Origin of the sequence: Chromobacterium sp. (assembly GCF_041912965.1) — a bacterium.
Classification (GTDB): domain Bacteria; phylum Pseudomonadota; class Gammaproteobacteria; order Burkholderiales; family Chromobacteriaceae; genus Chromobacterium; species Chromobacterium aquaticum.
Genome location: NZ_JAYSGF010000004.1, coordinates 130,279 through 179,482 on the forward strand (window position 1 = coordinate 130,279; position 49,204 = coordinate 179,482).

At 64.2% G+C, this 49,204-nt stretch carries 48 protein-coding genes, 1 tRNA gene and 1 pseudogene; 32 read left to right on the forward strand and 18 right to left on the reverse strand.

Translation table 11 applies throughout. The features are described from left to right. From ACE3QM_RS03495 to rstA, 3 genes are all read right to left on the reverse strand, one after another. Nucleotides 1-184: hypothetical protein (locus tag ACE3QM_RS03495; RefSeq protein WP_374420276.1), on the reverse strand; the 184-nt coding region annotated here is incomplete at its 3' end. Nucleotides 185-331: 147 nt separating this feature from the next. After that, nucleotides 332-1,603: a two-component system sensor histidine kinase RstB gene (gene rstB, locus ACE3QM_RS03500; protein WP_231461823.1), complete on the reverse strand. Its 1,272-nt coding sequence runs from the start codon at nt 1,601-1,603 to the stop codon at nt 332-334. Between the two features lie 6 nt (nt 1,604-1,609). Beyond that, nucleotides 1,610-2,326: a two-component system response regulator RstA gene (gene rstA / locus ACE3QM_RS03505; protein ID WP_231461822.1), complete on the reverse strand. Its 717-nt coding sequence runs from the start codon at nt 2,324-2,326 to the stop codon at nt 1,610-1,612. 210 nt (nt 2,327-2,536) lie between these two features. On the opposite strand from rstA, the gene ACE3QM_RS03510 reads away from it, so the two are divergent. The 14 genes from ACE3QM_RS03510 (at nt 2,537) to cyoE (ending at nt 15,627) form a co-directional block, all read left to right on the forward strand. Further along, nucleotides 2,537-2,869: a glycine dehydrogenase gene (locus tag ACE3QM_RS03510; protein ID WP_374420279.1), complete on the forward strand. Its 333-nt coding sequence runs from the start codon at nt 2,537-2,539 to the stop codon at nt 2,867-2,869. A gap of 35 nt (nt 2,870-2,904) precedes the next feature. Continuing rightward, nucleotides 2,905-3,267, forward strand: coding sequence for an SFCGS family glycine-rich protein (locus ACE3QM_RS03515; protein ID WP_107800435.1), 363 nt, complete (start codon nt 2,905-2,907; stop codon nt 3,265-3,267). 3 nt (nt 3,268-3,270) lie between these two features. After that, a complete protein-coding gene (locus tag ACE3QM_RS03520; RefSeq protein WP_231461820.1) occupies nt 3,271-3,573 on the forward strand; it encodes a DUF4312 family protein in 303 nt (100 codons plus the stop codon). A 35-nt stretch (nt 3,574-3,608) separates the two neighbouring features. Next, nucleotides 3,609-4,385 (forward strand): DUF4311 domain-containing protein, encoded by a 777-nt coding sequence (locus ACE3QM_RS03525; protein WP_231461818.1) that lies wholly within the window; start codon nt 3,609-3,611, stop codon nt 4,383-4,385. Nucleotides 4,386-4,402: 17 nt separating this feature from the next. Next, a complete protein-coding gene (locus tag ACE3QM_RS03530) occupies nt 4,403-5,056 on the forward strand; it encodes a DUF4310 family protein (protein ID WP_048408840.1) in 654 nt (217 codons plus the stop codon). Between the two features lie 10 nt (nt 5,057-5,066). Continuing rightward, complete coding sequence (locus ACE3QM_RS03535) at nt 5,067-6,200, forward strand: amidohydrolase/deacetylase family metallohydrolase (RefSeq protein WP_374420282.1); 1,134 nt, start codon at nt 5,067-5,069, stop codon at nt 6,198-6,200. Then, entirely contained in the window at nt 6,184-7,302 is a 1,119-nt protein-coding gene (locus ACE3QM_RS03540) for a DgaE family pyridoxal phosphate-dependent ammonia lyase (protein WP_374420283.1), read from the forward strand. Before ACE3QM_RS03535 ends, ACE3QM_RS03540 begins: the two co-directional genes overlap by 17 nt. Then, complete coding sequence (locus tag ACE3QM_RS03545; protein ID WP_231461810.1) at nt 7,299-8,033, forward strand: KDGP aldolase family protein; 735 nt, start codon at nt 7,299-7,301, stop codon at nt 8,031-8,033. Before ACE3QM_RS03540 ends, ACE3QM_RS03545 begins: the two co-directional genes overlap by 4 nt. Before the next feature lie 46 nt (nt 8,034-8,079). Next, nucleotides 8,080-9,996: a transcription antiterminator gene (locus ACE3QM_RS03550; RefSeq protein ID WP_374420286.1), complete on the forward strand. Its 1,917-nt coding sequence runs from the start codon at nt 8,080-8,082 to the stop codon at nt 9,994-9,996. Nucleotides 9,997-10,772: 776 nt separating this feature from the next. After that, nucleotides 10,773-11,705: a ubiquinol oxidase subunit II gene (gene cyoA, locus ACE3QM_RS03555; RefSeq protein WP_374420288.1), complete on the forward strand. Its 933-nt coding sequence runs from the start codon at nt 10,773-10,775 to the stop codon at nt 11,703-11,705. A gap of 7 nt (nt 11,706-11,712) precedes the next feature. Beyond that, nucleotides 11,713-13,755 carry a cytochrome o ubiquinol oxidase subunit I gene (cyoB, locus tag ACE3QM_RS03560; RefSeq protein ID WP_374420290.1) on the forward strand — a complete coding sequence of 681 codons (2,043 nt, stop codon included), beginning with the start codon at nt 11,713-11,715 and terminating at the stop codon, nt 13,753-13,755. A gap of 14 nt (nt 13,756-13,769) precedes the next feature. Continuing rightward, the gene (gene cyoC / locus ACE3QM_RS03565) at nt 13,770-14,384 is read left to right on the forward strand and encodes a cytochrome o ubiquinol oxidase subunit III (RefSeq protein WP_231461805.1); all 615 of its coding nucleotides are present in this window, start codon (nt 13,770-13,772) and stop codon (nt 14,382-14,384) included. Then, the gene (gene cyoD, locus ACE3QM_RS03570) at nt 14,381-14,701 is read left to right on the forward strand and encodes a cytochrome o ubiquinol oxidase subunit IV (RefSeq protein ID WP_048415419.1); all 321 of its coding nucleotides are present in this window, start codon (nt 14,381-14,383) and stop codon (nt 14,699-14,701) included. The genes cyoC and cyoD overlap by 4 nt, the downstream gene beginning before the upstream one ends. Nucleotides 14,702-14,721: 20 nt before the next feature. Beyond that, entirely contained in the window at nt 14,722-15,627 is a 906-nt protein-coding gene (gene cyoE / locus ACE3QM_RS03575; RefSeq protein WP_374420293.1) for a heme o synthase, read from the forward strand. Between the two features lie 71 nt (nt 15,628-15,698). Here the strand turns inward: cyoE and ACE3QM_RS03580 are convergent, their stop codons facing one another. The 10 genes from ACE3QM_RS03580 to ACE3QM_RS03625 all read right to left on the reverse strand — a co-directional run bounded on the left by ACE3QM_RS03580 (nt 15,699) and on the right by ACE3QM_RS03625 (nt 28,696). After that, entirely contained in the window at nt 15,699-17,663 is a 1,965-nt protein-coding gene (locus ACE3QM_RS03580; protein ID WP_374420295.1) for a biotin carboxylase N-terminal domain-containing protein, read from the reverse strand. A gap of 5 nt (nt 17,664-17,668) precedes the next feature. Continuing rightward, nucleotides 17,669-19,273, reverse strand: a complete 1,605-nt coding sequence (locus tag ACE3QM_RS03585; protein WP_374420298.1) for a carboxyl transferase domain-containing protein — start codon at nt 19,271-19,273, stop codon at nt 17,669-17,671. 17 nt (nt 19,274-19,290) lie between these two features. After that, complete coding sequence (locus ACE3QM_RS03590; protein ID WP_374420300.1) at nt 19,291-20,496, reverse strand: MFS transporter; 1,206 nt, start codon at nt 20,494-20,496, stop codon at nt 19,291-19,293. After that, nucleotides 20,489-21,700, reverse strand: a complete 1,212-nt coding sequence (locus ACE3QM_RS03595; protein WP_374420303.1) for an aminotransferase class I/II-fold pyridoxal phosphate-dependent enzyme — start codon at nt 21,698-21,700, stop codon at nt 20,489-20,491. The genes ACE3QM_RS03590 and ACE3QM_RS03595 overlap by 8 nt, the downstream gene beginning before the upstream one ends. A 53-nt stretch (nt 21,701-21,753) precedes the next feature. Beyond that, nucleotides 21,754-22,956, reverse strand: a complete 1,203-nt coding sequence (gene pcaF, locus ACE3QM_RS03600) for a 3-oxoadipyl-CoA thiolase (protein WP_374420305.1) — start codon at nt 22,954-22,956, stop codon at nt 21,754-21,756. A 12-nt stretch (nt 22,957-22,968) separates the two neighbouring features. After that, entirely contained in the window at nt 22,969-23,637 is a 669-nt protein-coding gene (locus tag ACE3QM_RS03605; RefSeq protein WP_048408827.1) for an alpha/beta hydrolase, read from the reverse strand. A 12-nt stretch (nt 23,638-23,649) separates the two neighbouring features. Further along, entirely contained in the window at nt 23,650-24,471 is an 822-nt protein-coding gene (locus ACE3QM_RS03610) for a 3-keto-5-aminohexanoate cleavage protein (protein WP_374420307.1), read from the reverse strand. Nucleotides 24,472-24,521: 50 nt separating this feature from the next. Next, nucleotides 24,522-25,451, reverse strand: a complete 930-nt coding sequence (locus tag ACE3QM_RS03615) for a DMT family transporter (RefSeq protein ID WP_048408893.1) — start codon at nt 25,449-25,451, stop codon at nt 24,522-24,524. A 208-nt stretch (nt 25,452-25,659) separates the two neighbouring features. Continuing rightward, nucleotides 25,660-26,421 carry a helix-turn-helix transcriptional regulator gene (locus tag ACE3QM_RS03620; protein ID WP_374420309.1) on the reverse strand — a complete coding sequence of 254 codons (762 nt, stop codon included), beginning with the start codon at nt 26,419-26,421 and terminating at the stop codon, nt 25,660-25,662. 247 nt (nt 26,422-26,668) lie between these two features. Beyond that, nucleotides 26,669-28,696 carry a glycoside hydrolase family 3 protein gene (locus ACE3QM_RS03625; RefSeq protein WP_374420311.1) on the reverse strand — a complete coding sequence of 676 codons (2,028 nt, stop codon included), beginning with the start codon at nt 28,694-28,696 and terminating at the stop codon, nt 26,669-26,671. 457 nt (nt 28,697-29,153) lie between these two features. Here ACE3QM_RS03625 and dusA point away from each other — a divergent pair, with 457 nt between their 5' ends. From dusA to recG, 9 genes are all read left to right on the forward strand, one after another. Continuing rightward, entirely contained in the window at nt 29,154-30,167 is a 1,014-nt protein-coding gene (gene dusA / locus ACE3QM_RS03630) for a tRNA dihydrouridine(20/20a) synthase DusA (protein ID WP_374420313.1), read from the forward strand. A gap of 369 nt (nt 30,168-30,536) precedes the next feature. Further along, complete coding sequence (locus ACE3QM_RS03635; protein WP_374420315.1) at nt 30,537-31,583, forward strand: PotD/PotF family extracellular solute-binding protein; 1,047 nt, start codon at nt 30,537-30,539, stop codon at nt 31,581-31,583. Nucleotides 31,584-31,651: 68 nt separating this feature from the next. Continuing rightward, entirely contained in the window at nt 31,652-32,245 is a 594-nt protein-coding gene (gene rdgB, locus ACE3QM_RS03640) for an RdgB/HAM1 family non-canonical purine NTP pyrophosphatase (protein WP_107800416.1), read from the forward strand. A 79-nt stretch (nt 32,246-32,324) separates the two neighbouring features. After that, nucleotides 32,325-33,512: a radical SAM family heme chaperone HemW gene (gene hemW / locus ACE3QM_RS03645; protein ID WP_369799194.1), complete on the forward strand. Its 1,188-nt coding sequence runs from the start codon at nt 32,325-32,327 to the stop codon at nt 33,510-33,512. Continuing rightward, nucleotides 33,512-33,892, forward strand: a complete 381-nt coding sequence (locus tag ACE3QM_RS03650) for a RidA family protein (RefSeq protein ID WP_043642167.1) — start codon at nt 33,512-33,514, stop codon at nt 33,890-33,892. Before hemW ends, ACE3QM_RS03650 begins: the two co-directional genes overlap by 1 nt. Before the next feature lie 241 nt (nt 33,893-34,133). Next, nucleotides 34,134-34,592: a DUF4124 domain-containing protein gene (locus ACE3QM_RS03655; RefSeq protein ID WP_374420317.1), complete on the forward strand. Its 459-nt coding sequence runs from the start codon at nt 34,134-34,136 to the stop codon at nt 34,590-34,592. Next, on the forward strand, nt 34,589-35,425 hold the full coding sequence (locus tag ACE3QM_RS03660) for a PhzF family phenazine biosynthesis protein (protein ID WP_048408819.1): 837 nt from the start codon (nt 34,589-34,591) through the stop codon (nt 35,423-35,425). Before ACE3QM_RS03655 ends, ACE3QM_RS03660 begins: the two co-directional genes overlap by 4 nt. 192 nt (nt 35,426-35,617) lie before the next feature. Further along, on the forward strand, nt 35,618-36,046 hold the full coding sequence (locus ACE3QM_RS03665) for a DUF2147 domain-containing protein (protein WP_048408818.1): 429 nt from the start codon (nt 35,618-35,620) through the stop codon (nt 36,044-36,046). Between the two features lie 78 nt (nt 36,047-36,124). Beyond that, on the forward strand, nt 36,125-38,173 hold the full coding sequence (gene recG, locus ACE3QM_RS03670) for an ATP-dependent DNA helicase RecG (protein ID WP_374420320.1): 2,049 nt from the start codon (nt 36,125-36,127) through the stop codon (nt 38,171-38,173). Between the two features lie 272 nt (nt 38,174-38,445). Here the strand turns inward: recG and ACE3QM_RS03675 are convergent, their stop codons facing one another. The 5 genes from ACE3QM_RS03675 to pstS all read right to left on the reverse strand — a co-directional run bounded on the left by ACE3QM_RS03675 (nt 38,446) and on the right by pstS (nt 43,939). Then, nucleotides 38,446-39,900 carry an inorganic phosphate transporter gene (locus ACE3QM_RS03675; RefSeq protein WP_048408817.1) on the reverse strand — a complete coding sequence of 485 codons (1,455 nt, stop codon included), beginning with the start codon at nt 39,898-39,900 and terminating at the stop codon, nt 38,446-38,448. Nucleotides 39,901-40,155: 255 nt separating this feature from the next. Then, on the reverse strand, nt 40,156-40,920 hold the full coding sequence (gene pstB, locus ACE3QM_RS03680; protein WP_374420323.1) for a phosphate ABC transporter ATP-binding protein PstB: 765 nt from the start codon (nt 40,918-40,920) through the stop codon (nt 40,156-40,158). A 12-nt stretch (nt 40,921-40,932) separates the two neighbouring features. Beyond that, nucleotides 40,933-41,826 (reverse strand): phosphate ABC transporter permease PstA, encoded by an 894-nt coding sequence (gene pstA, locus ACE3QM_RS03685; protein WP_231461873.1) that lies wholly within the window; start codon nt 41,824-41,826, stop codon nt 40,933-40,935. A gap of 35 nt (nt 41,827-41,861) precedes the next feature. Beyond that, nucleotides 41,862-42,824: a phosphate ABC transporter permease subunit PstC gene (pstC, locus tag ACE3QM_RS03690; RefSeq protein WP_048408815.1), complete on the reverse strand. Its 963-nt coding sequence runs from the start codon at nt 42,822-42,824 to the stop codon at nt 41,862-41,864. 71 nt (nt 42,825-42,895) lie between these two features. Beyond that, the gene (gene pstS, locus ACE3QM_RS03695) at nt 42,896-43,939 is read right to left on the reverse strand and encodes a phosphate ABC transporter substrate-binding protein PstS (protein ID WP_048408814.1); all 1,044 of its coding nucleotides are present in this window, start codon (nt 43,937-43,939) and stop codon (nt 42,896-42,898) included. A gap of 188 nt (nt 43,940-44,127) precedes the next feature. On the opposite strand from pstS, the gene tpiA reads away from it, so the two are divergent. The 9 genes and pseudogenes from tpiA to ACE3QM_RS03740 form a co-directional block, all read left to right on the forward strand. Continuing rightward, on the forward strand, nt 44,128-44,874 hold the full coding sequence (gene tpiA, locus ACE3QM_RS03700; protein WP_374420332.1) for a triose-phosphate isomerase: 747 nt from the start codon (nt 44,128-44,130) through the stop codon (nt 44,872-44,874). Between the two features lies 1 nt (nt 44,875). Continuing rightward, nucleotides 44,876-45,226 (forward strand): preprotein translocase subunit SecG, encoded by a 351-nt coding sequence (secG, locus tag ACE3QM_RS03705; RefSeq protein WP_374420326.1) that lies wholly within the window; start codon nt 44,876-44,878, stop codon nt 45,224-45,226. 17 nt (nt 45,227-45,243) lie between these two features. Next, nucleotides 45,244-45,328 (forward strand) — tRNA-Leu (locus ACE3QM_RS03710). Between the two features lie 92 nt (nt 45,329-45,420). Beyond that, entirely contained in the window at nt 45,421-45,777 is a 357-nt protein-coding gene (gene ndhC / locus ACE3QM_RS03715; protein WP_048408812.1) for an NADH-quinone oxidoreductase subunit A, read from the forward strand. After that, nucleotides 45,768-46,244, forward strand: a complete 477-nt coding sequence (locus ACE3QM_RS03720; RefSeq protein ID WP_019103471.1) for an NADH-quinone oxidoreductase subunit B family protein — start codon at nt 45,768-45,770, stop codon at nt 46,242-46,244. The genes ndhC and ACE3QM_RS03720 overlap by 10 nt, the downstream gene beginning before the upstream one ends. Nucleotides 46,245-46,255: 11 nt before the next feature. After that, entirely contained in the window at nt 46,256-46,852 is a 597-nt protein-coding gene (locus tag ACE3QM_RS03725) for an NADH-quinone oxidoreductase subunit C (protein ID WP_231461776.1), read from the forward strand. Continuing rightward, complete coding sequence (locus ACE3QM_RS03730; RefSeq protein ID WP_107800403.1) at nt 46,845-48,098, forward strand: NADH-quinone oxidoreductase subunit D; 1,254 nt, start codon at nt 46,845-46,847, stop codon at nt 48,096-48,098. The genes ACE3QM_RS03725 and ACE3QM_RS03730 overlap by 8 nt, the downstream gene beginning before the upstream one ends. After that, nucleotides 48,098-48,598 carry an NADH-quinone oxidoreductase subunit NuoE gene (gene nuoE / locus ACE3QM_RS03735; RefSeq protein ID WP_048408809.1) on the forward strand — a complete coding sequence of 167 codons (501 nt, stop codon included), beginning with the start codon at nt 48,098-48,100 and terminating at the stop codon, nt 48,596-48,598. Before ACE3QM_RS03730 ends, nuoE begins: the two co-directional genes overlap by 1 nt. Beyond that, nucleotides 48,598-49,204 (forward strand): annotated as a pseudogene (locus ACE3QM_RS03740) (NADH-quinone oxidoreductase subunit F); the annotation flags it as partial. The gene nuoE and the pseudogene ACE3QM_RS03740, both read left to right, overlap by 1 nt.

The following is a 49,204-nucleotide window of genomic DNA, read 5'->3' on the forward strand; positions in this document are numbered from 1 at the left end:
AAGCGTCGGCCTTGGCGGCTTGAGCTTTTTGAGCGGAAGCTTCTTTCTTAGCTACTTTTTTCTCGGCTTTTTTAGCCTTGTGGATAGCAACCGGGGCGGAAGCAGCAGCTTTTTCAGCGGCGAAGCCGTTAACGGACACCAGGCTGAAAGCAGCGGTCAGAGCAAGCAGAGCCAGCTTTTTCATTTATGAAACTCCTAAGTTTCTTGGATTGGTATGAAAGTGGACACATAGTCCTTTTCAGGCCGAAATGCTAACCATGACAAGGGGCTGAGTCTATGCTCTCTGTGTATCCCAATGTTACGGAATGTACATGAGCGGTGATGACGGGTTTCAGATCGGCCAGCGGAACAGGAAGCGAGCGCCGCCCAGCGGCGAGCTTTCCACTTTGACTTCGCCGCGGTGGGCGCGGGCGATGCCGGCGACGATGGCCAGGCCCAGTCCATGGCCGCCGGTCTTGCGGCCGCGGCTTTCGTCCAGCCGCACAAAGGCGTCGAACACCCGGCCGCGGTCCTGCTCGGGAATGCCGGGGCCGTCGTCGTCCACCATGATGATGCAGTGGCGCTGCTCGACGATGATGCTGGTTTGCACCAGCTGCTTGGCGTGGCGGCGGGCATTGGATAGGAAGTTGTCCAGCACCCGGGTCAGCAGATGTTCGTCGGCGGTGATGGCCAGGCTGGCGCCGGCCGGTTCCAGCCATTGCAGATCCTGCGCCAGCGCCGCTTGTCCGGCGATGCGGTCCTTGGCCCAGGGAATGGCGTCGAAGCTGCTCAGTTGCAACGGCGCCTCCGGGCGGTCCAGCCGCGCGTGCAGCAGCAGTTCTTCCACCAGTTTGTCGATGGCGGACAGATCGCGTTCTATCGCCAGCCGTTCCGGGCTGCTGTCGTCGCCCTCCAGCAGCGCCATCCGGTAGCGCAGCCGCGCCAGCGGCGTGCGCAGCTCATGGGCCACGGCATTGGTCAGCGTTTTCTTGCTATTGATCAGCGCGGCGATATTGTCGGCCATGTGGTTGAAGGCGACGCCCAACTGGCTGACGCCGGAGCGCGGCGGCAGGTCGACGCGGGCGGACAGATTGCCGTTGGCCAGTTTGCCGGCGGTTTGTTCCAGCGCCACCAGGTCGCGCCAGTGCGGACGCATCCACAGGAATACCGGTATCGCCAGCGACAGGCCGATGAAGCCCAGCAGCGCGTAGTCGAACCACTTGAGCTGGTGCAGGAAGAACAGATAGCGCAGCGGGCCGGCCACCAAGAGATAGTTGCTGTCCTCCAGTTTTTGCAGGAACACGTATTTGTCTTCCAGCATCACGATCTCGCCGCGGTCCAGCGCCTGCTTGGATTCGTCGTCCAGCAGATAGCTGCTCATCTTCTCCACTTTGACGCGGAAGGTGAAGCCGTGGTCGGAGTTGGCCAGCGTTTCGCTCCAGCGGTCTTCCGGCACGCCGCGCAGATCGGCCTCGATCAGCGATAGCGTGGTGCGCAGCAGGTCGGACAGATAGCGCTCGCCCACGTCGTCCACCGCCTGTTTGTAGACCGCGCCCACCAAGACCACCGCCACCAGGAAACAGGTCATCAATAGCAGGTAGAACTGGATGAACAATCGGCGCATGCGCGCTTACTCCCAGCCGGACAGGGAGAACAGATAACCGCGGTTGCGCACCGTCTTGATGCGGAACGGTTCGCTGGGGTTGTCGCCCAGTTTCTTGCGCAGTCGCGAAATCGCCACGTCTATGCTGCGGTCCAGCCCATCATAGCTGACGCCGCGCATTTCCTTGAGCAGGATGTCGCGGTTCAGGGTTTCGCCGGCGTGGCTGGCCAGCAGCCACAGCAGATCGAAGTCCGAGGTGGACAGCGGAATCTTCTCATTGGCCAGCGTCACGTCGCGGCTGATCGGGTCTATCGTCAGTTGGCCGAACACCGCTTTGCGGGTGCCGGATTTGGCGGCTGGCGCCTCGGTAGCGGTGGTCGGGCGCAGATTGCGCAACTGGGCGCGCAGTCGCGCCACCAGCACTGATGGCGGCGTGGTTTTGAGGATGTAGTCGTTGGCGCCCAGTTCCAGGCCCAGGATCTGGTTCATATCGCTGTCCAGCGAGGTCAGCATGATGATGGGGCCGTCGAATTTGGGACGGAGCTCGCGGCAGATGGACAGACCGTCCTTGCCGGGCAGCATGATGTCCAGCAGCACCAGGTCCGGCGCTTCGCGGGCGATGGTGTCCAGCGCGGCATCGCCGCGCGCCTCCACCACCACTTCCATTTCATGGCGGGACAAAAAATCGCTGATCAATTCGGCCAGGTCGGCGTCGTCTTCTACAAACACGATGCGGTGAGTCATGCCTTGGCATCCATCCAGTTTCAGAGTCAATCCGCGAAGTATCGCCCGAGCCGCCGCGCGCTTCAACTGCAAGCAGGGTCAGGAAGGTCTGGCCGGCGCGCCGCGCGCAGGCGTTTTCCGTTTCGAAGCGGAAAATCCGCCGGTCCACAGTTGCGTGTTCCTTGATTACAGTTTCCGGACATCGCCAACCGTTTTGCAAAGGAAATCTTCATGAACGATCAAGTTAGTCCGGCCGCGGCCACCCCGGCCGCGATCCGCCTGCTGGCGGACCAGGTGCTGGCCCGGATTCCCGCCTTGCTGGACGCGGCCGGCAAGTTTCTGACCGAGGTTCAGCAACAGAAGCTGGATTCGCACGTGCTGGCGATGGCGCGCCGCTCGCTGACCGGCGAGGGGCTGCCGGATTTCGACAAGAGCCTGTTCGACGAGATTTCCGACACCACGCGGCGTTTATCCGCCGCGGTGGTGGCCCTGTTCGGCAATTTGCCGGAAGAAGAGGCGCTCTTGCTGTCCATTCACTTCGAAATGGCCAAGAACAAGGCCTGAAGCCTGCTGTGTAGAGAGAGAAAGAGGAGAACGCAATGACGCAGATAACCGTAGTGATTGGCGACCGCCTGGGCAAGGGACAGAAAGTGGGCGCGGGCGCCGAGGCCGCCGGCGCGCGCGCGGTGGTGATCGCAGGCATGGCCGCGGACATGAAGCTGGGCGACGTGATGCAGGCGGAGGGCGCGCAGTTGGGCATTTCCTTCTGCGGCAGCGGCGGCGCAGGCGCCATCACCGCGCAGACCAAGTACGGCTACAAGGCCAAGTACGGCATGCGCTCGGTGGAAGAGGGCGTGACCGCGATCGAGGAGGGCTACACCGTGCTCGGTTTCGGCTTCATGGACAAGGAAGAACTGGGGCAGCGGCTGGTGGCGGCCTATCAGAAGAAATACGGCGGCTGAGCGATGCAAAGGCGTTTCGAATCCAGCGTGACGGTCAGCGGCCGCGGCGACAGCAAGGCGCAGGCTTGCGCCGACGCCTTGTCCGGCGTGCAGCGCGCGGTGATGGCGACCGCTAAGCAGGTGCTGCTGCGCATCGAGCCCATGCGCGTGACCGTGGTCGCGGCGGAGGAAGTCCGCCGCCGCGAGCGCTTTCTATTCTTTTTCCTGCCGCGGGACAGGCTCAGCTACGCCGTCACGCTGGAGGTGGAGGTCAGCGTGACCGCGCTGGATATCGAGGCCGTGCCGTTCTCGGTGCGCCAGGTTTAGCGCATCGGCTGTCGTTTCATACCGAGGAGGAAGCCATGCTTCTGATCATTCTTCTCAAGTCGCTGTTGATAGGCGGCCTGGTCGGCGTCGCGGTGGGCGCCGGCGCGGCCCGCATGTTCCACGCGCCGACTTCCCAGGGCATGGGCGCGTTCCGCACCCTGGGCGAGCTCAATTCCTGCGAAGGCGATCCAGCCTCGCATTTTTCCTTCGGCCTGGGCTTCTTCTTCAACGCCTGGGCCTCGTCGGTGGCCGCCGGCGCTTTCACCCAGGACATCGACCATCGCGTGATTCCGCATTGGGGCGCCGCTGCGTTGCTGGCGCGCAACCGCAATGTGGCGGAGACCCTGCACAACCCGCGCAAGATGGCGCTGGTGTGCGGGGTGATAGGCATGCTGCTGGTGGCCTTCCTGAACACCACCGCTTCGGCGGTGCCGGCTTCGCTGCAAATCACCGCGGTCAAGGTCTTGGTGCCCGCGGCCAATCTCTTGGTCAACACCGTGATGCCGGTGATTTTCTGGCTGGCGGCGATTGAGGCCGGCCGGCGTTCCGGTCTGTGGGGCACGGTGTTCGGCGGCCTGGCCCAACTGATCATGGGCAATGCGGTGCCGGGCCTGGTGCTGGGCATTCTGATCGGCAAGGGCGTGGACGAGGGCGGCTGGAACAAGGTGACCAAGCTGATGATGGCGGCCATCGTGGCGCTGTTCGCGCTCAGCGCCTTCTTCCGCGGCTTTGATCTGAAGCTGCTGAGCAGCTTCCACTTGAACGCCCCGTCCTGGCTGGAACTGCTGCACGCCGCCGTGCGCGGCGCTTGAGGCTGAAGGAGAGAATGATGACTGAACAAGCACAAGCCGGCGGCTTCTGGCTGGCGGACTGGTCTTTTCCCTTGCTGGTGGGGCTGTTGTCCGCCGGCGTGTTCGCCGGCACGCATATGTATTACGTCTACGGCATCGGCGCCTTCAACGAGGTGGCCTTCGTGTCGATGCTGCGCGCCGGCATGGATACCGGCGTCTATGGAGCGGTGGCCGCCTTTGGCGCCAGCTTTTTGTTCGCCCGGGTGATTGAGGGCTCGCTGGTGGGCATTCTGGACATCGGCGGCGCCATCATGACCGGCGTCGGCCTTGGCATTCCGGCGATGTTCCTCGGTGCCGGCATCTTGTTCCCGGTGGAGAACTTCGGAGCGGCGCTGGCCACCGGCATGGTGATCGGCTTGCTGATCGGCGCGGTGATCGTTTTCGCGCGCAAATTCACCATCAACCAGGGCAATTCCACTTACGGCGCCGACGTGATGATGGGCGCGGGCAATTCCTCCGGCCGTTTCCTCGGTCCGCTGATCATCCTGTCGGCGATGGCGGCGTCGATTCCCATCGGCGTCGGTTCGCTGCTGGGCGCGCTGGTCTTCTATCTATGGGGCAAGCCCATCACCGGCGGCGCCATCCTGGGTGCGATGCTGCTGGGCACGCTGTTTCCGGTGGCGATTGCATGAGGGGGCGGCGATGGATGACTTGCTGATCAAGAATGCCCTGCTGGCCGACGGCTCGGTGCTGGACATCGCTATCCGTCACGGCAAGATCGCCGGGCTGGGGCGGCTGGATGGCCCGGCCCGGCGCACGCTGCGGCTGGACGGGCGCTGGCGGCTCAGCGCCGGTTGGATAGACGGCCATGTGCATTGCAACCCGGCCTCGCCGATTTATTACGACGAGCCGGACCAGGTGGGCGTGGCCGGCGGTGTCACCACGGTGGTGGACGCCGGCAGTGTCGGCGCCGACGACATTGCCTCCTTCCGAGAACTGGCCGGCGGCTGCCGCACCGATGTGCGCGCCTTGCTGAACATTTCGCGCATCGGCCTTGTCACTCAGCATGAATTGGCCAATCTGGACGACGTCGACGTGGCGCTGGCCGGCGCGGCCATCCGCGCGCATCGCGATTTCATCATCGGCATCAAGGCGCGGCTCAGCGGCAGCGTGGTCGGCGCCAACGGCGTCGCGCCGCTGGCGCGGGCCAAGGAGATACAGCGGCGCTTCGGGCCGCTGCCCTTGATGGTGCACATCGGCAACACCCCGCCGTCGCTGGACGAGATCGCCGAATGGCTGGAGCCGGGCGACATCGTTACCCACTGCTTCAATGGCAAGCCCAACCGCATCCTGGACGCCGCCGGCGCGCTGCGCGCCTCGGTGCGGGCCGCGATCGAGCGCGGCGTGCTGCTGGACGTCGGTCATGGCAGCGCCAGTTTCAGCTTCCGCGTGGCGCGCGAGGCGATGGCGCTGGGCCTGTACCCGGACACCATCAGCTCGGACATCTATTGCCGCAACCGCGTGGCCGGGCCGGTATTCGGCCTGGCGGCGGTGATGTCCAAGTTCCTGAGCCTAGGCATGCCGCTGGAGAGGGTGCTGGACTGCGTGACCCGGAAGCCGGCCGAGGCGCTGGGACTGGGCGGCAAAGGCCGGCTGGAAGTGGGCGCGGACGCCGATCTCACCATTTTCGACATTGAAACTGCGCCGCGGCCGCAGAGCGACAGCGACGGCGACACGCTGACCGGCGTGCGGCACCTGACGCCGCTGGCGGCGGTGGCGGGCGGCGTCTTGCTGCCCACCGAACACGGAAAGGCTTGTCATGTCTTCAATTTATGAGCAGTACCAGCTTAAGCCGGTGATCAACGCTTCCGGCCGCATGACCCTGCTCGGTGTGTCCACGCCGGCGCCGGAGGTGAGGGCGGCGATGGTGCAGGGCCTGGAACGGTATTTCGAGATGAAGGATCTGGTCGACAAGACCGGCGACTATATCGCTCGGCTGCTGCAAGTGGAGGCCGCGACGGTAGTGTCCTGCGCCGCCGCCGGCATCGCCCAGTCCGTGGCCGCCGTCATCGTCCGCGACGATCCGCGCCTGCTGGTGAACCTGCATGCGCAGCCAGTGGCCGGACCGCGCGAGATCGTGCTGCCCAAGGGGCATAACGTCAATTTCGGCGCGCCGGTCGGCACCATGGTGGCGCTGGGCGGCGGCCAGGTGGTGGAAGCCGGCTGGGGCAATGAATGCTCGGCCGCGCAATTGGAAGCGGCGGTCGGCCCCGGCACGGCGGCTATTTTGTATATCAAGTCCCACCACGCCTTGCAGAAAAGCGTGCTCGGCGTGGCCGAGGCCGCCGAGGTGGCGCGCCGCCGGAAGGTGCCGCTGATCGTCGACGCGGCGGCGGAGGAAGACTTGCGCCTCTATTTCCAGCAAGGGGCCGATCTGGTGATCTACAGCGGGGCCAAGGCGATAGAGGGGCCGACCAGCGGCCTGGTGCTGGGCCGCCGCCAGTATGTGGAATGGGTCAAGCTGCAAAGCCAGGGTATAGGCCGGGCGATGAAGGTGGGCAAGGAGGGCATTCTGGGCCTGACGTGCGCGATAGAACGCTATCTGAAGCAGGACAAGGAAAGCGGGGCGGCGATGGCGGAGCGGCTGCGGCCCTTCATCGCCGGGCTGAACCAGTTGGCCGGCGTCAGCGCGCGCCTGGTCTGGGACGCCGCCGGCCGCGACATCGCCCGCGCCGAGATCGCTTTCGACGCCAGCGTCACCGGCGTCAGCGCGGTGGGCGTGGCCGCCGCGCTGAAACAGGGCGAGGTCGCCATTTATTTCCGGGAATACCGGGCCAACGAGGGCAAGCTGGAGGTGGACGCGCGCAGCGTGGACGCCGCTCAGCTGGAACAGATCGGCTCGCGCATCCGCCGCTTGCTGACGGGAGAACAAGCATGAAACTGGAACCCCATTTTTATCAAGACCGCGTGTGCTTGAATGTACTGGCTGGAAGCAAGCACAATGCCCGTCAGATTCATCAGGCGGCGGAAGGCCATGTGCTGGTGGGGGTGCTGTCGAAGAACTACGCCGACGTGGACAGCGCGGTGGCGGACATGCGCGAGTACGCGGCCTTGATAGACAACGCCTTGTCGGTGGGGCTGGGCGCCGGCGATCCGCGCCAGTCCGACATGGTCAGCGCCATTGTCGGCCAGGTGCAGCCGCAGCACGTCAACCAGGTGTTCACCGGCGTCGGCGCCAGCCGCGCGCAGTTGGGCCAGGCGCGGACCGTGGTCAACGGCCTGGTTTCGCCCAGCGGCATTCCGGGCCTGGTCAAGGTGTCCACCGGCCCGCTCAGTGCCGGCGCGCCGGTCTGCGCCGCGCCGGTGGAGACCGCCATCGCCATGCTCAAGGACATGGGCGGCAGTTCGATCAAGTACTTCCCGATGGGCGGGCTGGATTGCCGCGAGGAATACCTAGCGGTGGCGGAGGCCTGCGCGCGCCATGATTTCTGGCTGGAACCCACCGGCGGCATCACGCTGGAGAATTTCAGCGAGATTGTCCGCCTGGCGCTGGACGCCGGCGTGCCCAAGGTGATTCCGCATGTGTACAGCTCCATCATCGACGCGAGCGGCGAAACCCGGCCCGGCGACGTGGAGCGGTTGTTGTCGATGGTGAAAGCCTTGTTGTAGACGCGTCCGGGGAGGCCGGGCGCGGATGGGTTTAAGAAGGAGGCTCATGGTCAAATTCCCCTATCAGCGGCTGGCCCAGGCCTTTGCCGCGCTGCAGGCGGAAGCGCTGCCGCAGGAGGAACTGGCGCGCCGGCTGGCGGTATCCACCCGCACCGTGCGCAACGACATCGAGGCGCTCAACGCCATACTGGCCGAGCACGGCGCGCGCTTCGTGCTCAAGCGCGGCGAGGGCTACCGGCTGCAGACCGAGGACCCGGAACGCTTCCAGCGCGTGCGGTCGCAGTCCGGCTCCGGCCGTGCCATTCCGCGGCAGGCCGGGGAGCGGGTGCAATACCTGCTGGCGCAGTTTCTCGGTTCCGCCTACGCCTTGAAATTGCAGGACCTGGCCGATGCCTGGTGCGTCAGCCGAGCCACCTTGCAGGCCGATATGGCCGAGGTGCGCGAGCGCCTGGCCGGCTATGGCTTGAGCATAGAGGCCAAGCCGCATTACGGCATGAAGCTGCTGGGCGCGGAATCCTCCATCCGCGTCTGCCTCAGCGATCTGTTGGCGCAGCTGGCGGCGGAGCGGGCGGACCATCCGCTGTTAAACGGCGATCCGGTGCTGAGCGACGCGCTGGCGACGGTGCGCGCCAGCTTGCCCGGCTGTCTGAGCCGCGCCGGCGTCCGCCTCAGCGACGACGGCGCCCAGTTCCTGAGCTTTTATTGCGCGGTGGCGGCCAAGCGCATCGTCGACGGTTTTCCCCTGCAGGATTTCTGCGGCGAGGAAACGCCGCCGGCGGCGGAGCAGGCCGCGCGCCACATCGCCGGCCTGCTGCGGCGCATGAGCGGGGTGGAGATCGCCGCCGCCGAGCAAGCCTTTCTCTGCGTCAATATCGCCGCGCGCAGCTTGGGCGGCTTGCTGCCCAGCGCGATCAACGCCGACGACGCCGACGCGCTGGTCCGCTACATCCTTGACTACATCAACCGCCATTACCGCTACGATCTGCGCGAGGATAGGCAATTGCGCGACGATCTGGTCACCCACGTCAAAACCATGATCACCCGGGTGCGCTACCAGATCAATCTGCCCAATCCAGTGCTGGCCGACATCAAGCAGCATTACGCGCTGGCCTACGACTTCACGCTGGCGGCGGTGTCGAGCTGGGCCAAGCACTCGCCGTACCGGATCTCGGAAAACGAGATCGGCTACCTGGTGCTGCATATCGGCGTGGGGCTGGAGCGTCATTACCAGATCGGTTATCTGCGCCGGCCGCAGGCGCTGCTGGTGTGCGACGGCGGCAACGCCACGCTGCGTACGCTGGAGGCGGTGTTGCAACGCCGTTTTCCGCAGCTTGAGGTGTGCGCCGCCTTGTCCTGTCAGGAATACGAGGCGCTGGAGCATGTGGCCGCCGACTTCGTGGTGTCCACGGTGCGGCTGGAGGACAAGCGCAAGCCGGTGGCGCTGTTGTCGCCGTTTCCGTCGGATTACCAGCTGGAGCAACTGGCGCGGCTGGTGGCGGTGGATCGTACCCGGCCCTATATGCTGGAGCGCTACTTTTCCGCCCAGCATTTCTGGGTGGCGGAACCGGGGCTGAGCCAGCAGGCCTTGTTCGAGCGCGTTTGCGGACAGCTGCGCGAGGAGGGCTATGTCGATGCCGATTTCCTGCCCTCGGTGCGCGAGCGCGAGGACATTCTCAGCACCATGCTGGGCGACGGCATCGCCTTGCCGCACTCGCTGGGCTTGCTGGCGCGCAAGACCACGGTATGCACCATCATCGCGCCGCACGGCGTCGCTTGGGGCGAGGGCGGCGCGGCGCGGGTGATCTTCCTGCTGGCGATCAGCAAGACCGAGTACGAGGAGGCGATGGCGATCTACGATCTGTTCGTGTCCTTCATGCGCCAGCGCGCCGCGGCGCGGCTGGCGGAGAGTCGGGATTTCGAGCAATTCCTGCGCAACGCGCTGCTGTGTCTGGGCGGCGACTGAGAGTCGTTCCGGCGCTCGCCGCTTCTTTCCCGGTTATCCCGCGGCATGGTGAGGTCTTCGTCGCCGCGCTTCGCGGTGAGCTATAGGAATTGCTTGATTGATTTGTTGTGGTTTGTGTTGAATCGCGTTGTTTTTGTGCACCGCAAGAGCGCGAGTTCCGGTTTTTTTGTAACAGATTGAAACTGTGCATAGGTTCGAGTATTTACTTCATGCGTTCGTTCTAGAACAAGATGGGGCTGCGCTTCGGGGAACTTTCTGTCCTTGATCCAAGACAATTCGCTTAGCATTTGTCTGGATTTCGGGTCTGATCCAGATCAAACTTGCCCTTGAAACTTGGTGGCGAACTGTTTTTTAATAGGCCCGCCTGGCTTTCTGAACCGGGATCTCCCGCACGACACATGCGCTGTTTCAGGCCTTTCGCGCCCGCCGGAACCCGCATCGCCGCCCGAGGGTTCACCGGCCTGTCAGCGTTGCGATGCCGGCATTGGCGCCGCCCTTGTGGCCGCTCCGCTGTCGCGCCATCCACTCGGGACGACTCGCGTCGTCCCTGTCGATTGATCATGCCGAACTTTCGATTTTGATCAGCTCGCGCTGCGATTTCCGCATTGCCTTTTGTTATGACAATGTAATTTTGCGTGGTCGTCGACCTTGCAAGGATTTGCCGTTGCCGTCCGGTCATGCACCGGACCTGGATTGCTGTTGCCGGGGCGAATGGCGCGCAAGCGCTCGCGCCCGGGCGCGATAACAAGAATGTTCAACCCGTAAAGTCGTTAATGATGAGAAACCAAAGACCCTCACGCCTGTGGCGGGGACTTGCTGTAGCTTCGGCGCTGCTGCTCGCCGGGTGTCAAGGCGGAATCCTTGATCCCAAGGGCCCGGTGGCGGCGGAGCAGAAGTCCCTGATCATCACGGCAACCGCGCTGATGCTGCTGGTGGTCATCCCGGTGATCGTGATGACCCTGTTCTTCGCCTGGAAATACCGCGCCAGCAACAAGGACGCCGCCTACGAGCCGAAATGGTCGCACTCGACCAAGATCGAGCTGGTGGTCTGGCTGATCCCCTGCATCATCATCGCCTTCCTCGCCGTGCTGACCTGGCAGACCACCCACAAGCTGGATCCGTACCGCCCGCTGGATTCGGAGCAGAAGCCGATCGAGGTGCAGGTGGTGGCGCTGAACTGGAAATGGTTGTTCATCTACCCGGAGCAGCAGATCGCCACCGTCAATGAACTGGCCTTCCCCAGCAATGTGCCGGTGAATTTCAAGATCACTTCCGACGCGGCGATGAATTCCTTCTTCATCCCGCAACTGGGCGGTCAGATCTACGCGATGGCCGGCATGCAAACCCAATTGCACCTGCTGGCGCACGAGCCGGGCGTGTACAAGGGTTTCTCCGCCAATTACAGCGGCGCAGGCTTCTCCGGCATGAAGTTCAATGCCGTCGCCACCAAGACGCTGGCCGAGTTCGAGGCCTGGGTCGCCAAGGTCAAGGCTTCCGGCAAGGCGCTGGACGTGAACGGCTACCGCGGCCTGGTGCTGCCGAGCGAGAAGAATCCGGTGGCCTATTACAGCGCCGTCACCCCCTATCTGTTCCAGGGCGTGCTGCACAAATACATGAGCGGCCGCACCTCGTTGGCCGCTACCGAGGCCGACGTCAAACTGGCCGCGCTGGCGAAAAGCCTGTGCGAGCCGCTGACGGTGAAGGAGTAATCAAGACATGCTGTTAGGCAAACTGACGCTGGACGCCATCCCCTTCCACGAGCCCATCATCATGGGCGCGTTGGGTGGCGCCGGCCTGATCGGGCTGATGCTGGTGGCCCTGATCACCAAGATGGGCAAATGGGGTTATCTGTGGACCGAGTGGCTGACTTCGGTCGACCACAAGAAGATAGGCGTGATGTACATCATCGTCGCCATGATCATGCTGCTGCGCGGCTTCGCCGACGCGCTGATGATGCGCGCGCAACTGGCGATGGCCACCGGCGGCGCGCATGGCATCTTCCCGCCTGAGCACTACGACCAGATCTTCACCGCCCACGGCGTGATCATGATCATCTTCATGGCGATGCCGTTCATGACCGGCCTGATGAACATCGTGGTGCCGCTGCAGATCGGCGCGCGCGACGTGGCCTTCCCCTTCCTGAACTCGCTGAGTTTCTGGCTGCTGGTGGCCGCGGTGATCCTGGTCAACCTGTCGCTGGGCGTGGGCAACTTCGCCCGCACCGGCTGGGTGGCTTATCCGCCGCTGGCCGGGCTGGCCTTCAGTCCGGACGTGGGGGTGGATTACTACACCTGGGCCTTGCAGATATCAGGGATAGGAACGACGCTGACGGCGATCAACTTCCTGGTCACCGTGATCAAGATGCGCGCCCCCGGCATGAAGCTGATGGAAATGCCCATCTTCACCTGGACCTGCACCTGGGCCAATGTGCTGATCGCCACCTCCTTCCCCATCCTGACCGGCGCGCTGGCCATGCTGAGCCTGGACCGCTACCTGGACTTCCATTTCTTCACCGCGGAAGCCGGCGGCAACGCGATGATGTATCTGAACCTGTTCTGGGCCTGGGGCCATCCCGAGGTCTATGTGCTGGTGCTGCCCGCCTTCGGCATTTTCTCCGAAGTGGTGTCCACCTTCACCGGCAAGCGCCTGTTCGGCCACAAGTCCATGATCTACGCCAGCGGCGCGATCTCCATTCTGGGCTTCATGGTGTGGCTGCACCACTTCTTCACCATGGGCTCCGGCGCCAGCGTCAATGCCTTCTTCGGCATCGCCACCATGATCATTTCGATCCCGACCGGGGTGAAGCTGTTCAACTGGCTGTTCACCATCTACCGCGGCCGCCTGCGCTTTGAACCCCCCATCCTGTGGACGCTGGGCTTCATGGTCACCTTCTCCATCGGCGGCATGACCGGCGTGCTGATGGCGGTGCCGGGCGCGGACTTCGTGCTGCATAACAGCCTGTTCCTGATCGCCCACTTCCACAACACCATCATCGGCGGCGCGGTGTTCGGCTACCTGGCCGGCTTCACCTTCTGGTTCCCGAAAGTGTTCGGCTTCAAGCTGAACCCGAAACTGGGCAAGGCCTCGTTCTGGTTCTGGCAGATCGGCTTCATGTTCGCCTTCATGCCGCTGTACGTGCTGGGCTTCCTCGGCATGACCCGCCGCCTGAACTACACCACCAATCCGGAATGGGAGCCATGGCTGTACCTGGCGCTGTTCGGCGCGCTGTTGATCGCCTGCGGCATCGCCTGCCAGTTGCTGCAGATCGTGGTCAGCATCCGCGACCGCAAGCAGTTGGCCGACGTCAGCGGCGACCCGTGGAACGGCCATACCCTGGAATGGTCCACCTCGTCGCCGGCGCCGTTCTACAACTTCGCCAAGCTGCCGGTGGTGCATGACATCGACGCCTTCACCGACATGAAGGAAAAGGGCGTGGCCTACGCGGTGCCCAAGTCCTACGAACCCATCCACATGCCGCGCAACACCGCGGTGGGTCTCTATATCGGCGGCTTCACCACGGTGCTGGGCTTCGCTCTGATCTGGCATATCTGGTGGCTGGCCATCGTCGGCCTGGTGGGCATCATCGGCTGCATGCTGGCGCGCGCTTACGACAACGACCTGGACTACTACGTGCAGCCGGAGGAAGTGGAAGCCATCGAGCGCGAGCGTTTCGAAAAACTGGGCATCGATGTGGACAACTACTCCGAGCGTGAGCCGGCCCAGCCGCAAAAAGCCGCGCGTCCGACGACCACCGCGTAAGGGCTGAATCCGACATGACGACTTATGTAAAAGACGCGCACGCAGCGCACGACGACCACGAGCACCACGACAGCGGTTCGCAAACCGTACTGGGCTTCTGGTTCTACCTGATGACCGACTGCATCCTGTTCGCCAGCGCGTTCGCGGCTTATGCCGTGCTGTTCCGCAATGTGGCGGAAGGCGTGTCCGGCAAGGAGATCTTCGATCTGCAATACGTGCTGGTGGAGACCGCGGCGCTGCTGCTGTCCTCCATCACCTACGGCTTCGCGATGATCGCCGGTCAGAAGGGCAATAAATCCGCGGTGCTGGGCTGGCTGGGCATGACCTTCCTGTTCGGTGCCGCCTTCATCGGGCTGGAAATCAATGAGTTCCATCACCTGATCGCCGAGGGCCATGGCCCGCAGGTCAGCGCCTTCCTGTCGGCCTTCTTCGGCCTGGTGGGCCTGCACGGCCTGCACGTGACCGCCGGCCTGATCTGGATGGCGGTGATGATGGTGGAAGTGGCCAAGACCGGTCTGACCGGTCGCGCGATGACACGTCTGAACTGCCTGTCGCTGTTCTGGCACTTCCTCGACATCGTGTGGATCTGCGTGTTCACCGTCGTCTACCTGAAAGGAGCCATGGGATGAGCCAGGCACATCAACACGCCGCGCACGGCAGCGTGAAAAGCTATCTGATCGGCTTCCTGCTGTCGGTGGTGCTCACCGCCATTCCGTTCTGGATGGTGATGGGCGGCGCCTTCACGCCGCAGGCGACGGCGATCGGCATCTTCGCGCTGGCGGTGGTGCAGATCGTGGTGCATCTGAAGTATTTCCTGCATCTGGACTTCAGCAAGGAGGGCAAGCTCAACACCATGTCCTTCCTGTTCACCGGCATGGTCATCGTGCTGCTGGTCGGGCTGTCGATCTGGATCATCTACACCGCCGACGCGCTGATGATGCGCTGAGGCGGAGCTGAGAGACCGTCTTGAAATTCAAGCGTTATCTGCAGGTGACCAAGCCGGGCATCATCTTCGGCAACCTGATCTCGGCCGTCGGCGGTTTCCTGCTGGCGGCCCAGGGCCGGGTTGACTGGAGCTTGCTGCTGGCCACCCTGGCCGGCCTCTCGCTGGTGGTGGCGTCCGGCTGCGCGATCAACAACTGCATAGACCGGGACATCGACGCCAAGATGGCCCGCACCCGCAAGCGGGTGCTGGTCACCGGCGCGATGAGCGCGCGGGCGGCGATGGCCCATGGCCTGCTGCTCGGCCTGGCCGGCTTCTACGCGCTGTGGCGCTGGACCAATCCGCTGGCCTTCGGCTGCGTGTTGTTCGGCTTCGTCATCTATGTGGGGGTGTACAGCCTCTATATGAAGCGCCATTCGGTGTACGGCACCTTGGTGGGCAGCTTGTCCGGCGCGGTACCGCCGGTGGCCGGCTACTGCGCGGTGACGGGGCGTTTCGACGCCGGCGCGGCCATCCTGCTGCTGATGTTCTGTCTGTGGCAGATGCCGCATTCCTACGCCATCGCCATCTTCCGCCTGCAGGATTACCAAGCGGCGGGGATTCCGGTGTTGCCGGTGGTCAAGGGCATTTCCAGCGCCAAGCGCCAGATCGTGCTCTACATCCTGGCCTTCGGCGCCGCCACCGCGATGTTGGCCTTCGGCGGCTACGCCGGCTACGGCTATCTGGCGGTGGCCGGAGCCACTAGCCTGTGGTGGCTGAAGATGGCTTTGGCCGGCTACAAGAGCAGCACCGATGACCGCGTCTGGGCGCGTCAGCTGTTCTTCTTCTCCATCATCACCATCACCGCGCTGTCGGTGATGATGGCGGTGGACTTCCGGCAGCCGGAGCGGCAGCAGCTGGCCTGGCTTAGCGTGCCGGCTCAGTCCTGAATGCCAGCAAGCCAACACAAAGCGCGGGCCGTGGCCCGCGCTTTTTTCATGGCGGAGTGGCTAGAAGCCGATCAAGCCTCGTCGGCCGCGATGCTGGCCAGCACTTGGTCGGCGGCGACGATGTCGCCCACTTGGCAATGCAGCGCGCTGACGACGCCGGCGCGCGGCGCGTAGATGCGGTTTTCCATCTTCATCGCCTCGACGATGGCCAGCACCTGATTGGCCTCCACCCGCTGATTGACCGCCACCGGCAGCGCCACCACCGTGCCCGGCATCGGCGAGGCCACCCGCTGGCCGGCGTCGGCGTCCGCCTCGGCGGCTTCCGGCTGCTCCGCCTGCAAGCGCAGGCGATGGCCGCCCACGGTCAATTCCATGTCATCGCCGCAGGGCAGGGCGCTCCATTGCCGTCCGTCCACCTCGCCGCGCCATAGCTCGCCGTCGCGGCGCAGTTCCACTCGCAGGCTCCGTTCCGCCACCGCCGCGCGGACCTGGGGGCCTGAGCGTTCCAGCAAGCGCGCCTGCCAGCGCGAGGCGCCGGCGCGATAGCTCAGCCGGCCCAAGGGAGCGTCCGGGTCCAGCGCGGCGCGGTCGTGCGGGCCGACGCCGCCCTGCCAGGGCGAGGACGATTCGACGCAGGCCAGGACCAGATCGATGGCGGCGGCGCAGGCGACGGCCTCGGCCTGCGGCGCGGCTTCCGGCGCGGCGGCGAGCTGGTCGACCAGATGGGTGTCCAGTTGGCCGGCCCGCACCCGCGGTTCGCGCAGCAGCCGCTCGATGAAGCCCAGATTGGTGCTCAGGCCCGGCAGCGCGGTGTCGCGCGCGGCGGCTTGCAGCGCGTCCAAGGCCGCGGCGCGGCTGCCGCCGTGGGCGATCAGCTTGGCCAGCATCGGGTCGTAGAAAGCCGGCACCTCGCCACCGTCGCCGTCGAAGGCCGCGTCCACGCGGCAGCCTTGCGGCCAGCGCGCCAGCAGCGCCTTGCCCGGCATGGGCGCGAACTCGCGCAGCGGGTCTTCGGCATAGACCCGGCATTCGATGGCGTGGCCGTCGGCGCGGATCTCCTCTTGGCGCAGCGGCAGGGCTTCGCCGGCGGCGACGCGCAGCTGCCATTCCACCAAGTCCAGGCCGGTGACGGCCTCGGTGACCGGGTGTTCCACCTGCAAGCGGGTGTTCACCTCCAGGAAATAGAATTGGCCATCCGGCGCCAGGATGAATTCAAAAGTGCCGGCGTTTTGGTAGCCGATGGCCGCCGCGCCGCGCACCGCGGTGTCCAGCAGCGCGGCGCGGGTGGCTGCCGGCATCGCGCAGGCCGGCGCCTCCTCGATGATTTTCTGATGGCGGCGCTGCAAGGAGCATTCGCGTTCGAACAGATGCGCCACATTGCCGTGACGGTCGCCGAACACTTGCACTTCCAGGTGGCGCGGCCGCGCGATATAGCGCTCCACCAGCAGCCGGCCGTCGCCGAAGCTGGAGCGGCCGACGCGCACCGCGGCGTCCACCGCCTCGCGCAGCGCGGCTTCTTCCCACACCACTTGCATGCCCTTGCCGCCGCCGCCGGCCACCGGCTTGAGAATGACCGGATAGCCGATCTCGGCGCAGCTCTCCAGGATCAGGCCGTAGGATTCAGTGGCTTCCGCCGAGCCCGGCGTCACCGGCACGCCCGCCGCCGCCATCAATTGACGCGCGCGCGCCTTGTCGCCCATCTGGGCGATGGTGTCGGCGTCGGGGCCGATGAAGACCAGGCCGGCGGCGGTCACCGCGCGGGCGAAGTCGGCGTTTTCCGACAGGAAGCCGTAACCGGGATGGATGGCCTCGCAGCCGCTGTCCAGCGCCGCGGCGATGATGGCCTCGCCGTTCAGATAGCTGGCGCTGGCCGGGGCCTCGCCTATCCAGCGCCGCTCCGCCGCGCCGTCCAGGTGCGCGGCGCCGGCGTCGGCCGTGGAGTAGACGGCGACATGCTCGATGCCGAGCCGTTGGCAGCTGCGGGCGATGCGGCGCGCTATCTCGCCGCGGTTGGCGATCAAAATTCGTTTGAACATGGTGTTTACATCCTGAATACGCCGAAGCGGGTGTCTTGGACCGGGGCGGCGGCGGCCAGCGCCAGGCTGAGCGCCAGCCATTCTCGGGTCTGGGCCGGGTCGACGATGGCGTCTACCCACATGCGGGCCGCCACGTACAGCGCCTGGCCCTGGCGCTCGTAGGCGTCGCGAATCGGCCGCTTGAAGTTTTCCTCTTCTTCTGGCGTCCAGGCCTTGCCCTGTTTTTCCAATTGCTCGGCGCGGATCAGCGCCAGCACCGTCGCCGCCTGTTCGCCGCCCACCACCGTGGTCTTGGCGTTGGGCCACATCGCCATCAACTGCGGGCCGATGGCGCGGCCGCACATGGCCAGATTGCCGGCGCCGTAGCTGCCGCCGATCAGGATGCTGAACTTGGGCACGCGGGCGCAGGAGGCGGCGTTGACCATCTTGGCCCCGTGCTTGGCGATGCCGCCGGCCTCGTATTCCGCGCCCACCATGAAGCCGTTGATATTGTGTAGGAACAGTAGCGGAATACCGCGTTGAGCGCAGAGTTCGATGAAGTTTGCCGCTTTTTGCGCGCTTTCCGAGAACAACACGCCGTCGTTGATCAGCACGCCCACCGGATAGCCGCCGATGTGGCCGGTGCCGCACAAAATGGTGGTGCCGAAACGGGCGCGGTATTCGGCGAAGGCAGAGTCGTCCAGCAAGCGAGCCAGGATTTCCCGCGCGGGTATATGTTCGCGCGGGTTGGCGCTGACGATGCCGGCCAGTTCCGCCGGATCGTAACGCGGAGGTTGCGGCGCTTGCGGCGGCGCGTACTGCCGGCCGCGGCCGCGGCGCGCGACGATGTCCCGCATCAGCCGCAGCGCGTGTTCGTCGCTGAGTGCGTAGTGGTCCGCCACCCCGCTGTCGCGGGCGTGCACATCGGCGCCGCCCAGGGTTTCCGCGTCCACGATCACTCCGGTGGCGGCGCGCACCAGTTGCGGGCCGCCCAGGAAGATGGAACCGTTGCCGCGCACGATGATGGTTTCGTCACTCATCGCCGGGATGTAGGCGCCGCCGGCGGTGCAAGAGCCGAGCACCGCCGAGATCTGTGGCAGGCCCAGCGCCGACATCTCGGCGATATTGCGGAAGATGCGGCCGAAGTGCTGCTCGTCCGGGAAGATGTCTTCCTGCAAGGGCAGGTAGACTCCGCCTGAATCCACCAGATAGAGGCAGGGCAGGCCTTGCTCTCGGGCGATCTGCTGGGTGCGCAGATGCTTGCGCAGCGTCAGCGGGTAATAAGTGCCGCCCTTGACCGAGGCGTCGTTGGCGAACACCGCCACCGCGTGGCCGGCGACGATGCCGATGCCGGTGACGATGCCGGCGCAGGGCACCGCATGGTCGTAAACGTCGTGGGCGGCCAGCTGGCCGATCTCCAGAAAGGGCGTGCCGGGGTCCAGCAGCAGCGACAAGCGCTCGCGCGGGGACAACTTGCCCTTGGCCGCCTGTTTGGCGCGCGCCTCCGGGCCGCCGCCTTGCAGCGCGGCGTCTTGGGCGGCGGCGATGCGCTCGCGCAACTGACGGTAGGCTTCGGCATTGCGTTCAAACGTCTCGCCGGAGGCCGGAACGCGGGATTCGATACGGGACATGAATGAGCTTCCTTGATTCAGGCGGCGCGCGCGCGCACCTTGAACAGCACTTGCGACAGGGTCAACATGCCCAGGGCGGCCACCGCCAGCGTCCAGGCGCCGTCATGATGCAGCAGCACCGAAACGGTGGCGGCGATGCCGGCCAAGCCCTGCTGCAGGAAGCCGCACAGCGCCATCGCGTGCGCGCCGTGTTCCTTGGCGTCGCTGACGGCGGTGGCCATGCTGTTGGGGAACAGCACCGCCTGGCCGAAAATGGTCAGGCAGTACAGGCCGATGAACAGCCACAGGCCGGGCAGACGCTCCAGCAGGCCCAAGTGCCAGCCCAGCAGCATGGCCAGCGTGGCCGCGGCCAGCAGCGCCGCGCCGGCGCGCATCAGGCGCAGCCCGCCCACGCGGGCCACCAGGCGGTTCACCACCATGGCGCCGCTGAAATAGGACAGGCCGATCAACAGGCCGACATTGCCGAAGCCGGCCACCGGCAGGCCGAAGTGCTCCTGAAACACGAAGGGGCTGACTTCTTGCAAGGTCACCGTGGTGGCGAAGCCCAGACCGCCGGCACAGGCCGGCCACAGAAAGCCGGGGCGGCGCAGAATGCTCCAATATGGACTGGGGCCGGAGGCCGCCGCGGCCGGGCGGCCTGCTTGCAGCGGCAGGCCCATGCTCAGCAGCGCCGCCGCGACGCCGGTGGCCGCCATCAAGGCGAAGCCGGCTTCCCAGTGGCTGTATTTGCCGATCAGGCCGCCGATGAACTGGCCGCCGCCCAGCGCGGTGATGAAGGCGATGGAGAGCACGGACAATTTGCGCGCCAAGTCGTCGCCGCGCCAGTGGTCGCGCACGATGATGCGGGCGATGATGGCCGCGCCGCCACCGGCGATGCCTTGCGCCACGCGCAGCGTCAGCAGCTCGGCGGCACTGGACACGAAGGCGAGCAGCAGGCTGCAGACCACGAACAGCGCCAGCGAAATCAGCAGCGGTCCGCGCCGGCCCCAGCGGTCGGCCGCCGAGCCCCAGAACAGCACCGGCAAGGCCGCGCCCACCACATAGCCGGAAATCGACATCTCCACCAGGCTCTGGCTCATCGCCAGCTCCCGCATCACCGCCGGCAGCGAGGGCAGATACACGGTGGTGGCCATCTGCGCCATGAACACGATCAGGCAGGCCAGCGCCATCAGCCGGCCGGCCGGCAGCGCCGCTTGCGGCGCGGCCAGGGTTTTCTCATTCATGAGCGGCTCGCAGCTGATTGAGGCAGGCGGCGAAGCGTTCTATCTCCTGCGTCGTCATATTGGCGCGGATCATGATGCGCAGGCCGGCGCGGCCCTTGGCGATCACCGGGAAGAAGATGGGCGAGGTGTAGAAACCGTCTTCCAGCAAGCTCTTGGCGTAGAAGATGGTGTTTTCCTCCGAGCCGATGGAGACGAAGCGGATGGGCAGCGGCTCGCCGCTATTGTCCGAGGCCACGTGCTGGTCGAATAGGCGGATATTGTCCTGCAGCCGTTGTTGCAGACGCGGCAGCTCCTCGGAGCGGTGAATGGCCGCCGACTGGATGATGGCGCCCAGGCCGGCGGTGTTGATGCGTTGCGACCAGGTCACCGGCCCGCCGAAGCGGGTGGCCAGCTTGCGGCGCTCCGCGTCGTGGCGCGGGCCCAGGAAGATGGCGCCGCCGGACGCGCCGAAGCCCTTGTTCAGCGAGGTGACGATCAAGGTGCGCTCATTGATGCCGCCCATGGTTTCCAGCACCAGGCCGCGGCCGTGGCGGCCCAGCGTGGACAGGCCATGGGCTTCGTCGAAGAACAGGAACAAGCCGTATTTGTCCTGCAGCGCCAGCAGCTCCGGCACCGGCGCCATGCCGCCGGTGCTGTAGACCCCGTCGGCGACATAGGCCACGCGCGCATGGGTCTTGCACAGGTCTTCCAGCGCGTTCAGATCGTTGTGGCGTATGGTCTGGATCTCGGCCTCGTCGGCGCAGATCGGCTTCATCATGTTCAGGCAGAAGTGGGCGTTCTTGTCGAACACCATCAAGGGCGGCACGTCCTCGGTCAGCGCGCCGGAGGCCAGCAGGGGCAGGGTGGCCGCGGCGGCGGCGGCGCAGGACGGCACGGTCAGCGTTTCCGCGTCCACCAGCTCCGCCAGCGCGTCCTCCGCCTGCTGCAGGATGTCGAACTGCACCCGGATGCGCGAAATCGAGGTGTTCAGCGAGCCGGTGTTCAATACCGCGTCCGCCGCCGCCTGCAGGATGTCCGGGTGCGAGTCCAGGCCCAGATAGGAATAGGACGACATATTGACGAAGCGCTTGCCGTTGGCCACCGCCTCGTGACGGCCGTCGCCCAGGTTGCGGGTGACGATATTGGCCATGCCGGCCTGGGTGGTGATGTTCCAGAAGCTGTTGCTCAACTGGATGGCTTTTTTGATATTGGCGTGTTGATGCATGTTTCCCCCCCTCGTATGGTTTGACGGCGGCCGTCAAGGCCGCCTCGTCCGGCCTATACCCGTTCCAGAATCAGCGCCAGGCCCTGTCCCACGCCCACGCACATGGTGCACAGCGCGTAGCGCTTGCCGCCGGCCTGCAATTGCGCGGCGGCGGTCAGCGCCAGCCGGCTGCCGCTCATGCCCAGCGGGTGGCCGAGCGCGATGGCGCCGCCCTTGGGGTTCACCCGTTCGCAATCGTCGGGCAGGCCCAGCGCGCGGGTGACCGCCAGCGCCTGGGCGGCGAAGGCCTCGTTCAGTTCGATGACGTCGATGTCCTCGATGCCGAGGCCGGCCTGGCGCAGCGCCTTGCGGCTGGCCTCGATCGGGCCCGCGCCCATGATGCGCGGCGCGATGCCGGAGCTGGCCGAGGCCAGCACCCGCGCGCGCGGACGCAGGCCGTGGCGTTGCGCCGCCGCGGCCGAGGCGATGATCATCGCCGCCGCGCCGTCGTTGACGCCGGAGGCGTTGCCGGCGGTGATGCTGGACTCCGGGCCGAACAGCGCCTTGAGCTTGGCCAGTTCCTCCAGAGAGGTCTGGCGCGGGTGTTCGTCGCGGCTGACGATCAGCGGGTCCTGCTTGCGGTGCGGGATCGTCACCGGGATGATCTCCTCGGCGAAGAGGCCGGTTTCCAGCGCGGCGAAATAACGCTGCTGGCTGCGCAGCGCGAAGGCGTCCTGATCCTGGCGGCTGATGCCGAATTCGCGCGCCACGTTCTCCGCCGTGGCCGGCATGGTGTCCACGCCGTATTGTTTCTCCATCGCCGGATTGACGAAGCGCCAGCCTATGGTGGTGTCGTAGATCCGCATGTCGCGGCCGAAGGCTTTGTCCGATTTCGGCATCACGAAGGGCGCGCGCGACATGGATTCCACGCCGCCGGCGATCAGCAGCTCGGCCTCGCCGGACTTGACGGCGCGCGCCGCCAGCGCCACCGCGTCCAGGCCGGACGCGCACAGGCGGTTCACGGTCAGGCCCGGGACGCTCTCCGGATAGCCGGCCAGCAGCAGGCTCATGCGGGCCACGTTGCGGTTGTCCTCGCCGGCCTGGTTGGCGCAGCCCAGGATGACTTCGTCTATCGCCGTCGGGTCCAGGCCCGGATTGCGCTCCAGCAACGCGCGCAGCGGCGCCGCGGCCAGATCGTCGGCGCGCACGCCGGACAAGGCGCCGCCGAAGCGGCCGATGGGGGTGCGTACGGCGTCGCAGATGAAAGCGTCGGTCATCGCGGTCTCCTCTCAGCTCAAGCTGGTTTGCGGTTGCAACAGCGCGGACAGCAGATCGCGCGCGGCGTCGATCTCGTCGGCGCAAACGTGGTGGGGCATGTCCGGGTAAACGCGGAAATCCACCTCGGCGCCGGCGCGGCGGAAGGCCTCGGCGCTGCGTTCGATGCGCTCCAGCGGCATCCAGCTGTCGCTGTCGCTGGTGCCGAAGAAGGCCGGGAAGTCCAGCGCCGCGGACGGGGCGCCCCAGGCGGCCTCGTCGGGGCCGAACAGGCCGCCGGAGAAGGCGATCAGCCCGCCTATCGGGCGTGGGCGGCGATAAATGAACTCGGCGGCCAGGCAAGCGCCCTGAGAGAAGCCCATCAGCACGATCCGGCTGTCGGCGAAGCCGTAGCCGCGCAGTTCCTCGATGGTGGCCTCTACGCAGTCCAGCGCCTGGTCCAGCGCGGGCTGATTGCTCTCTAGCGGCGCCATGAAGCTGTGCGGATACCAAGTGCGGTCCTTGGCGATGGGCAGGATGTAGGCGACGTCGGCCAGGCCGATGGCCTCGCCGTTCTTGTAGGCGTCCTGGGCGCTCTGGCGGCGGCCGTGCAGCAGCACCACGGCGAGTTTGGCCTGGTTCAGCGGCGCGCCGTAGATTTCCAGGCCGTGTTCTTTATGTGGATTGGGATCGATTGTGCTCATGTAGTGTGTCCTTTAGTGGATGCCCAGAATTTGCTTGGCTTCGGCGGGGGAGGCGATCTCGCGGCCGACTTCGCCGGCCAGGCGCGCCAGGCGCTCCACCAATTGGGCGTTGTCTCGGGCCAGTTCGCCGTAGCGGTAATAGACGTTGTCTTCCAGGCCGGTGCGCACATGGCCGCCCAGCAGCAGGGTGTGCAGATTGATCGCCAGCTGGTGTTTGCCTATGCCCAGCGCCGACCACACGCTGTCCTGCGGAATGCTTTCGACGAAATGCAGCAGGTTTTTGCAGGTGGCGGCCGCGCCGCCCTGTATGCCCATGGCGAAGCTGAAGCACAGCGGGCCGCTCAGATAGCCGTCTTCCTGCAGTTTCAACGCCTCGCCGATGATGCCCTGGTGATAGACCTCGATCTCCGGCTTGGCGCGGTATTCGCGGATGTCCAGCGCCAGCGCGCGAGCCAGCTCCGGCGGGTTGATGAAGGGCTTGCTGCCGTGGTTGACTGAGCCGCAGTTGAAGGAGGCGATGTCCGGACGGAAGGGCAGATGGTTCCAGGCTTCCTTCTTCTCCAGCTGTGGCGGCAGATTGAGGCCGGAGGTGCTCAGATTGATCAGGATGTCGCAGCGCTCGCGGATGCGGCGGACGATATCGCCGTAGATGTCCGCGTCGTAGCTGGGCGTGCCGTCCGGGTTGCGGGCGTGGATGTGGACCACCGAAGCACCGGCGTTCCAGCATTCATAGGCGGCCTGGGCGATTTCTTCCGGCGAAAACGGCACGCCCGGATGTTTCTGCCGGCTGGTGATACCGCCGTTGACCGCGGCGGTGATGATGAGTTTTTGCATGGTGGGAAAGCTCTCTAAACAGGGATGGGGAAGCGAGAAGGCGCGTGCGCTCAAATCTTGTTGTCGGCGGCCGCGGTTTGCGGCTGGCCGGCGGTGTCCGGGCGCTTGGATACCAGATAAATGCCGACGCCGATCAGCACGCCGCCGATCAGCTCATGCAGCGACAGCGAATAGCCGAAGGCGGCGAAGGAAATCAGGGTGGCGAACAGCGGGGACAGAAACAGGAAACCGCTGGTGCGCACCGCGCCGCCCAGGTCCAGCGCCATGAACCACAGCGCCATCGCGCCGGTGGTGGCCGGCAGCGCCAGCCATAGGAAGGCGGCCAGCACCCGCTCGCTGTGAGGCAGTGTCGGGACTTCGCCGCCGGCCCAGGCCAGCAACGCCAGGCAGGCCGAGCCCACCAGCATCTGCCAGAAGGTCAGCGCCCAGACATTGATCACGATGCGGCTGCCCTTGATCACCAGCGTGGACGCCGCCCAGCAGGCGGCGCCGCACAAGACCAGCGCGTCGCCGGCGCCGAAGCCGTCCAGCTTGTTCAGGCCGATGCAGACAGCGACACCGAAGAAGGCCAGGACCAGGCCGACGGCGGCCAGAGGGTGGATTTTTTCCTTCAGCGCCAGCCGCGACATCAAGGCCACGATCAGCGGGGTGCAGGCCATCAGGATGGCGGCCTTGGCCGGGGTGGTGCTGCGCAAGCCGATATTGAGAAAGCCCATTGATCCGGCGGTCTGCAACAGCCCGATCAGCACCAGCACGCCCCAGGGGCGAGGGCGGACGAAGGCGCGCGGATAGCGGAAGCGCTGCCACAGCAGAATGGGCACGATGCCGGCGGCGGCGGCGGTGAAACGCGCCACAGCGGCCCACAAGGGCGGCATTTCCGACAGCACGATCTTGGAGGTTGGAAAAGTGGAGCCGAACAGAAAGGTGGCGGCCAGAATCAGCAACCAATAGCGTTTGGCGTTGTAGTTGGGATGAGACATGGTCACCTGGCCAGGCAGCGGTTTCAATAGCCATTTATCATATTGAAACGGTTTGGTTCAGGCTTCTTGCCAGCGGACAATTACTGCGCCAAAACGGACAATCATGCTGCGCTGCGGCAAAGCCGTGTCGGCGCGCGGGTCCGCGGGGCGGAGGAGGGGCGGTTCAAAGCCTCGCTTTTGTCGGCGGGGCTTTTAACCGCGGATGGGATCAGGAGAAGTACTGGCTGGGGGCCGCGTTCATGATGCGGCGGAACATGGAGGAAAACGCGCCGGGCGTTTCATAACCCAGATCGGAGGCGATCAGGGTCACCGGCTCGCCGGCGCCCAGCCGCGGCAGGGCCGACATCGCGCACACTTGCTGGCGCCAGTACAGATAAGACATGCCCAGCTCCTGCTGGAACAGCCGCGCCAGCGTGCGGCTGGACGCGCCCACCAGTTCCGCCCATTCGTTAAGCCCGCGGCGGTCGCCGGGATTGGCCAGAATCGCCGAGCACACCCGCTGCAAGCGTTGGTCGCTCAGCGGCGGCAGCGGCAAGGCCGTTTCGCCCGACCATTCGATTTCGTCGATCAGCAAGTCCAGCAAGCGGCCTTCTTTTTGATCGGCGTGCGGAATGCCGCGCGTGCGCATCAGGCGGATGATGAGTTCCCGCATCAGCGGCGAAATGGCGATGGCTTTGGAGTGGCGCGGCAATTGCGCCAGATAGTGCGGGGACTGGATGTACAGGGTACGCAAGGACACCGTGCCGCGTGCGCGCATGCTGTGCTCCACCGCGGGCGGCATCCAGACGCCGCGCTGTGGTGGCACCAGCCACAGACCATCGGTGGTGGATAGTTCCATCACGCCGGAAACGGCGAAAATCAGCTGGCCTTCTCGGTGTTGGTGGCGGCCGACTTGATGACCGCTGGGAAAGTCCTTGGACATGCTCCACGCGGCGAAGTCCGGCAGGGCGTCATTGGATTCTATGGCCATGCGCTTGCTTTCTTATTTGAGGGTAGCCCGGTTCCGCGCGGCTTGCGGCCCTGTTGTGCGGGCATCTTCAGCCGTCGGTTCAGGCTCATGATACTGCAGTGCACAAAATATTCATACAGTATAAATTGTGTCTATTTCAATGCGAATGCCTTGGGGCGGCGGAGCCGCCCGCCGCAGGGACGAAAGAAAACACCGCGGCCGGAAGGCCGCGGTGCGCAGGAGGATGGTTAAGAATAGCGATGCTTCGTCAGAAGCTCAGCCCAAAGCCGCGCGCGTAGCGCAGCGCGCCCGGCTGGCCGTTTTCGTCCAGCGCGTGGATGGCCACCGGCAGCTTGCCGCCGGGCGGGATAGCGCCCAGCATCACGTCCACCAGCGCCGGCATGGACGGCCCGCGCAGGCCGTTCTCATAGCCGTAGTAGGCGTAGGTGGCCAGCGTGGCGTCGGCCAGATCGTCGTAATTGATCACGTCGTAAGGCGCGCGCAGGGTTACGTGGATCAGCTTCTTGCCTTGCCGCTTGGCGTATTCCATCGCATTGCGCATTTGCTGCGCCTCGCTGAGCGGCGGCGCGGACAGGCTGCGGGCGAAGCGGGTCCGGAGCGCGGGCAGGTCTTCCGCCACATTGAAGACCAGGGATCCGTTGCCGGCGGCCGGCGCCGGCTCGGCCTGCAGGCTGCGCTTCATCCGCGGCGCGAGGGCGGGCGCGTTGGGGTCGCCGTTGCGCTCCACCGGGCTGACGCCGGTGGCCAAGGTGCCGATGACGACCACGTCGGCCTGATCGATCGCCTGTTGCTGCGCTTCCCACGGCGTGGCGCTCAGCTTGGCGCCGCTGACCTGGCGATAGCCTTTTTCATCGAAGCGGCGACGCATCGCCTCGGCCTGTTCGCCCCAGGGCGTCAGGATGAAGATGCGCTGGCTGGGAGAGCGCAGCGGCAGCGCCGCGCCCTGATTGCGCAGCAGGGTGATGGATTGCCGGGTGATCTTGTCTTCCACCGCGCGATGCTCCGCGCTGCCTATGGTGCTCAGCGCCGGCAGCGGCTTGGCCTCGCCGGCCGGGGTGACCTCGTTGCGCAGCTTCATCGCCACGATGCGCCGTGCCGAACGGTCCAGTTCCGCGCGATTGATCCGGCCGTCGGCCACCGCGGCGGCCACTTGGTCTATCAATTGACGCAGCCGGCCGGCCTGCGCGGCGGTGCGGAACTCCGTGGGCATTAGCGCGATGTCCACATCGGCCTGGAACACCTTGATCACCGCGTCGCCCTGCTCGAAGAAATCGCTGATGCCCTTCATGTCCAGCGCGTCGGTGACGGTGACGCCCTGGTAGCGCATCTCGCCGCGCAGGATGTCATGCTGAATTTTGCGCGACATCGTCGCCGGCGCGATCATGCGTTCGCCGTTGCGGGCGGTGATTTGGCTGCTGTCCAGCGCCGGGTACTGGATGTGGGCGGTCATGATCATCTCGGGCGGCTGGCCGGAGGCGATGGCTTGGCGGTAGGGCGCCAGGTCGATGGCGTAGGCGTCGGCGCGCGATTTGTTCACCACCGGCAGGCCGTAATGGGAGTCGGTGGCGGTATCGCCGTGGCCGGGGAAGTGCTTGAAGGAGCCGATCACCCCTTGCTCGCGCATGCCCTGCGTGGTGGCCTGCCCCAGCAGGCTGATGGTGGCCGGATCGTCGCCGTAGGCGCGGACATTGATCACCGGATTGAGCGGATTGCTGTTGACGTCCACGTCCGGAGCGAAATTGACGTTGAAGCCGACGGCGCGGATCTCGGCGGCCAGCACCCGGCCGGAGTCTCGGGCGAGGCGGCTGTCCCGTGTCGCCTGATAGGCGGCGCCCAGCGCCATATTGCCGGGAAAGCTAGTGGCCAGCGGGCGCGGCAGGCGGAACACATTGCCGCCTTCCTGGTCCGATCCGATCAGCAGGCCGACCGGGCTGTTCTGCGGCCGTGCCTGGCGGATCTGCTCGGACAGACGGCGGGTTTGCTGTAAATCGCTCAGATTGTTGGCGAACAGAATCACGCCGCCGATGGCGTTGTCGCGCAGCGCGCGGCTGGCGGCGTCCGGCAAATCGGTCATGCCGGCGGTGCAGGCGGGCTGATCGTCCGGGCACCAGTAGCGGAAGGCCATCATGATTTTCTGGCCGATCTTCTCGCGGACGCTCATTTGTTCGACGATGCGCGCGGCTTGCTGCTCGACGCTGGGCTGCTCCAGGCAGCCGCTCAGCAAGGCCGGCAACAGCATCAGCGCCGGCAGGCGCAGGGAAAGTGATTTGGACATGGTTCAACCTTGTGCTGAAGTGGAAACATCCGGAATGGCGGGCCGCCCCGTTTTTGCCGCTTGTTATATCGGCCTAGGCTTAGGCCCGTGGACAGTCGTGGAGGCTGGGATCTCTTTTTGTGAATATGTTCATTTGTGAATGGTTATTGTTAGTAATGGATTGCGCGTCGGACGCCCCTGCCAGGGCGCGCTCGGCGCGAACAAGCGCTCGCCGAGACTAAAGCTTATGAAATTCAATTTTTGAAAAAGTTGCCTGCGGCAAGGAATTGCCTGGCGCTGTGCGACGCATCTACTTGATTGCTTGGCGTTTTTGTCTCAATGCTTGACCCTGGATCGGCTACGGGAGGATAATTCATGCCTTTTTTCAAACGCTTAGCGCGCTGGCGGGCCGGTTGGCCGCCGACGCTGGGTGGCGATTGGCTTTCGGGTGGATAGGGATACGATGCAGGACAGCGGAGTGAAGCATTCTAGGGTTCAGGAGAGCGGCGGCTTGCCGCCGCGCCGCCTGTCGGTGGCGCCGATGCTGGATTGGACCGATCGACACTACCGCTATTTCGCGCGCCAAATCACCCGGCACACCTGGTTGTATACCGAGATGGTCACCACCGGCGCGCTGCTGCATGGCGACGTCGAACGCCATCTGCGCTTCGACGAAGCGGAACACCCGCTGGCGCTGCAACTGGGCGGCAGCGAGCCGGCGGAGCTGGCGCGCTGCGCCAGGCTGGCGGCGGAATGGGGTTACGACGAAGTCAATCTGAACGTGGGCTGCCCGTCGGAGCGCGTGCAGAAGGGCGCTTTCGGCGCCTGTCTGATGGCCGAGCCGCAATTGGTGGCCGACTGCGTCAAGGCGATGCGCGACGCGGTGTCCATCGACGTGACGGTCAAGCACCGCATCGGTATTGATCGCATCGAGCATTACGATTATCTGCGCGACTTCGTCGAGCAAGTGGCGGACGCCGGCTGCCGCACCTTCATCGTCCATGCGCGCAACGCCATCCTCAAGGGCCTGAGCCCCAAGGAAAACCGTGAAATTCCGCCGTTGAAATATGATTACGTCTACCGGCTGAAGCGGGAGCGCCCGGATCTGGAAATCCTGATCAACGGCGGCGTCAAAAGCCAGGCCGACATCGACGAGCATCTGCGCCATGTGGACGGCGTGATGGTGGGGCGCGAGGCCTACCACAATCCCTGGCTGATGGCCGATTGGGACCAGCGCTACTACGGCGTCGGCGCCGCGCCGGAGCGCGAGCAGGTGGTGGCCGCGATGATGCCCTATGTGGCTGCGCGCCTGGCCGAGGGCCACAAGACGCGCAATATCGCCCGCCACATCCTGGGCCTGTTCCAGGGCATTCCCGGCGCGCGCAATTGGCGGCGCATGCTGTCCGACGCCAAGCTGCTGGACGGCGCCGACGAGCGCCTGCTGCTGCAGGCCTTGGAAGCGACGCTGGGCGCCGCCCGCCGCTCGGAATAAACAGCATGAACCGCCTGGCCGCGGCCAGGAACGGATTCGCGGCATCGGGGTCTGCTGTAGCAAGGCGAGAGCGCTGTTCTTGCCGAGGCCGGGCCCGACGCCGCCATATTTAAGAACGTGTTGACGATCCAGCGAGCAAGCGCGAGACAAGGCGGAAGCTGCCGAGAAAAAGGCGCGCGTGGCGCATGAGCGTCTCGACGCCGCGCGCCGCGTCAGCTCCCGCGAAGCGCTGCGGATCGTGAACAGGTTCCAAGTCGCGGGACTTCCCAAGGGAGGCCCGCCATGGCGGCTTGCCGCCTTTTCTGTTCGCCATGCTGGTCATGGCTGTCTGGAGGTGAATCTGAATTGAAAGCGCTGAAGCTTGTCCTATTGTCCTCCGTTCTGTCGTCCGCCGTCTGGGCCGGACCCAAGGACGTCTTGCACATCTATAACTGGAGCGGCTCCTTGTCGGACGCCATCCTCCGCCAGTTCGAGAAAAGCTGTGATTGCCGCGTGGTACAGAATTACTATGGCGACAACGAGGAAATGCTGGCCAAGCTGGCGGCCGGGGCCAAGGGCTACGATATGGTGTTTCCGTCCAGCTTCGTGATCGAGGCGATGAGCAAGCAGAAGCTGCTGCAGCCGCTGGATCACGCCAAGTTGCCGAATCTGAAGAATGTCGATCCGGCCTATCTGTCCCAAAGCTACGATCCGGGCAACCGCTACACCGTGCCCACGGTGCTGTCGCTGACTTCGGTCGGCTACAACGCGGAGCGTCTGCAGAAACTGGGCATAGACCCGCACAGCTGGTCGGTGATCTTCGATCCCAAGGTGCTGCAGAAGATCAAGGGCAAGGTCACGGTACTGGACAGCTCGCGCGAGGTGTTCGCCGCCGCGCTGTTCTACTTGGGCAAGAACCCCAATACCGCCAGCCAGGCCGACTATCGCGCGGCGCAGGCGGTGATCAAGCAGGCCAAGCCCTACTGGGCCACCTTCTCCAACGCCAGTTATCTGAAAGAGCTGGCGGTGGGCAATATCTGGGTGTCGCTGGGCTATTCCACCGAGTTCTTCCAGGCCGCCGAGGACGCGCGCCTGGCCAAGCGCCGTTTCCACATCGCCAATGTGGCGCAGAAGGAAGGCAATGAACTGGGCGTGGACACCATGGCGGTGCTGGCCAGCGCCAAACGCCCGGACCTGGCGCATCAGTTCATCAACTTCATGCTGGACGGCAAGAACGCCGCCCAATTGACCAATCTCAACGGCGCCACCAATCCGGTCAAGACCGCCGCGCCCTTTTTCCGCGCGGATTTGAAAAGCCATCCGGTGATAGATCCGACGCCGGACACCGTGAAAAAATGGACGGTGCTGCGCGAACTGACGCCGGCGGAGCGGCGCTCGCTGGCGCGGATGTGGACGGAAGTGAAGGTCAGCCGTTAAGCTTGTCTTTAATAGATATTTCGCAGCCCCGGCATTGTCGGGGCTGCGTCGCATTCGATGGAGTTCTCATGTTCGACAAATTAGTGATGGCCAGCAACAACGCTGGCAAGTTGAAGGAATTCGCCGCGCTGATGGCGCCGCTGGGCATACAAGTGATTCCGCAGGTGGAACTGCAAGTGCCGGAATGCCCGGAACCGCACCACACCTTCCTGGAAAACGCGCTGGAAAAAGCGCGTCACGCCAGCCGCGTGAGCGGCTTGCCGGCGTTGGCCGACGACTCCGGCATCTGTGTCGAGGCGCTGTCCGGCGCGCCGGGCGTGTACTCGGCCCGCTATGCCGGCGAACCCAAGTCCGACGCCGCCAACAACGCCAAGCTGGTGGCGGCGCTGCAGGGCGAGGCCAATCGCCGCGCCTGGTATTACTGCGTGCTGGTCTTGGTGCGCCACGCCGACGATCCGCAGCCGCTGGTGGCGGACGGCATGTGGTTCGGCGAAGTGCGCGACGAGGCGGCCGGCGCCGGCGGCTTCGGCTACGACCCGCATTTCTGGCTGCCGCAGCACGGCTGTAGCGTGGCGGAGATGGACGCGGCGGAGAAAAACCGCGTCAGCCACCGCGGCCAGGCGCTGCAAGCGCTGCTGGCCAAGCTGCGCGCGCTGGCATGAAGCGGGTCCCTTCGTTCAGCGCCCGGCCGGCGCGGCTGGAGCCGCAAGGAGCCGCGACGTGCAGGTGAGCAAGATTTCGCTGTCCGCGCTTGGGCTGGGCGGTCAAGTCGGCTTGAAAGAGCTGCCGCCGCTGTCGCTCTACATCCATTTCCCGTGGTGCGTGCGCAAATGCCCGTATTGCGACTTCAACTCGCACGAGCCCAAGAGCGGTTTCGACGAGATGGCCTATGTCGACGCCTTGCTGCGCGATCTGGAATTCAGCCTGCCCGAGGTCTGGGGCCGGCCGCTGAGCAGCATCTTCATGGGGGGCGGCACTCCCAGCCTGTTCTCGCCGCAGGCGATGGACGCGCTGCTGGCCGGCGTGCGCGCGCGCATGCGGCTGCAGCCGGACGCGGAAATCACCATGGAAGCCAATCCCGGCACCTTCGAGGCCGAGCGTTTCCGCGGTTACCGCGAGGCAGGCATCAATCGGCTGTCCATCGGCATCCAGAGCTTCAAGCCTGCGCATTTGCAGGCGTTGGGCCGCATCCATGACGGCGAGGAGGCGCGTCGCGCCATCGATATCGCGCTGAGCCACTTCGACAACGTCAATCTGGACCTGATGTACGCGCTGCCGGGGCAGACCCTGGACGAAGCGCTGGCCGATCTGGACACCGCGCTGTCCTACGGCATCACCCATCTGTCCGCCTATCATCTGACGATAGAACCCAACACCCTGTTTGCCGTGGAGACGCCGCGCAATCTGCCGGACGACGAAATCTCCGCCGACATGCAGGAGGCGATAGAAGCCAGGCTAGCCGCCGCCGGCTTCGAACACTACGAGACCTCGGCGTTCGCGCGGCCGGGCCGCCGCGCGCGGCACAATCTCAACTACTGGCAGTTCGGCGACTATATCGGCATCGGCGCCGGCGCCCACGGCAAGATCAGCAGCCACGCCGGCATCGTGCGCCAGATGCGCTACAAGCAGCCGGCCGCTTATTTGCAGGCGGTGGCCGAGGGCAAGCCCTTGCAAAGCAGCCGCAAGGTGGGACGCGAGGAACTGCCGTTCGAATTCATGATGAATTTGCTGCGGCTGACCGAAGGCTTCGAATTGCGCCTGTTCCAGGAGCGCACCGGCCTGCCGCTGTCCGTCATACAATCCGCCTTGACGCAAGCCGAGGCGCAAGGCCTGATAGCGCGCGATGCCGTGATGTTGCGGCCCACGCTCAAGGGCCAGCGTTTCCTCAATGATTTATTAACCCTGTTCCTGAAAGAAGGAGATGAATAATGGCTAAGGAAATCATCCACACCGACAAGGCTCCGGCCGCCATCGGCGCTTACTCGCAAGCCGTGAAAGCCGGCAACACCGTTTACCTGTCCGGCCAGATCCCGCTGGACCCGGCCACCATGAACGTGGTGGAAGGCGGTTTCGCCGCTGAAACCCATCAGGTGTTCAAGAACATGAAGGCCGTGTGCGAAGCCGCCGGCGGCAGCCTGGACCAGATCGTCAAGCTCAACGCTTATCTGACCGACCTGTCCAATTTCGCCACCTTCAACGAAATCATGGGCCAGTACTTCAGCCAGCCCTTCCCGGCGCGCGCCGCCGTCGGCGTGGCCAGCCTGCCCAAGGGCGTGCTGGTGGAGGCGGAAGCGGTTCTGGTGCTCTAAACCTGCTTACGATCTGCTGCGCTTCGTGAGACGTGGCACGGTGAGTACGTCTTCGAAATGCTCATGTACCGTGTGTACATTCCGCTTTCTCAGCCGTTTTCGCCTTGTCTCGCCTTAGCTCGCGAGATCGTAAACAGGTTCTGAGCGGCCCAACTGCTCGAAATGACAGACCACAAGGCGGCCCAGGCCGCCTTTTTTCATGTTAACTATTTGGACCCTCATTCTAAGCCGTGGAGGTCGCATGAGAGTCCGGATCGCGCTATTGCTATTGCTGCCGGGTCTGGCCTGGGCCCAGGTTTACAAGTGCCGCGACGCGGAAGGTCGGCTGGCCTATCGCGACCAGGCTTGCGCCGACGGCGGCACGGCGGAAGTGTTTCAGCCGCCGCCGCTAAACGTGATGAAGCAGGATGAACGCCAGCGTCGCGGCGTGGCCAAGTATCAGGCCGAGCGTCGGCGCTGGGCCGCCGACGAGGCGCGCGAAGCCCGGCAGCGCCAGGCGGATGGCCGCCGCGCTGAGTTGGCGCGCCAGAGAGAGCTGGACAAGGCGCGCCGGCGCTGTCAAGGTCTGCGGGAGCGTCAGCGGCGCTTGCGGCAGTCCTTGGCGGCTGTGCCGGCCAGGAAGGCGCAGGAGGCGCGTTTGGCCGGTGTGGAAGAGCAGATGGCCGCGGCGGCTTGCCATCAATTCCAGGAGGGGGCATGAGCAGGTATTCGTTCGAATTGGTCAATGTGTTCGCCGAGGAGCGCTTCGGCGGCAATCCGCTGGCGGTGTTCAGCGATGCCAGCGGTTTGGATGATCGCACCATGCAATTGCTGGCGCGGCAGATGAATCTATCGGAAACCGTATTCCTGTTCCCGCATGAAAGCGCGGCGGCGCGGCTGCGCATCTTCACGCCCAGCCAGGAACTGCCCTTCGCCGGCCATCCCACCCTGGGCGCGGCGGCGGTGTTGCACTGGCGCGGAGAACTGGGTGCCAGCTTCCAGTTGCACACCAATGCCGGCCTGATTCCGCTGCGGCATCACGATGGGATTTACTCGCTGCGCGCCAATGCGCCGAGCGAGCGCGGCTCCGGCCTCAGCCGCGGCCAGGCCGCGGCGATGCTGGGCTTGGACCAAGAAGACATCGCGCTGGAACCGGTGTGGCTGGACACCGGCAGTGAGCAATTGTTGATCCGCGCCGCCAGCGCCGGCGCGGTGCTGCGCGCCAAGCCGGTGCATGCCTTGTTGCTGCGGGACGCCACCTTGCGGCCGGGGCGCAGCGTCGCCTACCTATGGCATGAAGATGCCGGCGTGGCCACGGTGCGGCTGTTTTACGAGCAGCAGGGCGCGGTGCTGGAAGACCCCGGCACCGGCTCGGCCTGCGCCAATCTGGGCGGCTGGTGCGCGCTCCATGGCCAGGGGCCCTTGCAATGGAGGGTGGAGCAGGGCGCGGCGCTGGCGCGGCCCAATGTGCTGTATCTGCAAGTGGACGCCGAGCGCAGTATCACGGTAGGCGGGCGGGTGCAGCAGATCGGTCGAGGCGAGATTGTCTTGTAATCCTGGTCCAGGCCGTTGCGGTGCCATTCTTGACGTCGGCATCGGCTGTTGGCATCCTAGAGCCGCTGCTCCAAACCGGCGTTTCAGCGGCTGGCCGCCAGCGCTGCGCAGCGCATCAATAATGACAACCGCCATCAGGGCAAGAGCCGGCCACGGCTTTGCCGGCGGTCCGACTCGCGAGGAAAGATCAAGATGAGCAAATTCGCCAAAGCCGCCTGCCTGGCGTCCGTGCTGGGCCTGTTCAGCCACATGGCGCTGGCTGACAGCGCCGCCGGCGTCTGGAAGACGATAGACGACGAAACCAAGCAGGCCAAGGCCCTGGTGCAGATCAGCGAAAACGCCAGCGGCGAGCTGAGCGGCAAGATCATCAAGCTGTTCGCCAATCCGGAAGCGGTGTGCGACAAGTGCGAGGGCGACAAGAAGGGCAAGCCGGTCAATGGCATGCAAATCCTGTGGGGCCTGAAGAAGGACGGCGCGGAATGGGGCAATGGCAAGATCCTGGATCCCAAGTCCGGCAAGATCTACACCTCCGGCGCCAAGCTGATGGAAGATGGCAAGAAGCTGCGCGTGCGCGGCTATATCGGCCCCTTCTTCCGCTCCCAGGTGTGGGAGCGCCAGTAAGCGGCGACGCGGCCGGATAGCCGATGGGCGGAAGCGATGCGCTTCCGCCTTTTTCTTTATTGGGTACAATCGCTGCTGATGAGCTCCCTAATCGATCCCGCCAATCAAGCGCCGAGCGTGGCGCCGGCTCTGGCCAAGAAGCTGGAAAAGCTGGGCATACGCCGCCGTTTCGATCTGATCCTGCATCTGCCGCTGCGCTATGAGGACGAAACCCATCTATACGCGATCGCCGACGCGCCTTACGGCCAGGCGGTGCTGGTGGAGGGCGAGGTGATCGCCCATGAGATCCAGTTCCGCCCGCGCCGCCAGCTGGTGGCGCGCATCGAGGACGCCAGCGGCAGCCTGGTGCTGCGCTTCATTCATTTCTATCCCAACCAGGTGAAGCAGTTCACCACCGGCAACCGGGTGCGCGCCTTGGGCGAGATCCGCCGCGGCTTCGCCGGCGATGAGATGGTGCACCCCAAGATCCGCGAAGTGGGCAATGGCGCGCCGCTGGCGGAAAGCCTGACTCCGGTCTATCCCACCGTCAACGGCCTGACCCAGCCGGCGCTGCGCAAGCTGATCCACGCCGAACTGGATAGCCAGCCCCTGGGCGAGACGCTGCCGGAGGAACTGGCCGCGCCGCTGCGGCTGACGCCGTTCGCCGAGGCGATCCGCCTGCTGCACCTGCCGACGCCGGACTACAGCGCCGGTCAGTTGGCCGATCCCGGCCTACCGGCCTGGCAGCGGCTCAAGTTCGACGAATTGCTGGCGCAGCAGCTATCGATGCGGCTGGCCTATCGCGCGCGCAGGCTGGGCCACGCGCCGCCCTTGCGCGGCGACGGCAAGCTGAGCCAGGCCTTGGCCGAGCGCCTGCCATTTAAGCTGACCGGCGCGCAGCAGCGTGCTTTGGCTGAAGTCCGCGCCGACCTGACTCAGCCGCACCCGATGCACCGGCTGTTGCAAGGCGACGTGGGTAGCGGCAAGACCATCGTCGCGGCCCTGGCGGCCTTGACCGCGATCGAGTCCGGCTACCAGGTGGCGCTGATGGCGCCGACCGAAATCCTGGCCGAGCAGCATTTCCTCAAGCTGTCCTCCTGGCTGGAGCCGCTGGGCATCCCGGTGCGCTGGCTGGCCGGCAGCCTGCGCAAGAAGCAGAAACAGGAGGCGATGGCGGCCATCGCCAGCGGCGACACGCGGCTGGCGGTGGGCACGCACGCGCTGTTCCAGGACGAGGTGGCTTTTGAGCGCCTGGGCCTGGTCATCGTCGACGAACAGCACCGCTTCGGCGTGGGCCAGCGGCTGGCGCTGAAAGAGAAGGGCGGCGAGCCGCATCAGCTGATGATGTCGGCGACGCCGATTCCGCGCACGTTGGCGATGAGCTTCTACGCCGACCTGGACGTGTCGGTGATAGACGAGTTGCCGCCGGGGCGCACGCCCATCGTCACCAAGCTGATCAATAGCGCGCGCCGCGAGGAGATTGTCGCCCACGTTGCCAAGACCTGCGCCGACGGGCAGCAGGCCTACTGGGTGTGCCCGTTGATCGAAGAGTCGGAAACCCTGCAATTGCAGACCGCGGTGGACACCCACCAGCAACTGACCGCGGATCTGCAGCATTTGGGCGTCGGCCTGGTGCACGGCCGGATGAAGGCGGACGAAAAGGCGGCGGTGATGGCGGCCTTTGCCCGCAACGAGCTGCAAGTGCTGGTGGCCACCACGGTGATCGAGGTGGGCGTGGACGTGCCCAATGCCAGCCTGATGGTGATAGAGCACGCCGAGCGCATGGGCCTGGCCCAGTTGCATCAGTTGCGCGGCCGAGTAGGGCGCGGCAGCGCCAAGAGCGTGTGCGTGCTGATGTTCGACAACCCCTTGTCGGACTTGGCCAAGGCACGCTTGAAAGTGATATACGAGAATGTTGATGGTTTCGAGATCGCGCGCCAGGATTTGCTGATCCGCGGGCCCGGCGAACTGCTGGGCGCGCGCCAGAGCGGCCTGCCCATGCTGCGTTTCGCCAATCTGGAAGAGGATCTGGAACTGCTGGAAGCGGCGCGCGAGCTGGCGCCCTTGCTGCTGGAACGCCACCCGCAAGCGGTGGATGCGCATCTGGATCGTTGGCTGGCCGGGCGCGAGCAGTTTCTCAAGGCTTGAGAGCGCCATGAATAGGGCAAAAAAAAGCGCCTCGGCTGGGGGGCTGAGGCGCAAAGGGATTGCTGCAAACAACAAAGGAGAAACCATGATGAAGCGAGCAAATATTAGCAATTTATAAAATATTGGCACAAGCGCTCCCGGCTTAAAGCTTGACCCAGGTCAATCGAAAACTTTCCGGGCGGAAATGCCAAAAGAAAAAGCCACCGCATGCGGTGGCTTTGCTTGTTTTTGACAGCTTTAAACAGAACTGCAAAAACGGTTAACCGATTTTATTACAGCCAGAGCGAGGCGATGTAGTACAGACCGCCCGCCAGCAGCATCGATACCGGCAGTGTGAACAGCCAGGCCAGCGCGATCGAGCGGATGGTGGACATCTGCAGGCCGGCCTTGTCCGCCACCATGGTGCCGGCCACGGCGCTGGACAGCACCTGGGTGGTGGACACCGGGAAGCCGAACTGGCTGGCGAGGCCGATGGAGATGGCGGCGGTCATCTGCGCCGACACGCCCTGAGCGTAAGTCATGTCTTTTTTGCCTATGCCTTCGCCCACGGTTTTCACCACGCGGCGCCAGCCGACCATGGTGCCGATGCCCAGCGACAGCGCCACGGCGACGATCACCCAGGTGGGCGCGTATTCGGTGGTGGTGGTCAGGTCTTTGCGCAGATTCTGCAGCATCTGCTTTTCATCGGCGGACAGTTTGGGCAGCGCGGAGGCCTTCTTGGCGGCGTCGTCCAGGCACAGCAGCTCGGTGCGCACATTCCAGCGCTGGTCCGAACTCAAGGCGTGGTAATCGCCGCCGTCGCCCATTGTGGCCAGCAGACGTTGAACGGTGGCCGGCGTTTCCAGCGGATGGCATTCATACTGGCTGCTGCCCTTGGACGGCACGATGATCTTGCTCAGTTCCACCTGATTGCGCTCGTAGAACTTCTGCAGATGCACGGCGGCGTCGCGGGTGCGGTCCAGCTGGTAAGGGGTGCTGTCCAGGTCCAGCACGAACTTGGCCGGCACGATGCCGATCAGCACCAGCATGATCAGGCCCACGCCTTTCTGGCCGTCGTTGGAGCCGTGGGCGAAGCTGACGCCCATGGACGACACGATCAGCATGAAACGGGTCCAGAACGGCGGATGCTTGCGGCCTTCCACTTGCTGGCGCTGATAGGGCGTCTTGTGCACATTGCTGTGCGGCCGGTAGCGCCGTAGCAGGATGACGATCAGCGCCGCCAGCAGCGCGCCCACCACGGGCGAGGCCAGTAAGGAGGCGCCAACGTCCACCGCCTTGCTCCAGTTCACGCCGTGGGACAGCGAGGTGCCGTGGATCAGGCTATTGGCCACGCCTACGCCCAGAATGGCGCCGATCAGGGTGTGGCTGCTGGACGCGGGCAGGCCGAAATACCAGGTGCCCAGGTTCCAGGCGATGGCGGCGGTCAACAATGCGAACACCATGGCCATGCCGCGGGTGGTGTTGACCGAGATCAGCAGGTCCACCGGCAACAGGTGCACGATGGCGTAGGCGACGGCGAGGCCACCGGTGATCACGCCGAGGAAGTTGAAAATGCCGGAATAGAACACCGCGAGACGCGGTTTCATCGATTGGGTATAGATAACGGTAGCCACCGCGTTGGCAGTGTCATGGAAGCCGTTGATGAACTCAAAGGCGAGCACGAAGCCCAGGGAAAGCACCAGGGTGATGGCGACGTGGGTCTCAAGCCCGGAAAACAGGTCCAACATGGTGAAATGTGCACACAGTATCGTAAAGGCGCGATTGTTGTGTCCAGGGCCAATGCCGTCAAGTACTTATAAAAAAAAAATAAATGGTGTCGTATTTGTCGGAAAAGCATGCGGAATCGCCTTGACAGACCGGGCCGCGAGAACGGCTGATTTAGACGATTTTTTGCGGCTGTCATGCTGATTTGCCATGTGTTGAACGCCAAAAGCCGCCATGCCGGAAACGGTCATGACGGCGGTCTGGCAACTGGGCGGGAATCAGCCGAACTTGCCGGTGATGTAGTCTTCGGTGGCCTTCTTCTGCGGGGTGGTGAAGATGGAATCGGTGTCGCCGAATTCGATCAACTCGCCCAGATACATATAGGCGGTGTAGTCCGACACCCGCGCCGCCTGCTGCATATTGTGGGTGACGATGGCGATGGTGTAGTCCTCTTTGAGCTCATGGATCAGCTCTTCGATGTGGGCGGTGGAAATCGGGTCCAGCGCCGAGGTCGGTTCGTCCAGCAGCAGCACTTCCGGCTTGGACGCCACCGCGCGAGCGATGCACAGCCGCTGCTGCTGGCCGCCGGACAGCGAATTGCCGGACTGCTTGAGTTTGTCCTTGACCTCGTCCCACAGCGCGGCCTTGCGCAACGCCCATTCGACGCGGTCTTCCATTTCGCCCTTGGACAGTTTTTCGTAGAGCTTCACGCCGAAGGTGATGTTGTCGTAAATCGACATCGGGAACGGGGTGGGCTTCTGGAACACCATGCCCACCTTGGCGCGCAGCAGGTTGACGTCCACGTCGCGGCCCAGGATGTTGTGGCCGTCCAGCAGGATGTCGCCCTCGGCGCGCAGGCCGGGGTAGAGCTCGTACATGCGGTTGAAGGTGCGCAGCAGCGTGGACTTGCCGCAGCCGGACGGGCCGATGAAGGCGGTGACCTTGCGCGAGGCGATTTCCAGCTGGATGTTCTTCAGCGCGTGGAAATTGCCGTAAAAGAAGTTCAGATTCTTGACCTGAAGCTTGGTGTGAATTTCAGCCATGGTCTGCAAGCCTTAATGCGATTGATTTTTCTGGCTGCCCATCCAGCGGGCAACGATGTTCAGCGTCAGCACGCTGAAGGTGATCAACAGGGAACCGGCCCAGGCCAGCTTGTGCCAGTCCTCGTACGGACTCATCGCGAACTGGAAGATCACGATGGGCAGGTTGGCCATCGGCTGGTTCATATTGCTATTGAAGAACTGGTTGTTCAGCGCGGTGAACAGCAGCGGCGCGGTTTCGCCGGAAATGCGCGCCACCGCCAGCAGGATACCGGTCAGCACGCCGGCCTTGGCCGAACGCAGGGTGACGTGCAAGGTCACCTTCCACTGCGGCGCGCCCAGCGCCGACGCGGCTTCGCGCAGGCTGCCCGGTACCAGGCGCAGCATGTTCTCGGTGGTGCGCACCACCACCGGAATCACCAGGATGGCCAGCGCGAAGGAGCCGGCCCAGCCGGAAAAGTGTCCGACCGACACCACGTAGACTTCGTAGATGAACAGGCCGATGACGATGGACGGCGCCGACAGCAGGATGTCGTTGATGAAACGGGTGGCCGGAGCCAGCCAGCCGCGCTGGCCGAACTCGGCCAGGTAGATGCCGGCCAGGATGCCGATCGGCGTGCCGAACAAGGTGCCGAAGGCGGTCATCATCAGGCTGCCGTAAATGGCGTTGGCTAGGCCGCCGGTACTGCCCGGCGGCGGCGTGCTGGCGGTGAACACCTCCCAGTTGAGCCCGGTCAAGCCGTGCTGCAACAAGGTGCTCAGAATCCAGAACAGCCAAAACAGGCCGAAGGCCATGGTGAACATCGACGCGCCCATATTGATGCGGTTCACCAGCCGGCGGCGGCGGTAAACGCTGCTGTCGGCCTTGGAGGAAATGGCGGATTGGGGCGGGCGCAGGGCGGAATTCATAACGGTTTGGCTCATGCGGTTAGCGTCTCTCGTGTTCAGGACGGGCGACCTTCCTGTTTCTTCAGGCGCAGCAGCAGCAATTTGGAGCACGCCAGCACCACGAAGGTGATGAAGAACAGGATCAGGCCCAGTTGAATCAGGGAGGAGAGATAAAGCTCGCCATTGGCTTCGGCGAATTCATTGGCCAGCGAGGAGGCGATGGAATTGCCCGGCTCGAACAGGCCGGCGGCGAAGCGGGTGGAGTTGCCGATGACGAAGGTCACCGCCATGGTCTCGCCCAGCGCGCGGCCCAGGCCGAGCATGATGCCGCCGACCACGCCGGTCTTGGTATAGGGCAGCACCACATAGCGCACCACTTCCCAGGTGGTGGAACCCAGGCCGTAGGCGGACTCCTTCAGCATCACCGGCACCACTTCGAACACGTCGCGCATCACCGAGGCGATGAAGGGGATGATCATGATGGCCAGGATCAGGCCGGCGGTGAAAATGCCTATGCCCATCGGCGCGCCCTGGAACAAAACGCCCAGCAGCGGGATATTGCCCAGGGTGTCGGTCAGCAGCGGCTGCACGTGGTCGGCGAAAATGGGCGCGAACACGAACAGGCCCCACATGCCGTAAATGATGGACGGAATGCCGGCCAGCAGTTCCACCGCGATGCCCAGTGGCCGCTTCAGCCAGGTGGGGCACAGCTCGGTCAGGAACAGGGCGATGCCGAAGCTGACCGGCACGCCGATCAACAGGGCGATGAAAGAGGTGGCCAGGGTGCCGAAGATGGGCACCAACGCGCCGAACTGCTCATTAACCGGGTCCCAGTCGCTGGTGACCAGAAACTTGAAGCCGAAGGCGTGGATGCTGGGCAGCGCGCCTATCAGCAGCGAAATCAGGATGCCCACCAGCAAGGCCAACACCAGGAAGGCGAAGAAGCGGGTGACCCAGCGGAACAGATTGTCCAGCAATAACTGGGTTTTGATTTGCGGCGAGTGACTCAACTTTTGCATATGCATGCTCATTTATCAGACAAAAAGCCGGGGAAGCCTTCCCCGGCCTGCGTGCGTGCATTGTATGCGGCTTAGTTCCACACCGGCTTGCCGCCGTTGTCGGCAATTTGCTTCCAGCTGGCGCGGATCACGCCCTTGATCGCGTCCGGCATCGGGATGTAGTCCAGATCCAGCGCGGTCTTGTCGCCGTTCTTGTAAGCCCAGTCGAAGAATTTCAGCACTTCGCCGCCCTGGGCCGGCTTGTCCTGCTTCTTGTGCATCAGGATGAAGGTGGCGCCGGCGATCGGCCAGCTGTCCTTGCCCGGCTGGTTGGTCAGCAGCAGGTAGAAGCCCGGCGCTTTCTTCCAGTCGGCGTTGGCGGCGGCGGCCTTGAAGCTGGATTCGTCCGGCTTGACGAAGCTGCCGGCCTGGTTCTGCATCAGGCCGAAGGCCAGTTTGTTCTGCTTGGCGTAGGCGTATTCGACATAGCCGATCGCGCCCTTGATGCGGGTCACGTAGTTGGCCACGCCCTCATTGCCCTTGCCGCCCACCGGATTGCCTTTCCAGCTGACCGCGGTGTTGGAGCCCACTTCCTTGGCCCAGTCCGAGGACACCTTGGACAGGTAGTTGGTGAAGATGAAGGTGGTGCCGGAGCCGTCGGAGCGACGCACCACGGAGATGCGCAGGTCCGGCAGCTTGACGCCGGGGTTGAGCTTGGCGATGGCCGGGTCGTTCCACTTGGCCACCTTGCCCAGGTAGATGTCGGCCAGCAGCGGGCCGGTGAACTTCACTTGTCCCGGGGCGATGCCGGGCACGTTCAATACCGGCACCACGCCGCCGATGACGGTGGGGAATTGGGTCAGACCGGATTTTTCCAGCTCTTCCGGCTTCAGCGGCATGTCGGAGGCGCCGAAGTCCACGGTCTTGGACTGGATCTGCTTGATGCCGCCGCCGGAACCGATGGATTGGTAGTTCAGATTGTTATTGGTGCCGGCCTTGTAAGCGGCGGCCCATTTGGCGTACAGCGGATACGGGAAGGTGGCGCCCGCGCCGGTGATGTCGGCGGCCACGGCCGCGCCGGACAGGCAGACGGAGCCCAGTACAAACGATGCGGCCAGACGAACAGACTGTTTCATGCCTACTCCTGAGAATGGATGAGGTGCGTGGTGATGGGCGCATGCTAAGGCTGAAATTTTTCAGGAATATTACAAGTCGTGGAATGGCATTCGATTGCGGACAATCAATGTTGCGTGGCGGGCGGTTTGAGCGGGAAAGAGCGCGGCAGTATAATCGGCGGATATTTCAAGACCATGAGGAGTCGGGGATGTCCGGCAAGCTGGTGATTGGCAACTGGAAGATGAATACTCGCGCCGACAGCGCGCAGGCGTTGTTGGCGGCTTTGCTGGCCGATGAGGCGAGCAACCGCGACTGGGTCGGCGTGGCCGCCCCGGCGGTTTACCTGGCCGGCTTGGGCGAGCGGCTGCGCGGCCAGGCCTTGCGCCTGTGCGCGCAGGATGTCAGCGCCTTCGACCAGGACGGCGCCTTCACCGGCGAGACCAGCGCCGCGATGCTGGCCGATATCGGCTGCGCTTATACCCTGGTGGGCCACTCGGAGCGCCGCCAGTACTTCGGCGAGAGCAATGCCGTCCTGCTGAAGAAAATGCGCGCCGCGATCGCCGCCGGCCTGGCGCCGGTGTTGTGCGTCGGCGAAACGCTGGAGGAGCGCGAGGCCGGCCGTCAGCTGGAAGTGATTCGCGATCAGCTTGCGCTTCTGGCCGAGATAGACCATGGTGAATACGTTGTGGCTTATGAACCGGTCTGGGCCATTGGCACCGGCAAGGTGGCGACGCTGGCGCAAATCGCCGAAATCCATGGCGCGATCAAAAATTGGTGCTTGCAAAACGCCAAGGCCTCCGATAATATTCGCGTCCTCTACGGCGGCAGTGTCAAGGCAGAGAATGCCGAAGCGATTCTGGCGACTGAAAATGTCGACGGAGCCCTTGTTGGAGGGGCATCTCTGGACGCCGGTTCATTCAGGGCAATTTGCCAAGCCGCAGGAAAATTGATATAGTATGGAACTTCTTAAGACGCTTATCTGGATTGTAAATATCCTGTCCGCAGGCACTATTATCGTGCTAGTTTTGATGCAGCACGGCAAGGGTGCGGACATGGGTGCGGCTTTCGGTAGCGGCGCTTCCGGTAGCTTGTTCGGCGCGTCTGGTTCTGCGAATTTCTTGAGTAGAACAACCGCTATTGCAGCGGCCGTGTTCTTCTCGACTTCCCTTGCTCTGGTTTTTCTGTCTGGGGGCGGAAAAAGTGATCTGGGCGTGATGGGGGCCAAGGTTGAACAGGTTGCACCGCAAATCCCGGCCGGTGTGCCTAGCGATAAAGCTTCGGGTACGACATCGAAAATACCGGAGTAACAATTAAAGCTTGCTGTGCCGACATGGTGAAATTGGTAGACACGCTATCTTGAGGGGGTAGTGGCGAAAGCTGTGTGAGTTCGAGTCTCACTGTCGGCACCACCATTCAAAAACAGGCCACCGGGACTCCGGTGGCCTGTTTTATTTGGAGCCAAGGGGGGTGACCCCCTTTCTTTCGTGGGGGTGTACGGGAAATGCTGCAAAATTACTTTCCCATTCTGCTGTTTGTCTTGGTCGGACTGTTGGTCGGCGTAGGCCCTATTTTATTGGGCAAGCTGCTGGCTCCCAACCGTCCCGATCCAGAGAAACTGTCTCCGTATGAGTGCGGCTTCGAGGCTTTCGAAGACGCTCGCATGAAATTTGACGTCCGCTATTATCTGATAGCCATCCTCTTCATCCTGTTCGATCTGGAAGTGGCCTTCCTGCTTCCGTGGGCGGTGGTGTTGAAGGAGCTGGGTACGTACGGCCTCGGCGTCATGGTGGAGTTCCTGGGCGTATTGACCCTGGGCTTCGTCTACATGTGGAAAAAAGGAGCTCTGGAATGGGAGTAGAAGGTATTCTGGAGAAGGGGTTTGTCACCACGACGGCTGACAAGCTCATCAATTACACCCGAACCGGTTCGCTGTGGCCGATGACCTTTGGTCTGGCCTGTTGCGCGGTGGAAATGATGCACGCTGGCGCGGCGCGTTATGACCTGGACCGTTTCGGCATCGTGTTCCGCCCCAGCCCGCGCCAGTCCGATCTGATGATCGTGGCCGGCACGCTGTGCAACAAGATGGCCCCGGCCCTGCGCAAGGTTTACGACCAGATGGCCGAGCCGCGCTGGGTGATCTCGATGGGTTCCTGTGCCAACGGCGGCGGCTATTACCATTATTCCTATTCAGTCGTGCGCGGCTGCGATCGCATCGTGCCGGTCGACGTCTACGTGCCCGGCTGTCCGCCAACTGCAGAGGCCTTGCTGTACGGCATCATCCAGCTGCAGAACAAGATCAAACGCACCAACACCATCGCCCGCTAAGGTAGAAACTTATGGCCTCCAAGAAAATGGAAGCGTTAGGGTCGGTAGTGCAGCAGGCGCTGGGCGACAAGCTCGTGCAAAGCACGCTGGCTCTGGAAGAGCTGACCATTGTATGCAAGGCGGCGGACCTGATCGCCGTGGCGACCACGCTGCGCGATCACGCCGACCTGTCTTTTGAGCAATGCATCGATTTGTGCGGCGTGGACTACAGCGCATACCGCGATGAGGTATGGGACGGTCCGCGCTTCGCCGTTGTCTACCATCTGTTGTCGGTCAAGCACAATCAGCGCATCCGCCTGCGCGTGTTCGCCGAGGACGACGGCTTCCCCGTGGTCGCGTCGGTCGTCGGCGTCTGGAGCGGCGCCAACTGGTTCGAACGCGAGGCGTTCGACCTGTTCGGCATCGTCTTCGACGGCCACCCCGACCTGCGTCGCATCCTGACCGATTATGGCTTCGTCGGCCATCCGTTCCGTAAGGACTTCCCGCTGTCCGGTCACGTGGAAATGCGTTATGACCCGACCCAACAGCGCGTGATCTATCAGCCGGTGACCATCGAGCCGCGCGAGATCACCCCGCGCATCATCCGCGAGGAGAACTACGGTGGCTGAAATCCGTAACTACACCCTCAACTTCGGCCCGCAGCACCCGGCCGCACACGGCGTGCTGCGCCTGGTGCTGGAACTGGACGGCGAAGTCGTCCAGCGCGCCGACCCGCACATCGGCCTGCTGCACCGCGGCACCGAGAAGCTGGCCGAGAGCAAGACCTTCATCCAGTCGCTGCCCTATATGGACCGTCTCGACTACGTGTCCATGATGTGCAACGAGCATGCTTACTGCCTGTCCATCGAGAAGCTGCTGGGCATCGAAGTGCCGGAACGCGCGCAATACATCCGCGTGATGTTCGCCGAGATCACCCGCCTGCTGAACCACTTGCTGTGGATAGGCGCGCACGGCCTCGACATCGGCGCGATGACCGTGTTCCTGTACGCCTTCCGCGAGCGCGAAGACCTGATGGACTGCTATGAAGCGGTGTCCGGCGCGCGTCTGCACGCGGCTTACTTCCGTCCCGGCGGCGTGTATCGCGATCTGCCGGACAGCATGCCGCAGTACACCGTCTCCAAGATCAAGAACGCCCGCGAACTGGCGCGCCGCAATGAAGGCCGCCAGGGTTCGCTGCTGGACTTCATCGACGAGTTCACCCAGCGCTTCCCCGGCTATGTGGACGAGTACGAGACCCTGCTGACCGACAACCGCATCTGGAAACAGCGCACCGTCGGCATCGGCGTGGTGACGCCCGAGCGCGCGCTGAACCTGGGCCTGACCGGCCCGATGCTGCGCGGCTCCGGCATCGCCTGGGACTTGCGCAAGAAGCAGCCCTACGATGTGTACTCCAAGCTGGACTTCGACATCCCGGTGGGCGTCAACGGCGATTGCTACGACCGCTACCTCGTGCGCGTCGAGGAAATGCGCCAGTCCAACCGCATCATCCGCCAGTGCGTGGAATGGCTGCGCAAGAACCCGGGCCCGGTGATCACCGACAACCATAAAGTGGCGCCGCCTTCGCGCGAAGGCATGAAGGCCAATATGGAAGACTTGATCCACCACTTCAAACTGTTTACCGAAGGCATGCACGTGCCGGAGGGCGAGGCCTATGTGGGCACCGAGCACCCGAAAGGCGAGTTCGGCGTCTACCTGGTGTCCGACGGCGCCAACAAGCCGTACCGCCTGAAGATCCGCGCGCCCGGCTATGCCCACCTGGCGGCGCTGGACGAGATGGCCAAGGGTCATATGATCGCCGACGTGGTGGCCATCATCGGTACTCAGGATATCGTGTTTGGGGAGATTGACCGCTGATGCTGTCCGCTGAATCGCTAGCCAAAATCGATCGCGAAGTCGCCAAATATCCCGCCGACCAGAAACGGTCCGCGGTGATGGGCGCCTTGCGCATCGCGCTGACTGAACGTCGCGAAGCGGGCTCCGCTCCGGAAGAGCGTTGCCTGAATACCGAGGTGATCGAGTTCGTCGCCAACTACCTGCAGATCCCGCCGGTAGCCGCTTACGAAGTCGCCACTTTCTACAATATGTACGACATGAAGCCGGTTGGGCAGTACAAGATCACTGTCTGCACCAACCTGCCCTGTGCCTTGTCCGGCGGCGTCAACGCCGCCGAGTACATCTCCCAAAAGCTGGGCATCGCCATTGGCGAGACCAGCGCCGACGGCAAGTACACCTTGCTGGAAGGGGAGTGCATGGGTGCCTGCGGCGACGCGCCGGTCTTGCTGGTCAACAACCACAAGATGTGCAGCTTCATGACGCCCGAAGCAATCGATAAGAAACTGGCGGAGCTGAAATAATGGCAATCTTCGTCAATGGCGTGATTTTCGATGGCGTCGACACTTCCGATCCCAATTGCTGGCAACTGAGCGCCTATGAGGCGCGCGGCGGCTACCAGGCGCTGCGTCGCATTCTGGACAGCAAGATGGCCCAGGAAGACGTGATCGCCGAAGTGAAGAACTCCGGCCTGCGCGGCCGCGGCGGCGCGGGTTTCCCCACCGGCCTGAAGTGGAGCTTCATGCCACGTTCCTTCCCGGGCGACAAATACGTGGTGTGCAACACCGACGAGGGCGAGCCGGGCACTTTCAAGGACCGCGACATCCTGCGCTTCAATCCGCATTCGCTGATCGAAGGCATGATCATCGCCGGTTACGCGATGGGCACCAAGGCCGGCTACAACTACATCCACGGTGAAATCTTCGCCGAGTACGAACGCTTCGAAGAAGCGTTGGATGAAGCGCGCAAGGCGGGTCTGCTGGGTCAGAACATCCTGGGCTCCGGCTTCAACTTCGACCTGTTCGCCCATCATGGCTACGGCGCCTACATCTGCGGCGAGGAAACCGCGCTGCTGGAATCGCTGGAAGGCAAGAAGGGCCAACCGCGCTTCAAGCCGCCGTTCCCGGCCA

Excerpts from the sequence above, each read along its gene's own strand:
- ACE3QM_RS03675 (WP_048408817.1), bottom strand. The coding sequence starts at position 39,900 with ATGTTGGACCTGTTTTCCGGGCTTGAGACCCACGTCGCCATCACCCTG.
- pstB (WP_374420323.1), bottom strand. The coding sequence starts at position 40,920 with ATGGCTGAAATTCACACCAAGCTTCAGGTCAAGAATCTGAACTTCTTT.
- cyoC (WP_231461805.1), top strand. The coding sequence starts at position 13,770 with ATGACGACTTATGTAAAAGACGCGCACGCAGCGCACGACGACCACGAG.
- ndhC (WP_048408812.1), top strand. The coding sequence starts at position 45,421 with ATGCTGCAAAATTACTTTCCCATTCTGCTGTTTGTCTTGGTCGGACTG.
- ACE3QM_RS03720 (WP_019103471.1), top strand. The coding sequence starts at position 45,768 with ATGGGAGTAGAAGGTATTCTGGAGAAGGGGTTTGTCACCACGACGGCT.
- cyoD (WP_048415419.1), top strand. The coding sequence starts at position 14,381 with ATGAGCCAGGCACATCAACACGCCGCGCACGGCAGCGTGAAAAGCTAT.
- recG (WP_374420320.1), top strand. The coding sequence starts at position 36,125 with ATGAGCTCCCTAATCGATCCCGCCAATCAAGCGCCGAGCGTGGCGCCG.
- ACE3QM_RS03725 (WP_231461776.1), top strand. The coding sequence starts at position 46,256 with ATGGCCTCCAAGAAAATGGAAGCGTTAGGGTCGGTAGTGCAGCAGGCG.
- ACE3QM_RS03585 (WP_374420298.1), bottom strand. The coding sequence starts at position 19,273 with ATGTCCCGTATCGAATCCCGCGTTCCGGCCTCCGGCGAGACGTTTGAA.
- ACE3QM_RS03535 (WP_374420282.1), top strand. The coding sequence starts at position 5,067 with ATGGATGACTTGCTGATCAAGAATGCCCTGCTGGCCGACGGCTCGGTG.
- ACE3QM_RS03650 (WP_043642167.1), top strand. The coding sequence starts at position 33,512 with ATGGCTAAGGAAATCATCCACACCGACAAGGCTCCGGCCGCCATCGGC.
- ACE3QM_RS03520 (WP_231461820.1), top strand. The coding sequence starts at position 3,271 with ATGCAAAGGCGTTTCGAATCCAGCGTGACGGTCAGCGGCCGCGGCGAC.
- pstS (WP_048408814.1), bottom strand. The coding sequence starts at position 43,939 with ATGAAACAGTCTGTTCGTCTGGCCGCATCGTTTGTACTGGGCTCCGTC.
- ACE3QM_RS03550 (WP_374420286.1), top strand. The coding sequence starts at position 8,080 with ATGGTCAAATTCCCCTATCAGCGGCTGGCCCAGGCCTTTGCCGCGCTG.
- rstA (WP_231461822.1), bottom strand. The coding sequence starts at position 2,326 with ATGACTCACCGCATCGTGTTTGTAGAAGACGACGCCGACCTGGCCGAA.
- pstC (WP_048408815.1), bottom strand. The coding sequence starts at position 42,824 with ATGCAAAAGTTGAGTCACTCGCCGCAAATCAAAACCCAGTTATTGCTG.
- pstA (WP_231461873.1), bottom strand. The coding sequence starts at position 41,826 with ATGAATTCCGCCCTGCGCCCGCCCCAATCCGCCATTTCCTCCAAGGCC.
- ACE3QM_RS03580 (WP_374420295.1), bottom strand. The coding sequence starts at position 17,663 with ATGTTCAAACGAATTTTGATCGCCAACCGCGGCGAGATAGCGCGCCGC.
- ACE3QM_RS03515 (WP_107800435.1), top strand. The coding sequence starts at position 2,905 with ATGACGCAGATAACCGTAGTGATTGGCGACCGCCTGGGCAAGGGACAG.
- ACE3QM_RS03525 (WP_231461818.1), top strand. The coding sequence starts at position 3,609 with ATGCTTCTGATCATTCTTCTCAAGTCGCTGTTGATAGGCGGCCTGGTC.
- ACE3QM_RS03615 (WP_048408893.1), bottom strand. The coding sequence starts at position 25,451 with ATGTCTCATCCCAACTACAACGCCAAACGCTATTGGTTGCTGATTCTG.
- tpiA (WP_374420332.1), top strand. The coding sequence starts at position 44,128 with ATGTCCGGCAAGCTGGTGATTGGCAACTGGAAGATGAATACTCGCGCC.
- cyoB (WP_374420290.1), top strand. The coding sequence starts at position 11,713 with ATGCTGTTAGGCAAACTGACGCTGGACGCCATCCCCTTCCACGAGCCC.
- ACE3QM_RS03595 (WP_374420303.1), bottom strand. The coding sequence starts at position 21,700 with ATGCATCAACACGCCAATATCAAAAAAGCCATCCAGTTGAGCAACAGC.
- pcaF (WP_374420305.1), bottom strand. The coding sequence starts at position 22,956 with ATGACCGACGCTTTCATCTGCGACGCCGTACGCACCCCCATCGGCCGC.
- ACE3QM_RS03665 (WP_048408818.1), top strand. The coding sequence starts at position 35,618 with ATGAGCAAATTCGCCAAAGCCGCCTGCCTGGCGTCCGTGCTGGGCCTG.
- ACE3QM_RS03530 (WP_048408840.1), top strand. The coding sequence starts at position 4,403 with ATGACTGAACAAGCACAAGCCGGCGGCTTCTGGCTGGCGGACTGGTCT.
- ACE3QM_RS03660 (WP_048408819.1), top strand. The coding sequence starts at position 34,589 with ATGAGCAGGTATTCGTTCGAATTGGTCAATGTGTTCGCCGAGGAGCGC.
- secG (WP_374420326.1), top strand. The coding sequence starts at position 44,876 with ATGGAACTTCTTAAGACGCTTATCTGGATTGTAAATATCCTGTCCGCA.
- ACE3QM_RS03655 (WP_374420317.1), top strand. The coding sequence starts at position 34,134 with ATGAGAGTCCGGATCGCGCTATTGCTATTGCTGCCGGGTCTGGCCTGG.
- ACE3QM_RS03605 (WP_048408827.1), bottom strand. The coding sequence starts at position 23,637 with ATGAGCACAATCGATCCCAATCCACATAAAGAACACGGCCTGGAAATC.
- ACE3QM_RS03540 (WP_374420283.1), top strand. The coding sequence starts at position 6,184 with ATGTCTTCAATTTATGAGCAGTACCAGCTTAAGCCGGTGATCAACGCT.
- ACE3QM_RS03620 (WP_374420309.1), bottom strand. The coding sequence starts at position 26,421 with ATGGCCATAGAATCCAATGACGCCCTGCCGGACTTCGCCGCGTGGAGC.
- ACE3QM_RS03590 (WP_374420300.1), bottom strand. The coding sequence starts at position 20,496 with ATGAATGAGAAAACCCTGGCCGCGCCGCAAGCGGCGCTGCCGGCCGGC.
- ACE3QM_RS03510 (WP_374420279.1), top strand. The coding sequence starts at position 2,537 with ATGAACGATCAAGTTAGTCCGGCCGCGGCCACCCCGGCCGCGATCCGC.
- nuoE (WP_048408809.1), top strand. The coding sequence starts at position 48,098 with ATGCTGTCCGCTGAATCGCTAGCCAAAATCGATCGCGAAGTCGCCAAA.
- ACE3QM_RS03625 (WP_374420311.1), bottom strand. The coding sequence starts at position 28,696 with ATGTCCAAATCACTTTCCCTGCGCCTGCCGGCGCTGATGCTGTTGCCG.
- ACE3QM_RS03610 (WP_374420307.1), bottom strand. The coding sequence starts at position 24,471 with ATGCAAAAACTCATCATCACCGCCGCGGTCAACGGCGGTATCACCAGC.
- cyoA (WP_374420288.1), top strand. The coding sequence starts at position 10,773 with ATGAGAAACCAAAGACCCTCACGCCTGTGGCGGGGACTTGCTGTAGCT.
- ACE3QM_RS03545 (WP_231461810.1), top strand. The coding sequence starts at position 7,299 with ATGAAACTGGAACCCCATTTTTATCAAGACCGCGTGTGCTTGAATGTA.
- rstB (WP_231461823.1), bottom strand. The coding sequence starts at position 1,603 with ATGCGCCGATTGTTCATCCAGTTCTACCTGCTATTGATGACCTGTTTC.
- rdgB (WP_107800416.1), top strand. The coding sequence starts at position 31,652 with ATGTTCGACAAATTAGTGATGGCCAGCAACAACGCTGGCAAGTTGAAG.